Here is a 56,359-nt window from a genome sequence, read left to right as displayed (position 1 = left end):
GCCGCCCATCACCGAGATGCGGCTCGCCGGCCACGACCACAGGAACCGCGGGGAGTAGGCGCGACCGCACATGGAGTAGTTGCCGGCGCCGAAGGAGCCTCCGATGATGACCGTGAGCTTCGGCACGCGGGTGCTGGCGACCGCGGTCACCATCTTGGCCCCGTCCTTCGCGATGCCTCCCGCCTCGGCATCCGATCCCACCATGAATCCGGTGATGTTCTGCAGGAACAGCAACGGGATGCCGCGCTGATCGCACAGCTCGATGAAGTGGGCGCCCTTGAGCGCCGACTCGCTGAACAGCACGCCGTTGTTGGCCACGATCCCGACGGGGTGCCCGTGCAGGCGCGCGAACGCGGTGACCAGGGTCGTGCCGTACTCCGCCTTGAACTCGCGCAGGCTGTCGCCGTCGACGAGGCGCGTGATGACCTCGCGCACGTCGTAGGCGGCGTTCACGTCGACCGGCACCACGTCGTACAGCGACGACTCCTCCTCGGGCGGGCGGGTCGCGAGCACCTCCCAGGCGGGTTCCGCCGGCGGCGGCAGCGTGGCGACGATGTCGCGGAGGATCTCGAGAGCGTGCTCGTCGTCCTCGGCGAGGTGGTCGACGACGCCGCTGCGTCGCGCGTGCAGGTCTCCGCCGCCGAGCTCCTCGGCCGTGACGACCTCGCCGATCGCCGCCTTGACCAGCGGGGGCCCGCCCAGGAAGATCGTGCCCTGACCGCGGACGATGACCGTCTCGTCGCTCATGGCCGGGACGTACGCGCCTCCGGCGGTGCACGAGCCGAGCACGGCGGCGAGCTGCGGGATGCGCTCGGCCGACATGCGCGCCTGGTTGAAGAAGATGCGGCCGAAGTGCTCGCGGTCGGGGAACACCTCGTCCTGCTTCGGCAGGAACGCTCCGCCGGAATCGACCAGGTACAGACACGGGAGCCGATTCTCGAGAGCGATCTCCTGGGCGCGCAGGTGCTTCTTCACCGTGAGCGGGAAGTACGTCCCGCCCTTGACCGTGGCGTCGTTGCAGACGACCATCACGTGACGGCCGTGGACGAGTCCGATGCCGGCGATGACGCCGGCTCCCGGTGCCTCTCCCCCGTAGAGTCCGTCGGCCGCGAGCGGTGCGACCTCGAGGAAGGGACTCTCCTCGTCGAGCAGTCGGGTCACACGATCGCGCGGGAGCAGCTTGCCGCGGGCGAGATGGCGCTCTCGCGAGGCCTCGGGTCCTCCGCGGGCCGCCGTCGCGAGGCGCTCGCGCAGCTGGGTGGCGAGCGACTGCTGGGTTGCCGGCATCGTGACGTCCTCCTCGACTCACGGTCGCGCGGCCCTGCTGGCGCGCTGCATGCGTTCTCGGTTAGTGTTCACTAACCCGTGCAATCAGGTTAGCGAGGATTAACTGAGATGACAAGCCCGGTCACCGCCCGCGACCGCGCCAAGGCCGAGCGCTCGGACGCCATCCTGCGCGCCGCGGCGCGACTCTTCGCCGAGCGCGGCTACACGGGCGTCAGCCTGGAGGACATCGGCGCGGCCGTCGGCGTGTCGGGACCTGCCGTCTACCGACACTTCGCCGGCAAGCAGGCGCTGCTCGGCGCGGTGCTGGTCAAGGTGAGCCAGGACCTCGTCGACGGGGGCGCGCGGGTCGCCGACACGACCGCCTCCCCCGACGAGCGCATGCGCGCCCTCATCCGCTTCCACGTGGACTTCGCCCTGGGCAACGCCGAGGTGATCCAGGTGCAGGACCGTGACGTCGCGCACCTGTCCGAGGGAGACCGGAGCGAGGTCCGGCGCCTGCAGCGGATCTACATCGAAGCGTGGATGGCCGCGCTGCATCGCGTGCACGACGAAACCGGAGACGCGTCGTCGAGCGACGACCGCGAGGAGCTCCGGCTCCGCGTCCAGGCGTGCTTCGGACTCATCAACTCCACGCCGCACAGCACGAGGACGGCCGCGCGTCGGCATGCCGCCACCGCGAGCGTCCTCGTCGCGATGGCGGATGCCGCCCTCCGCGCCCCTAGCTGAACAGCAGCGCGCGGCCCGGCTCCTCCAGGATGTCGGCGACGTCCTTGAGGAACCGCGCCCCCTCCGCTCCGTCGACGAGCCGATGATCGAACGACAGGCTCAGCGTCATCAGCTGGCGCAATGCGATCTCTCCCCCGTGCTCCCAGGGCTGCCGCCGCACGGCGCCGACCGCGAGGATGCCGGACTGCCCCGGCGGCAGGATCGGAGTGCCGGCCTCGACGCCGAACACCCCGATGTTGGAGATCGAGAACGTGCCGCCGGCGAGCTCCGCGGGCGAGGTGCGACCCGAGCGCGCCGTCTCGGCGAGCGACTTCACGGCGCTCGCGAGCTCGATGAGCCCGAGACGGTCGGCGTCGCGGATGTTCGGGACGATCAATCCGCGATCGGTCGCCGCGGCGATGCCGAGGTCGACGTAGTGGTACTGCACGATCTCGCCTGCGGCGTCGTCCCAGCGCGCGTTCAGCCCGGGTGCGCGCCCCAAGGCGAGGCACACGGCCTTCGCCACCACGGCGAGCGGGCCGATGCGGTGCTCACCGAGCGAGGGATCCGCGCGGAATCGCGCGAGCAGATCCATGGTCGCCGTCACGTCGACGGTGTGGAACACCGTGACGTGCGGCGCCGTGAACGCGCTCTGCACCATCGCCGCCGCCGTGTGCTTGCGGACGCCGCGGATGGGGATCCGGGTCTCGCGATGCGGGGAGGTGCTCCCCGCATCCGATGACGTCGTCGCAGCGACGGTCGGCGCCGGCGACAGCGCGGCGGTCGCCGGGATCACGCCGACCCGCTCGGCGTACGCGTCGACGTCGTTGCGGGTGATCAGCCGATCCCCCACCTCGGCGGCGACGAGCACCAGGTCGACGCCGAGCCGCTTGGCGTGCGCACGCACCGGCGGCGTGGAGCGGGGCCGTTCGATCACGCGGTCGGTGCTCGGCGACGGCATGGCGTCGTGCGGCGCCGCCTCGAGGACGGCCGTGTCGGCCGACACCGTGCGCGATCCGGTGCGTCGTGCGCGCCGAGCCGGGCGACCGGTCGCCGTGGGAGCGGCGCCGTAGCCGACGAGGTTCGGCTGCGTCGCATCCGCCGTGCCGGCCGAAGAAGCCTCGCCGTCGTCGCCGACCACGTCGAAGGCGATCAGCGGAGCGCCGACGGCGATGGTCTGCCCGGCTTCGGCATGCAGTGCCGAGACCGTGCCCTCATAAGGCGAGGGCAGCTCGACGACCGCTTTGGCGGTCTCGACCTCGGCCAGCGTCTGATTGAGCGCGACCGTGTCGCCCGGAGCGACCAGCCACTGCACGACCTCGGCCTCGGTCAGGCCCTCGCCGAGATCGGGAAGGCGGAACTCGGTGTTCATGCCTCGGCTCCCGTCAAGCTGTGGGGGCGGTCGAGCACGCGGTCGACCGCGTCGAGCAGCCGATCGAGGTCGGGCAGATGATACTTCTCCAGCTTCGCGGGCGGATAGGGCACGTCGTGTCCGGTCACCCGCAGCGGCGCGGACTCGAGGTACTCGAAGCAGTGCTCGGTGATGCTCGCGATGACCTCGGCGGCGACGCCGGCCTCGCGGGACGCCTCGTGCGCGACGACCACCCTGCCGGTCCTGCGCACCGATGCCGACACCGTGCCGTAGTCGACGGGCGACAGCGACCGCAGGTCGATGACCTCGAGGGAGACGCCCTCGTCCTCGGCCGCCTCGGCCGCCTGCAGCGCCGTCGACACCATGGCGCCGTAGGTGACGAGGGTGACGTCGCTCCCCGCCCGCACGACGCGCGCGAGGCCCATCGGCGGGGCATCGGCGAGGGGGGCCTCGAGATCGACCTCGCCCTTGTGGTGATAGAGCCGCTTCGGCTCGAAGAAGATCACCGGGTCATCCGAGGCGATCGCCTGGCGCAGACTCCGGTAGGCGTCGGCGGGGTCGGAGACGGCGACCACCCGCAGTCCGGCCGTGTGCACGAAGTACGCTTCCGGCGACTCGGAGTGGTGCTCGGCCGCTCCGATGCCGCCCGCCCAGGGGATGCGGATGGTGATCGGCATCCTCACCCTGCCTTGGGTGCGGTAGTGCAGCTTCGCGACCTGGGCCACGATCTGATCGAAGGCGGGGTACACGAACCCGTCGAACTGGATCTCGACCACCGGGCGGTAGCCGCGGAACGCGAGACCCACCGCCATTCCGACGATGCCCGACTCCGCCAGCGGCGTGTCGATGACGCGCTGGGCGCCGAACTCGTCGAGAAGTCCGTCGGTGATGCGGAAGACCCCGCCGAGGCGCCCGATGTCCTCCCCGAGCAGGACGACCCGGTCGTCATCGCGCATGGCCTGTCGCAGACCGGCTCCGAGGGCCCTGCCCAGCGTCATCTCGGTCATGGTCACGCCTCCTCCGCGAACCCGGAGAGGTACGCCGCGTACTCGTCGCGCTGACGCTCGAGGCCGGCATGGGGTTCGGCGTAGACGCCGTCGAACACGGCCAGGGGCGGCCGGGTCACCATGCCCAGGCAGGCTGCGCGCATCTCCTTCGCGACCGCGTCGGCCGCCGACCGGATCTCTGCGGCGTGGACATCGGTCAGTTCGCCGATGCCGCGCAGGTGGGATTCGAGACGCGCGATCGGGTCGCGTCGCCGCCACTCGTCGAGCTCGGCGTCGTCACGGTAGCGGGTCGGGTCGTCGGCCGTGGTGTGCGGGCCCATCCGGTAGGTCACCGCCTCGATGTAGGCGGGCCCCTTCCCCGCGCGGGCGTGCGCGAGGGCCCAGCGCATCGCCGCCATGCACGCGAGGACGTCGTTGCCGTCGACGCGCAGGCTCGGGATGCCGAAGCCCGGGGCGCGTCCGGCGATCGGGAACTGCGACTGCACCGCCACCGGTTCAGAGATCGCCCAGTGGTTGTTCTGGCACACGAAGACGACGGGCGCCTGGTACGACGCGGCGAAGATCATCGCCTCGTTGACGTCGCCCTGACTGGTCGCCCCGTCGCCGAAGTAGGTCACGGCGACCTCGTCGGCGCCGTCATGGCGGATGCCGAGCGCATAGCCGACGGCGTGCAGCGTCTGCGCACCGATGATGATCTGGAGCGGAGCCACGCGGAGCGCGGCCGGGTCGTGCCCGGCTCCCTCCTCACCGCGCCACATCCGCACGTAGTCGCCGGGCTCGGCCCCTCGGGCGTAGATGACGCCGGTCTCGCGATAGCTCGGGAACACGAAATCCTGCGGCGCGAGGGCACGGGCGGTTCCGATCTGCGTCGCCTCCTGGCCTTGGCACGGCGCCCAGAGACCCAGCTGTCCCTGACGCTGGAGCGCGACACCCTCGGCGTCGATGCGCCGCAGGACGACCATGTCGCGGTGCAGGTCGCGCAGCTGAGCCGGGTCGACGTCGGCGATGTACGGGTCGAGTCGCGCGTTCGGAACGCGCGAACCGTCGGGGGCGATCAGGCGCTCCGAGAGCTCCAGGTCCTGTGCGGTGTCCGCGATGGGGGTGATCTGCGGTGACATCGTCGTCCTCCCAGTCGTCAGCAGCCCTCGTGAGGCGCTGCGCTTCGTCGCCGGCGTCGTCACCGGCGTGCTCTGAGGCTACGACCGCTCAGCACCTCGCTCAAGCATTGGATGAGCTCTTGAGCATGTTGCGCAGATATCCGACCGATCCTGGTGATAAGGTTTGGCACTATGCCAGGACTGGACCGCATCGATCTCGAGCTGCTCGCCGCCCTCGCCGACGATCCGCGCACCACCGTCGTGGCCCTCGCCGAGAGTCTCAGGCTCTCGCGCAACACCATCCAGGCACGCATGGCCCGGCTCGAGCAGTCGGGCGTGTTCCTCTCATACGAGCGGTCGTTCTCCCCCGACGTGCTGGGCTTCCCGCTGCAGGCGTTCGTGAACATCGGCGTTCGTCAGCCCGATCTTCCCCGCATCATCGGCGAGCTCGCCCGCATCCCCGAGATCGTCCAGGCTCATGGACTGAGCGGCTCGATCGACCTGCTGGCGCGAGTCGCCTGCCGCGACGCCCGTCACCTCTTCGACACCGATGCGAGGATCCTCTCGATCGAGGGCGTCGAGCGCACCGAGACGTCGCTGGCGATGGGCGAGGTGATCCCGTTCCGAGTCGCCGGCCTCATGGGCTTGGCACGACGGGAATCCTGAGGAAGCGACGGATCGCACCGGCGGCCTCCGCGGGCGTCTCGTAGTGGATGAGGTGGCCCACGTGCGCGATCTCCACCAGGGTCGCGTCGGCGAAGAGTGCCGCCAGAGAGCGCTCGGCCTCGATGGGGGTGATGTCGTCGCGCTCGGCGGCCACGAGGAGGGTCGGCACGTCGATGTCCCTCGCGAACTCGCGCACGTCGTGCGACACGCTGGCCACGAACGCGTCCCGCAGCACGTCGCGGTCGGAGAAGCGGGAGAAGTAGGTGTCGTGCTGGTCGTGGATGAAGCGACGCAGCCCGGCATCCCTCGTCTTGGCCATGGCGATGCTCATCACGCGCACGATGAGGCGGTTGCGGAGCAGAGCGGTGCCGACCCGCTCGGGAAGGCGTGCCCCGAGGGCGTAGTAGAGCACCGCGAGCCGCGTCATGAGGCCCTTGGGGCCTTCGAGCGCCGGCGCTCCGATCGGATTGATGAGGATCAGCCGCGGCGTCGGGAGTCCGCCCGCGACCGCACCCGCGGTCACGATCGAGCCGAACGAGTGTCCGAGGATCACGGCGCCGGGAGCGACCGACGCCGCGAACTCTCGGAGCCAGGCGGCGTACTCGCCGAGATCGTGCGTGCGGTCGGGCAGCGGTGCCGATTCACCGAAACCGGGAAGATCGGGGGCGATCACCCGCGCCTCGGGGAGGAAGGCGAGCACGGGCTCGAGCCCGTGGTGCTCGCCGCGGAAGCCGTGGACGGCCACGATCGTCGTCGCGGCGTCTGCGGGACCGTACTCCCAGTAGGCGGTCGTGCCGCCGCGCACCGAGACCTCGTGCCGACGCACGGGCAGTCGACGCAGTCGTTCGGCATAGGGCGAGGGCACCGTCATGCTCCGAGTCTAGAAGCCGCCGGCCGCCGACTCGGAATGTCCGACCGCCGCTCTAGCGTGAGCGCATGCCCACCGGTTCCCCCCTCCCGCCCTGGCTCCGCCGTGTCGCCGTGTTCGATCTCGAGACGACCGGTGTCGACGTCGCCGCCGATCGCGTCGTGACGGCCCACGTCGGGGTGCTCGACGCGGAGGGCCGACAGATCGCCGCGCGGTCGTGGGTCGCCGATCCGGGAATCGAGATCCCGCCCGGTGCGACGGCGGTGCACGGGATCACCACCGAGTACGTGCGCACGCACGGCAGGCCGGCGCGGGAGGTGATCGGTGAGGTCACCGGCGCCCTGCGCTCACTCCTCGCGCAGGGCGTTCCCGTCGTCGCCTACAACGCGTCGTTCGACTTCTCCCTGCTCGCGCACGAGGCGGTGCGACACGGCGTCGAGGCGCTCGTCGACCCGTCGCCGGTGATCGACCCGTTCGTCATCGACAAGGCCTACGACCGCTACCGTCCGGGCCGCCGCACCCTCGAGGTCGTCGCCGAGCACTATGCCGTGCGCCTCGGCGACGCTCACCAGGCGGCGGCCGATGCGATCGCGGCAGGGCGGGTGGCGCAGGCTATGGCGCGGCAGTTCGCCCTGCCGCCGACCCTGATCGAGCTGCACACCCGCCAGATCGGCTGGGCGCGTGCCCAGGCGGCGAGCCTCACGGAGTACTTCGTCCGCATCGGGCGGCTCGACCCGGAACAGGTGGTCGACGGCACCTGGCCCGTGCGCGCGACGCCACCCGCGCCCGAGTGAGGTCGTCGGCGGTGCTACTGTCCACATAACGGCTCCCCCAATCGCCGTCGGAAGAGGATCGGCGATGCAGTTCACGTCAACGGACGTCGATGTCGTGGAGGCCACCTGGAAGCGCTTCGTGCCGTCGGCGTCGCTCCAGAGGGTCGATCCGCAGCGCTTCCGATTCGACTGGCGTTCCGCAGGTCTCGGCTCTGCGACGCTTGTGCGCTACGACCTCGCCGCGCAGATCCATTCCACCGCGGGATCCGAGGAACAGCTGCTCGTGTGCCGGGTCGACTCTCCGGTGGCGCGGGTCTGGTCGCACCGATCAGCGATCGATCCGCGAGCGCCCTGGTTGACCGACGGGGCGCCCGTGCAGGCGGCCTGGCACGGATCGGCGCAGGTCCGCGCGCTGGTGTTCGACCGGGACGCGGCGCAGGCGCGCGTCCGGCTGATGATCGGCGACGACACCGCGATTCTGCGATCGACGGGGACCGGCCCTGTGGGCGCGGCGGAGGCGTCCCGTTGGGAGCGGATGTTCCACTACCTCGATACGGCTGTGGGCGAAGTGGCCGGAGAGGGAGCAGAAGACGACCGGATGCTGTTGTCCGAGCTCGAACGCCACGCGCTGGTGATGACCCTCTCCACTTTCCCGACGACCCTGGCGCACGCACTCCGCCGTCCCGCGCAGCGCAGCGGCGCGCCGGTCACCGTGCGCCGAGCTCTGGCGTACATCGACGAGAACGCGCACCTGCCCATCACGGTGGACGACGTGGCGGCCGCCGCGTTCATCTCGACGCGCGGCCTGCAGTACGCGTTCCGCCGCGCGCTCGACATCACCCCGGCGCAGGCGCTTCGACGGGCGCGCCTCGACGGCGCGCGTCGAGAGATCGAGAACTCAGGGTCTGCACCCGTGGCCGCGGTCGCCCGCCGGTGGGGCTTCACGCACCCGTCGCGCTTCGTGGCCGCCTATCGGGCGGCGTACGGTGCTCCGCCGGCCGTGCGCACCGAGGATGCTCGCACCATGACAGCAGACGAAGAGTCTGTTCGTTACTGACGGCTCCATCCGCGTCTGCGCCACCGACCACGCTTCCGGCGGATAGAGTTCATCTATCCCCCCGGGCCGTGTGTCGGTCCTTCCTGTCTGCCGTACGAGGAGACCCATGAGCCGCGCGCGAGCCACCCCCCGAGACGTGCGTTGAGATGGGGAGCCTGTACTACGGCGACGCCGACGACCCGATCAACATCGATGACCGCGCGCTCGCCCACCTCAAGGTGGTGATCGCCACGAAGCTCCGCCGCAACGAGAGCTTCACGCTCTCGTGGCGGCATCCCGACGGCGAGGCGCCCGGACGCTCCACGCTCTGGTTGCACCCGTCGATCCCGCTGCGTTTCGTCTTCCAGGAGGACGAGACCCCGGAGCTGAGCAGGGCGTGGATCGAGACCCTCGCCCACTCCGCCAACTCCAGCGGCGGGATCACCCTGGTCGAGGAGCATCTCGAGGCCGTCGCGCCGGGGTGACGGCATCTCGTCGGACGATGACGGATGCCGTCGCACCGACGATCAGACCACGTCGTCGTTGGTCGAACTGACCGAGCGACGGGTGGTGCCGTCCCCGTTCGCCGGGTCCACGTACGTGTGCGACACGGTCTCGGTGCGCCGACGGCGCGCGAGAAGGATGATGCCGATGAGGAACACGATGACGCCGGCACCCATCAGGATGTAGCCGACCATGTCGAGATTGACCCACTCCACCTGGACGTTCACGGCGAAGACGAGGATTGCTCCGATGACGATCAGGACGATGCCTGTTCCGATGCTCATGATGCCTCCCGTTCTGCGGCGAGATGCCGCACCGATCCGAGGATGCCATGCATGCTCGGCCGGCGCGAGGGCTTGACAGGCGCAGCCCGCCTCGACTCCCCCTCGCGGGCGTGGTCGTAGGGCGGGCGGGACTTGAACCCGCGATCGTTGGGTTATGAGCCCACTGCCTTAACCAGCTTGGCCACCGCCCCGTACCCGATCCAGCCTAGCGGCCGCCTTCGTCACGCCGGAGTGGTGGTCGCGGGCACCCGGAGGGCGCGAGCGCGGCGTCAGGCGAGACTACCCTCACTTCCGCGGAATCACGCGGAAGTGAGCCCAGCCTCAGCTTGCTTGCGGAATGTCTGAGCGTGAGTAGCGTTGTCTTCACACGTACGAGATTTCCCATTCGGAGGAGCACAGGATGAGCAAGGCACAGACCGTTTCCACCATCGCCGTCGACCCGACCGTGGCTGCCGGGGCCGCTCAGTTCCTTTCCCCGGTGGTGCTCGGTCTGCAAGCCCTGACCATCAACGGAAAGCAGGCGCACTGGCACGTCCGCGGCGCGAACTTTGTCGGTGTGCACGAGCTCCTCGACACGATCGTGGCGCACGCGGGCGATTTCGCCGACACCGCAGCGGAGCGCATCGTCGCGCTGGGGCTCCCGATCGACGCCCGCGTGGGCGCCGTCGCCGCCAAGGCCGGAGCCACCGGAGTGCCGGCCGGCTTCACGCAGTCCGATGAGCTCATCCGCGCCGTGATCGCCGACATCGACGCGATCCTCGCCGACGTGAAGGCCGCGGTCGACGGTCTCGACGAGATCGATCTGACCAGCCAGGACGTCGCGATCGAGATCCAGCGCGGACTCGAGAAGGACCGCTGGTTCCTGGTGTCGCACATCGCGGCCTGACATCCGTCTCCGACGCGGGGCGGTCCTCTTCCCGAGGACCGCCCCGCGTCATGTCATGCCCAGGCGGTGTGGGTGACGCGGCCTCCGAGCAGGGTCGCGAGCACGGGCATCGCGCGCAGCACCCCCGGTTCGGCCGCCCTCGGGTCGACCGCGCACAGCACGATATCCGCCGGCTCGCCCGGGCGGATCGAAGAGCGCACGCTCGCCTCGAGAGCCTGATCGAGGGTCAGCCGCTCTTCCGGGTGCCACGGCGCGCGGTCGTCATCGGTGCGGAGCACGGCGGCCGCGATCGCCTGCCACGGGTCGAGCTCCGCCACGGGTGCATCCGAGCCGAACCGCAGCACTGCGCCCGCGTCGCGCAGTGAGGCGAGGGGATAGCCGATCGCCGTCTGACCGGCCCAGTGGCTGGCGATGAGATCGCGATCGTCGAGGGCGTGCTGCGGCTGCACGCTCGCGACGACCCCCAGGCGCGCGAATCGAGCCAGGTCGGCATGCCTCACCAACTGCGCGTGTTCGAGCGTGCCCGTCGCCGCAGAGACGGTGAAGGCGTCCAGCGCCGACGTGACGGCACGGTCGCCGATCGCATGAACCGCCGCGGCCAGCCCGGCGCCCGTCGCCCTGGTCAGCAGCTCGACGAGTTCGTCCGGTGGCACCGTCAAGACGCCGAAGTTCTCCGCGTCGCCCGGGTAGGCGTGCGAACACGCGGCGGTCCTCGTCCCGAGGGAGCCGTCGGTGATGGTCTTCAGCGGGCCGACGCGGATGAGCCCGCGACCGGCCGTCGGCGCGGCCTCGTCCTCCCACAGCTCTCCGGTGCGGAGCCCGGCGTCGACGGCACGGTCGAGGTCGAACGGATACACCGCGAACTCCACGCGGTGCGCCTCGAATCCATCGCGGACGCGACGGGGCCAGGCGTCGGCGTTCCACGCCATGTCGAAGTCGACCAGGCCGGTGACCCCTCGCGCCGCCGCGCGTTCGCCGGCGTCTCGCACCGCCCGATCGCCGTGGATCGGATCGGCGGCGTTGAGTCGCCGCGAGATCTCGAATGCGTCCTCCTCGCGCAGCATCCCGTCGACGCTGCGGTAGCCCTCCCGTCGCAGAGCCGACGAGTTCAGCCAGACGCTGTGCACGTCGGCGTTGATGAGGTAGGTCGGCACGACCCCGGTCGCCGCATCCAGGAGGGCGAGAGAGGGAACGTCCGGCCAGAGGGCGTCGCGGAAGCCGTCACCGACCCGCCGTCCGTCCGGGAGAGGCGACGCGGCACCCATGAGCCGAGCGGCCTCGGCCGCCGAGCCGGCGTCGCGGAGCGGAAGTCGCTGCGCCGTGAGCGCCCACTGGACCGTATGGACGTGATTGTCCCAGAGGCCGGGCACCGCCCAGGCTCCGTCGGCATCGAGGACCTCGCCGCGGGGCGGCAGCGCGCCGGTGGGGGCGATGTCGGCGATGCGCCCATCGGCCAGATGCACGTCGACCGGCTCGTCGTCTGCGAGGAACTCGCTTCCCGGACCGACGAGCCGCACCGCTCGGACGGTGCCGACGACGCTGCCGCGAGCGATCACCGTCCCGTCCCCGAGCGGGCGTCGCGCGCGCGGCGCATCTCCGCCGCCAGGGCCGGGTTGGTGTACGGTCCCCGCTCATCGAGGGCGGCGATCACGGCGTCGACGACCTCCGCGGGCTTGTTCTGGCTGAGCTTGCGCTTGCCGACCACGCGCGTCGGCGTCAGCCGGAATCCCACGGTCCCCGACGCGAGGCGCTGCACGTACTCGGGATCGTTCGGTCGCTCCCACATGAGCCGCGGGTCGGGCATCCGTCCTTCGAAGCGCTCCACCAGGCGATCGAGCACTTCGAGGTTCTCCTCCGCACTCAGGATCTCGGGCACGCCCGACAGGTGCACCGCGACGTAGTTCCAGGTCGGCACGGCCGGTGCATCGCCGTACCAGCCGGGCGACACGTAGCCGTGAGGCCCTTGGAACACGACGAGCAGCTCTCGCTCCCCCATGCCGTGGATCAGATCGTCCGGACGTCCGACGTGCCCCACGACGGTGAGATCGTCGCGCGCCTCGTCGAGGAGGACGACGTAGTGCGACGCGACGAGCCCGTCCGCTCCCGAGCTGACGATGGTGGCCCACGGATTCGCCTCCACGACGCGCCGGATCTCGGCCACGTCGGCCAGCGTGAAGCTCGGATTCTGTCGCATGCAGCCAGCCTACGACCGTCGCCGGACCGCGTCGGTCAGCGCGTCCGGCGGACGACCGGCACGCTCTGCGTCTTCCATTCCTCCCAGCCCGGCGAGCCCGCCATGAAGGCGTCGATCTGCTGCTGATCGGCGCGCAGCTTCGGATCGTGCCGCAGGTACTGCCGCGTCTCCCGGGCGACGAGTCCCGAGAGGATGAGCAGTCCGATGAGGTTGGGAAGCGCCATCAGTCCGTTCATGGCATCGGAGAACGCCCACACGACGCCGAGCTGCACGGTGCAGCCGATGAACACGACCAGCGAGAACACGATGCGGAAGGGCATCACCGCGCGCCGCCCGAACAGTCGCTCGACGTTGCGTTCGCCGTAGTACGACCAGCCCAGGATCGTCGACCCCGCGAACATGACCAGTCCGAGCGTGACGATGATGTGCCCCCAGTCGCCCGGAAGACCGTGGGAGAACGCCGCTCCGGTCATGAGCGCAGGGCTCAGCTGCTCCCCGGTCTCGGGATCGATCTCCTTCCACGTCCCGGTGGCGATGATCACGAGCCCGGTGCAGCTCACGACGATGATCGTGTCGATGAACGTCTGGGTCATCGACACCAGTCCCTGGCGGACGGGATGACTGGTCTTCGCCGCCGCCGCCGCGATGGCCGCCGACCCCATGCCCGACTCGTTGGAGAAGATCCCTCGCGCGACGCCGAACTGCACGGCGATGATGATCGCCGAACCGGCGAAGCCGCCGACGGCGCTGGTGCCGGTGAACGCTTCGGAGAAGATCTGCGCGAACGCGCCCGGCAGTGCCCCGACGTTCGCGATGAGGATGTAGAGCGCGCCGAGCACGTAGAAGATGATCATGATCGGCACGAGGCCGGCGGTCACCCGTCCGATGGACTTGATGCCCCCGACGAGGACGACCATCGCGAAGACGGTCAGGACGATGCCCGTCACCCAGGTCGGGACGGCGAAGCTGGCCTCGAGGTTCTGGGCGATCGAGTTGCCCTGCGTCATGTTGCCGATCCCGAAGCAGGCGAGGACGGCGAAGACGGCGAACGACAGCGCGAGCACCTTGCCGAACGGTCCGCGGATGCCGCGTTCCAGGTAGTACTGCGGTCCTCCGGACTTCTCGCCGGCGGCGTCGGTCGTGCGGAAGCGCACGCCCAGGAACGATTCCGAGTACTTGGAGGCCATGCCGAGGAGCCCGGTCACCCACATCCAGAACAGGGCGCCCGGACCGCCGATGCCGATCGCGGTGGCCACGCCGACGATGTTCCCGGTTCCGACGGTCGCGGCCAGGGCGGTGGTGAGGGCCTGGAACTGCGAGATGTCGCCGTCGGCCGCTCCGGGGTCCTTTCGGGTCACCAGCCCCAGACGCAGCGCCGGTCCGAGCCGGAGGAACTGCAGCCCGCCGAGACGGATGGTGAGGTACAACCCCGTTCCCAGCAGCAGCGGAATGAGGAAGAACGGACCCCAGATGAAGCCGCTGATGGTCTCGAGGACGGTCTGAACGGTGGAGAGGTCCATCGGTGCTCCTGCCTGACGCGCGGTCGATGCGTCGCGGTCAGCCTATTCACGGGAACCACCGCAGACCGAGGCACCGCCTCCGCGTGTCCGCGGACCCGCCGGTCACGCCTGGCAGCGCGGGCACCAGTAGAGCTTGCGGGCGCCGATCTCCTCCAGGGCGATCTCGGTGCCGCAGACACGGCACGGCAGTCCGGCCCGGTGATAGACCCAGTGCCGGTCATCCCGGCTGGCCATCGCCGCGCGGTACTCCTCCGGCGAGAGATCGTCCATCGTCATCATCTGGCCGGTCTCGACGCCGATCGCCAGCAACCGCACCCAGTCGTGCCACAGGGCGCGCACGGTCTCCTCGGGCACATCGCGCCCCGGCGTGTGCGGATTCAGCCGCTGGCGGTACAGCATCTCCGCCCGGTACACGTTGCCGATCCCGCTCACCACAGACTGGTCCATCAGCAGCAGCGCGATGACGGTCTGCGTCTTGCGGACGGCGCGGACGAACCGCTCCTCGTTCTCGATCGGATCGCCCACGAGCGGGTCCGGCCCCAGCTTGGCGATGGTGGCGAGCACCTCCTCGGGCGTCTGGAGCACGCACGCCGTGGGGCCGCGCAGGTCGGCCGCCGTGATGTCGGTCATCAGCCGCAGGCGCACCTGCCCGACGATCGGCGGCGGCCACTCCTCCCCCTCCTCGGCGAGCCCCTTGGTCTGCTCCGACATGCGCACGTGCACCCGGGCGCGGCGGGGTGCGCCGATCGACGAGAGCGAGTTCTCCCCGGCATCGTCGAGGATCGGCTCGTCGAGCAGGGTCCCGCGCTGATTGGTCTGCCCCATGCGGCCATTGGCCGAGGCGATCGTCGGGTCGAGGAGGATCTCACCCGCGAAGTCCCAGGCGCCGTAGAGACCGAGGTGCACGCGCAGCCACACGTCGCCCTCCGTCTCGAGGAACATCTGCTTGCCGACGGCCTGCGCCCGCAGCGCCTCCCGGCCGTCGAGCACCGCGGCGCCCTCGGCGAAGCGTCCCTGCGGGCTCGAGGCGTGGAGGATCTTGCCGACGAAGTTGCGATCGAACTGCCGCGCGATCCGATGGACGGAGTGCCCCTCCGGCATCTCAGGCCCGCGGATCCGGGAGGAGGGAGCCGTCGCGCTCGAAGTCGGCGATCTGCGCGATGCGGCGCACGTGGCGCTCCTCGCCCGAGAACGGCGTCTCGATGAATCGGTCGATGAGTGTCGTGACCTCGTCGTAGGTGTGCTGCCGCGCACCGATGGAGATGACATTGGCGTCGTTGTGCTGTCGCGCGAGCTCGGCGGTGGCGAGGTTCCAGACCAGCGCCGCCCGAATGCCGTGCACCTTGTTCGCCGCCATCTGCTCGCCGTTGCCGGAGCCTCCGAACACGATCCCGAGCGCGTCGACGCCGGCGGTCCGATCGGCGATCACGCCCTGTGCGGCGCGGATGCAGAAGGCCGGGTAGTCGTCCACCGGATCATACGAGACCGGGCCGTGATCGATGACCTCGTGGCCGGCGGCGCGCAGGTGCTCCTGCAGCTTCGTCGAGAAGTCCAGACCGGCATGATCGGTGGCGATGTGGATGCGCATGGCATCCATCCTAGAAGCGGATGTCGCCGCGCGACGTCAGGGTGCGACGCCGGCGGCCGCGGGCTTGAACCCGGCCCGGACGTTCTCGCAGCACCCGGGGCGGCACACGTCGAAACCACCGGGCAGTGACGTGACGTGCCGGCGCTCCGCGCGCGGGCGTCCTTCGAGCCGCTCCTCGATGAGATCGACGATGCCGGAGAGGAACGCCGGTGCGACGCCCGGGGTCGGCGTGCGGGTGAACAGCAGCCCGGCGGACTCGGCCGCCTCCGCGGCCTCGGTGTCGAGGTCCCAGAGCACCTCCATGTGATCGCTCATGAAACCGACCGGCACGACGACGACGGCACGACGCCCGCGCTCGCGGAGTTCGCCGATCACGTCGCAGACATCCGGCTCGAGCCACGGCTGCGATGCGGGACCGGAGCGCGACTGGTAGACGAGTTCCCATGCCACGTCGGTGGCCGCGGGGATCGCGGCGCGCACGCGGTCCATGACCCAGGCGGCGACGGCCAGATGCTGCGCGGCGTAGGCTCCCCCCTCGCCCCAGTCGATGTCGCGGGCCCCCGAGCGCTCGGCGTCGGCGGTCGGGATGCTGTGCGTGGAGAACAGGATCTGGATCTCGCCGGCCTCGACGCCCTCGGCGAGGAACCCGGCGACCGCGTCGTGCACTCCCCGCTCGAACGCCTCCACGAACCCGGGGTGATCGTAGAACGGGCGGATCTTGTCGATCGTCACCGTCTCGCCGAGACCGGTGTCGTGCAACACCCGGGCGAAGTCCTCCCGGTACTGCCGACAGCTCGAGAACGAGCTGTAGGCGCTGGTGGCGAACGCGAGCAGCGTGTTGTGACCGTGAGCCGACGCCTCGGCCACCGCGTCTTCGAGGTAGGGCGCCCAGTTGCGGTTGCCCCAATAGACGGGCAGGTCGATGCCGCGCCGGGCGAGCTCCGCCTCGAGCGCCGCCTTCAGCGCCCGATTCTGACCGTTGATCGGGCTCACTCCGCCGAAGTGCCGGTAGTGATGCGCGACCTCTTCGAGGCGTTCATCGGGGATGCCGCGCCCGCGCGTCACGTTCCGGAGGAACGGGATCACGTCGTCCTGCCCCTCGGGACCTCCGAACCCGGCGAGGAGGATGCCGTCGTAGGCGACCGGTCCCGTCGCGTACGGAGCCCCGGTCGCGGCGACGGGTGAGGCGAAGGGAACGGTGGTCGTTTCGGGCGAAGTCACCTCTTCATCCTTTCATCTCCGTGGAGCGAGGGCGGCCGCTGCACTGGCGTAGGCTGTCATGGTTGCCGTCGGCGCTGACTGCGCCGGTTCCGGTCGCATCCCCTCACCCCTGGGAGTAGAGCTTTGCCTGGAGAGAACCTCACCCGCATCGAGGCGCAGGAGCGCCGCGACGTCGTCGACACCCGGTCGTACGAGATCGCCCTCGACCTGACCAAGGGCGCCGAGGTCTTCGGCTCCCGCAGCGTCGTGCGCTTCCGCGCGACGCCGGAGAGCTTCACCTTCATCGACCTGATCGCCCGCGAGGTGCGCGAGATCTCGCTGAACGGCGAGCAGCTCGACCCCGACGAGGTCTTCGCCGACTCGCGGATCGCCCTGACCGGGCTCCAGGAGGAGAACGTCCTGGTCGTCGACGCCGACTGCCTGTACACGAACACCGGCGAGGGACTGCACCGTTTCGTCGACCCCGTCGACGGGGAGGTCTACCTCTACTCGCAGTTCGAGGTCCCCGACTCCCGGCGCGTCTTCGCCGTGTTCGAGCAGCCCGACCTGAAGGCGACGTTCCAGTTCACCGTCACCGCTCCGTCGTCGTGGAAGGTCGTCTCGAACTCGCCGACCCCCGAGCCCATCGTGCACGACGAGTCGACGGGCTCCGGCGGCGAGCGGATCGCGACCTGGGGCTTCGAGCCCACCCCGCGCATCTCCTCGTACATCACCGCCCTGATCGCGGGACCCTACGAGTCGACGTTCTCCGAGCTGACCAGCGCGTCGGGTCGCGTCATCCCGCTGGGCGTCTACGGCCGCAAGAGCCTGTGGCAGCACCTCGACGCCGACTACATCTTCGAGAAGACCCGCGAGGGGTTCGCCTACTACGAGTCGAAGTTCGGAGTGCCCTACCCCTTCGCGAAGTACGACCAGCTCTTCGTGCCCGAGTTCAACGCGGGCGCCATGGAGAACGCCGGCGCCGTGACCTTCACCGAGACCTACGTGTTCCGCAGCAAGGTGACCGATGCGGTGAAGGAGCGTCGCGTGGTCACCATCCTGCACGAGCTGGCGCACATGTGGTTCGGCGACCTCGTGACGATGAAGTGGTGGAACGACCTGTGGCTCAACGAGTCGTTCGCCGAATGGGCGTCGACGATCGCGACGGCCGAGGCCACCGAGTGGACCGAGGCCTGGACGACCTTCAACGCCATGGAGAAGACCTGGGCGTACCGCCAGGACCAGCTCCCCTCCACCCACCCGATCGTCGCCGAGATCAACGACCTGGAAGACGTGCAGGTCAACTTCGACGGGATCACGTACGCGAAGGGCGGCTCGGTCCTCAAGCAGCTCGCCGCGTGGGTGGGCATCGACGCGTTCTTCGCCGGCGTCTCGCGGTACTTCCAGAAGCACGCCTGGGGCAACACGGAGCTGAGCGACCTGCTCGTCGAGCTGGAGGCCACCAGCGGCCGCGATCTGAGCACGTGGTCGCGGAAATGGCTGGAGACGGCGGGTGTCAACACGCTCGAGCCCGTCATCGCCGAGAGCGGCGACGGCATGATCTCCCGTTTCGCCGTCACGCAGACCGCTCCGGCCGACTACTCGACCATCCGTCCGCACCGGCTCGGCATCGGCTTCTACACGCTGACCGACGGCTCGCTCGTGCGCACGCACCACGTCGAGGTCGACGTCGACGGCGACCGCACCGAGGTGCCCGAGCTCCAGGGCCTGAAGCGCCCCGATCTCGTGCTCCTCAACGACAACGACCTGGCCTACGCCAAGATCCGACTCGACGAGAAGTCGCTCGCCACGGCGATCGCCCACCTCGCCGACATCGACGACCCGCTGGCGCGGTCTCTGGTCTGGGGCGCGGCCTGGGATCAGACGCGCGACGCCGAGACGCCGGCATCCGCCTACATCGACCTGGTCCTGGGCAACATCGGTCGGGAGACGGAGTCGACCACGGTCCGGACGACGCTCGCCCAGCTGCGCACGGCGGCGACGCTCTACGTCGCACCGGCCGAGCGCGAGAAGGCCCGGCTCACGGTCGCCGACCGGCTCTGGGCGCTGGCCGAGGCGGCCGAGCCGGGCAGCGACAGCCAGCTGCAGTTCGTCACCGCCTTCGCCACCTCCCTGGTGACGGCCGAGCACGCCGGCATCGTCGGTCGCCTGCGATCGGGCGAAGACACCCTGCCCGGTCTCGACATCGACGCCGACCTGAGCTGGCAGCTGCTCGTCGGTCTCGCCACCATCGGCGCGACGGATGCCGCCACCATCGACGCCGCCCTCGCCGCGGACAACACCGCCAAGGGCGCCGAGTTCGCGGCTCAGGCCCGCGCGGCGCTCCCCGACGCCGCGTCGAAGCGCGCCGCCTGGGCTTCGCTCGTCGACCGCGACGACGCCCCGAACACGATCGTCCGGTCGGCCGCGCTCGGCTTCGTGCATCCTGCGGGCACGGCCGTGCTCGGTGAGTTCGTGCCGAAGTACTTCGACATGCTGCTGCCGGTCTGGGAGTCGCGCACGTATCAGATCGCCCAGTACCTGATCGTCGGGCTCTTCCCCACGGCGCTCGCCGACGTCGCGCTGCGGGATGCGACCCGCGGCTGGCTCGCGGCGAACCCGGATGCCGCTCCGGCGCTGCGCCGGCTCGTTCTCGAGAACCTCGCCGACGTCGAGCGTGCGCTGGCCGCGCAGGCGCGCGACGACGAGGACTGAAGCGTCGACGGGCCCGGCAGACAGCGCGCCGCCGGCCCGTCGAGGTGACGGACGCCGCCCGGGCGTCCAGCCTGCACCGAGCGCCGATCGCTAAGATCTGGTGGTGATGATGGTCCCGTTCGAAGTCACTCCCGACCCGCTGCCCATTGCCCTCCCCGCCTGGTGGACCGACATGCTCGTCATCCTCGGCAAGGTGGGCATGAAGGCGCTCGCCGTCGCCCTGATCATCATCAGCTGCGTCGTCATCGCACTCATCCTGCGCGTCGTCATCCGCCATGTCGTGCATCGGATCGTGGACAGCGCGAAGAGCAAGGCCGACGTCGACGACACCCAGGCCCTCGAGCGGTCGCCCCTCGCCGACATGCGTCTCGTGCAGCGCACGCGCACCCTCGGGACGATCCTGCAGAACATCGTCAACGTGATGCTGGTGGTCATCGCGATCGTGCTGATCGTGAACGCCCTGGATTCCAGCCTGCTGGGCTCGTTGACGCTGCTGACCGCCGCGGTCGGCGCCGGCCTGGGCTTCGGCGCTCAGAACATCGTCAAAGACGTGCTCAACGGCATGTTCATCGTCGCGGAAGACCAGATCGGCATCGGCGACGTGGTCGATCTCGGACTCGCCAGCGGCGTGGTCGAGTACGTCAGCGTGCGCATCACGCAGGTGCGCGATGTGAACGGCACCCTTTGGTACGTGCGCAACGGCGAGGTGACCCGCATCGGGAACATGTCGCAGGGCTGGGCCCGGGCGATCATCGACCTCGGAGTGCCGGCCGACGCCGATCTGGAGCAGGTCGAGCACGTCATGCTGGAGACCGCGCAGGGCCTCGCGAAGGATCCCAAGTGGCGCACCCGCATCGTGGAGAAGCCCGAGCTGTGGGGACTCGAGTCGATCGGCGGCGATGCTCTCGTCGTCCGGATCGTCGTCAAAGCGCGGGCGAACGCGAAGGACGACGTCGCGCAGGAGCTGCGTCGACGTCTTCGCGCCGCTCTCGCCGAGAAGGAGATCGCCGTGCCCAGCATGGTCGAGGTCGTCCCGACCGGTCTCGACGGGGCCCGCCGCGTGCGAGGAGCCAATCCACCGCGCACGCGCCCGAACGCGGTGACCGGCGTGCCCGTCGTCCCCGATCGGGGCATCTGGCGGCGCAAGAAGCGGACTGATGAGGGGAGCTCCCCGAGATGACGTTCTACGACGAGGTCGGCGGCCGCGAGACATTCTCGCGCATCGTGTCGGTCTTCTACCGAGAGGTCGCGCTCGACCCGGTTCTGAAGCCGATGTACCCCGAGGAGGATCTGGGGCCGGCCGAGCAGAGGCTCCTGCTGTTCCTCGAGCAGTACTGGGGAGGCCCGACCACCTACGGCGAGACGCGCGGTCACCCGCGGCTCCGCATGCGCCATATGCCGTTCCGCGTCGATGCCGATGCCCGTGATCGTTGGCTCCGCCACATGCGGACGGCCGTGGACGAGGCGGAGTTGTCGCCCCTCCACGAATCGACGCTCTGGGACTACCTGGAGCGCGCCGCCCATGCCATGGTGAACTCCATGGAGCCGTCCGGGATCGGAGTCGTCCCCGGCGGTCGCCCGACGCTCGAGACCCGGTCACGGCAGGAATCAACGGAGAACCCATGACGAAGACACCCCTGTCCGCAGACGTCCTGGTGATCGGATGGGGGTTGGCCGGCCTCGTTGCGGCCTCCGAGGCCCTCGCCGCCGGCCGGCGCGTCATCCTGGTCGATCAGGAGCCGCGCACCAATCTCGGCGGTCAGGCGTGGTGGTCGTTCGGCGGACTGTTCTTCGTCGATTCCCCCGAGCAACGCCGACTCGGCATCCGCGACTCGCTCGAGCTGGCGACGCAGGACTGGTTCGGCAATGCCGGATTCGATCGCCAAGACGACGCGTGGCCCCGGCGTTGGGCGGAGGCGTACCTGCAGTTCGCCGCCGGCGAGAAGCGGGCGTGGCTGCGCGAGCGGGGCGTCGGCTTCTTCCCGGTCGTCGGGTGGGCCGAGCGGGGCGGGTACGGCGCGATCGGCCCGGGGAACTCCGTGCCTCGCTTCCACATCACCTGGGGAACGGGACCGGGCATCGTCGCACCCTTCGCCGCGGCCGTCGAGCAGGGCGAGCGCGAAGGCCGCCTCACCGTCCTCGCCCGTCACCGCGTCGCGGAGCTCGTCGTCGGCGACGGCGGGGTCATCGGCGCTCGCGGCGCGATCCTCGCGACCAGCGCCGCGCGGCGGGGCGAGCGATCGACGCGCGACGTGGTCGGGGAGTTCGAGATCCGTGCCGGCGCGACGATCGTCTCGTCCGGCGGCATCGGCGGCAACCACGATCTCGTGCGAGCCGCCTGGCCGTCGCGCCTGGGCACGCCGCCGGAGCACATGCTCAGCGGTGTGCCGGCCTACGTCGACGGCTCGATGCTGGCGGTGAGCGAGGCCGCCGGCGCCCGGGTCATCAACCGCGATCGGATGTGGCACTATGTCGAAGGCATCACCAACTGGGATCCGGTATGGCCGGCGCACGGCATCCGCATCCTCCCGGGGCCGTCGTCGCTGTGGCTGGACGCGACGGGACGGCGACTGCCCGTCCCGCTCTTCCCGGGCTTCGACACGCTGGGCACGCTCGCGCATCTCCGATCGACAGGTCACGATCATTCGTGGTTCGTCACCTCGCGCCAGATCGTCGAGAAGGAGTTCGCCCTCTCCGGAAGCGAGCAGAACCCCGATCTCACCGGCAAGGACGTGGCGCTGCTGCTGCGGTCGCGCCTCGCGAAGGGACCGACGGGGCCCGTGCAATCGTTCCTCGACGAGGGCGCCGACTTCATCGTGGAGTCCGATCTGGAGTCACTGCTCGAGCAGATGCAGCGGCACCCGGGCGGAGATCTCCTCGACATCGACAACGTCCGCCGCGAGGTGGTGGCCCGTGACCGCGAGATCGACAACGACTTCACGAAGGATGCGCAGATCGGGATGCTGCGGTCGATGCGCAGCTACCGCGGCGACAAGCTGATCCGGACCGCGGTGCCGCACCGCCTGCAGGATCCCGTCGCCGGACCGCTGATCGCCGTGAAGCTGCACGTTCTGACGCGCAAGTCCCTCGGCGGGCTGCACACCGATCTCGACGGGCGTGCGCTGGATGCGGCGGGCGAGCCGATCCCCGGTCTCTTCGCCGCCGGAGAGGCCAGCGGCTTCGGCGGGGGTGGCGTGCACGGCTCTCGTGCGCTCGAGGGAACGTTCCTCGGCGGCTGCCTGTTCTCGGGACGACAGGCGGGGCGCGCAGCGGCGCGCTGAGGCGCGATGCCGACGGAGGCTCCGGCCAGGCGTCAGCCGTCCGCGCCGGTGCCGCGGACCGCCGTCAGGCCGGTGGCCACCGGTCCGCGCGACAGCACGTGCCCCCGGCGGAAGGCCACCCTCGTCCATCGCCCCGACTGCAGCACGGGAACGATCTCCTCGCCGGAGATGAAGCCCAGCGCGTCGGCGGCGAAGGCGATCCCGCGCGGCAAGCCGCCCAGGTCGGCGTCCGACTCGCCCCAGATCGCGGCACGGAGGGCGCGCACCGCCTCCTCGCCCGATCCGGGGCCGGCCCCGCGGGCGACGGCGGAGATGCCCCATTGCGCGCGCTGGGCGATGGTGGACGCGCTGAGGGACGATGCCGCGACCCACTCCCCCCGCGGTGGGGCGATCCCCGCCCAGGCGGGTGAGAGGCCGGTCTCCGGGAGGGCGAGACGTACGGGGTCGTCGGTCGGGTCGAGGCGGTCGACCACGATGTCGCATTCGAGCTCGGGGTCGGCGTGCACGATGCGCATGGCGAGGACGGTCGGCGTGCTGTCGAAGAGACCGTGCGGGGCGAGGACGGCCGTCGTGAGGGCCAGGACGCCGCCGGACGCCTGGAGCCTCACGCCGTCCTCCGTGACGCGGGTCGCGCGTCCGACGAAGGTCGAGACGTCTTGCGCACTGTGGGCGTCGGCGAGGACGAGGTGATGCGGCACGCGCTCTAAACTACCAACGGACCGAGCCCGCGGTCGCGGAGAGGAATGCATGAGCCCCGAAGATCACGCCGTCCGCACTGTCGCCCGCCTGCTCGCCGTGCTCGATCTCGATTCCACGCAGGCCCGCACCACGGAAGACATCTTCACCGGTGCTTCGCACCCCATGCCCACCGGCCGCATCTACGGCGGACAGGTGCTGGCGCAGAGCCTTGTCGCGGCGGAGCGGACGCTGCCCGAGGACCGCGCCGTCCACTCGATCCACGGCTACTTCCTCCGCCCCGGGGATGCGAGTCAGGGGCTGACGATCGCGGTGGACCGCATCCACGACGGCCGATCGTTCTCGACACGGCGCTCGCAGGCGTATCAGAACGGCGTGCCGATCTTCTCGATGATCGCCTCGGCCCAGGACGACGGCCCGGGCGTGGAGCACGCCGAATCGATGCCCGACGGCGTGCCCGCGCCGGAGGACCTCGCGCCCGACGAGCAGCGCGTCGACGGTCTTCCCGAGGGAACGGCTCGGATGCTGAGCGAGCGAGCGGCCGACATCCGTCACGTCGCCTCGCCGCTCTACCTCCCCGGAGAGGGCGCGCACGTTGCACACCAGGCGGTGTGGATGCGGATGCGCGCGCCGCTTCCCGATGATCCGGGACTGCACCGGGCGGTTCTCGCGTATCTCAGCGACATGACGATCCAGGAGTCGATTCTGCGCGCGCACGGCGCCTACTGGTCCCTGCCCGGGCTCAAGGTCGCGAGCCTCGATCACGCGATGTGGTGGCATCGGCCGGCGCGCGTCGACGAATGGCTGCTGTACGTGCAGGAGTCGCCGAACGCGCGCGGCGGTCGCGGCCTCGCGACCGGGCGCATCTACACGCGCGACGGTGTTCTCGCCGCCAGCGTCGCGCAGGAGATCATGATCCGGGTGCCCGCGAACGACGGCTGAGCGGCCGACGGCCCCTGCTGACGCGATGCCTAGCGGTGCGCGTACTCGATCGACGGTCCGACGTACGGCTCCCAGGCTTCGCGCATCTCGGGCGTGAGGCGGGTGGGCCGCCCCGATCCGGCATCCACCAGCACGATCACCGCGGTCGACCGTGCATAGATCGTGCGCGGCTCCGCGCGGGGATCGTTGTGCACCTCGTAGCAGACCTCGACGCTCGATCCTCCGAGCTTCCCGAACCACATCTGCACTTCCAGCGGACGGCGCTGATACGGCACCGGCGCGAGGTACTCGATCTCCTGACGTGCGATGAGCGTGAGGATGCCCTCGTCGATGCCCGAGTCGAGCACGGCGGTCGAGGGCGCCTCCTCCCCCGGACCCGCGCGCCAGAACGCCCGGACCCTGGCCTCCTCGAGCAGCTTGAGCATCGAAGTGTTGTTCACATGGTTGAACGCATCGAGATCACCCCAGCGGAGGTGGATCGGGATGTGGAGGCGCTTCTCCTGGCTCATCGTCGGTCGGGTTCGCGCGCTCAGTCGCGGGTGAGCTTGCGGTGGGTGGAGCGGTGCGGCTTGGCGGCATCCGGCCCGAGGCGCTCGATCTTGTTCTCCTCGTAGGCCTCGAAGTTGCCCTCGAACCAGTACCACCGGTCGGGGTCCTCGTCGGTGCCCTCGTAGGCGAGGATGTGCGTCGCGATGCGGTCGAGGAACCACCGGTCGTGCGTGATCACGACGGCGCAGCCGGGGAACTCGAGCAGGGCGTTCTCGAGCGAGCTGAGGGTCTCGACGTCGAGGTCGTTGGTGGGCTCGTCGAGGAGCAGCAGGTTGCCGCCCTCCTTCAGGGTGAGCGCGAGGTTGAGCCGGTTCCGCTCGCCGCCGGAGAGGACGCCCGCCTTCTTCTGCTGGTCGGGACCCTTGAACCCGAACTTCGACACGTACGCGCGCGACGGGATCTCGGTCTTGCCGACCGTGATGAAGTCGAGTCCGTCGGAGACGACCTCCCACAGCGTCTTCTGCGGGTCGATGTTGGCTCGTGACTGGTCGACGTAGCTGATCTTGACCGTCTCGCCGATCTTGAGGTCGCCGCCGTCGAGCGGCTCGAGTCCGACGATGGTCTTGAACAGCGTCGTCTTTCCGACGCCGTTCGGGCCGATGACGCCGACGATCCCGTTCGGCGGCAGGCTGAAGCTGAGACCCTCGATGAGGGACCGCCCGTCGAAGCCCTTCTTGAGGTTCTTCGCATCGATGACGATGCTGCCCAGTCGCGGACCCGCCGGGATCTGGATCTCCTCGAAGTCGAGCTTCCTGGTGCGCTCCGCCTCGGCCGCCATCTCCTCGTACCGGGCGAGACGGGCCTTCGACTTCGTCTGCCGACCCTTGGCGCTCGAGCGCACCCACTCCAGCTCGTCCTTGAGGCGCTTGGCGAGCTTCGCGTCCTTCTTGCCCTGGATCTCGAGACGCTCGCCCTTCTTCTCGAGGTAGGTCGAGTAGTTCCCCTCGTAGCCGATCAGGCGACCCCGGTCGACCTCGGCGATCCACTCGGCGACATGATCGAGAAAGTACCGGTCGTGGGTGATGGCGATGACCGCGCCCTTGTAGGCCTGCAGGTGCTGCTCGAGCCACAGCACGCTCTCGGCGTCGAGGTGGTTGGTGGGCTCGTCGAGGAGGAGCAGATCGGGCTTCTGGAGCAGCAGCTTGGCGAGGGCGACGCGCCGCTTCTCACCGCCCGAGAGGGGCGCGATCGCGGCGTCGGCGGGCGGGGTGCGCAAGGCGTCCATGGCCTGCTCGAGCTGCGAGTCGAGGTCCCAGCCGTCGGCGGCGTCGATCTCCTCCTGGAGCGTGCCCATCTCGGCGAGCAGGGCGTCGAAGTCGGCGTCGGGATCGGCCATCAGGGCCGAGATCTCGTTGAAACGGTCGACCTTGGCCTTGATCGCGATGCCGTCCTGGATGTTCTCGATGACGGTCTTCGACTCGTCGAGCTCGGGCTCCTGCATGAGGATGCCGACCGAGAAGCCCGGCGACAGCTTCGCCTCGCCGTTCGACGGCGTGTCGAGTCCGGCCATGATCTTGAGGATCGTCGACTTACCGGCACCGTTCGGGCCGACCATGCCGATCTTGGCGCCGGGGAGGAACGCCATGGTGACGTCGTCGAGGATGAGCTTCTCGCCCACCGCCTTGCGTGCACGCACCATCGAGTAGATGTACTCAGCCACCGAAAACCGCTCCTTCTGTTGGCGTCGAAGATCGACACTCCAGCCTACCGGCCCGGAGCGGAGTCACCAGTCGATCGGGCGGGTGGCGCCGATGAGACACCGCCCCTCGGCCAGCTGCGGCATCACGGCGGCGACCACCTGGCCGGTCGACGGGCCGACCTGACCGATGAGGCACTCTTCCGCACCCCAGCGCACCGAGAACTGCAGGCTCTCGGCCGGGTTGCCGACCGTCGACCGATCCTGGGTCACCTGCATGGCCCCGCGATCGAAACCCGCAGCGGTGAGCGCATCGATGTAGGCCCGGCCGGATCCGCGCTGGTCGGTCGCCCAGATCTCCTCCGCGACGTGTCGGAAGATCCCGAGATTGTCCTCGGCGGTGCCATCCGGATCGAAGGACGGTGCCGACGGTGCGGCGTCGGGCGATGGGGTGGCGACCGCAGGCGACGGCGACGGCGGCCCCGCCGGAGAGGAGGTGCAGGCGGAGAGCGGGACCACCACGGCCGCGAACGCCGTGACGAGCACGGCGGTTCGCGCGGCTGCGGAGACCGGTCGTCGAAGCACGTGCCGAGTCTACGTGCCGAGCGACGGGCGGTGCCCGAGCGCCGCCGCGCGAGCCGCTCCGCGCCCTTCCGCCTCAGTGCACCGACGCGTGGACCGCGTCGGGCTCGCGCGCCGGCTCCGCCCAGGACAGGTCGAGGTCGGGCAGCGCTTCGTCCTCGGCGGATGCGGGCTGCCCCTCGGCGTCGACCTGGACCTGTGCACCCTGCCCATGCGCGTCACTTTCGGGATCCTGGTCTCGAACTCCGGGGCGCGCGGCGGCATCCGCGGGGGTCGAGCGGCGAGGCCGGTAGGCCGTCGTCCCCCACCGGAGGTCGTGGCCGATCGCATCGGCCTCGATGTCGACACTGGTCCCCTGCCGCCCGTTGCTCTCCCAGGTCCGGATGCGCAGTCGACCGGTCACGATGATGCTGTCGCCGGTCCTCAACGACGCCTTGGCGTGCTCTCCGAGCTGACGGAACGCGGCGACGGAGAACCAGTTGGTCCCGGAGTCGGTCCAGGTCTGCGTCGTGTTGTCGAAGCGGCGGTGCGTGCTCGCCATCCGGAAGTTCGTGACCGGCACGCCACCTCCTGTCTGGCCCTGCGTGGGATCGGTGGCGACCCTGCCGACGATGGTGACGGTGTCGATCATGTTCTGTCCTCTCGATGGACCCGGGCGATCGCCCGGGGTCTCTCCAGGGTGCGGGGGCCGTCGTCCGTCGGAGCAGGTGAGATCCGCGAACGGTGGACAACTCCATCGGCCGGAAGCCGGTGCAGGATCCCCGACGAGGTCCGTCCGGCCGGGGCGACCCGCGGGAGACCGAATGTCGGTGGTCGGTCATATGTTCGAATCAGAAGGGAGCACCGATGTCCGACAGCCTGACGATCCATCTGCCCGAGGTCCCGTACGCGACGCCTCGGCTCACCTCCCCCGCCGAGCATCTCGTCCGCGCGGCCGATCATCTCTGGCGGGTGAAAGACCGCACCGAACGCGTCCTCGGCCACCTCCGCATCGTGGCCGACCCGCTGGGCCTGCGCTTCCGCGCGGAGCGGCTGCATCTGGCGACCGGAACCTTCCGGCTCGTCGGCGAGTTCTGGAGGGCAGACGATGCGGTCGCTGCTCTGCGCTACTCGTGACGATCAGACGACGCGTGCGAGCCCGACATCGGGGATGACGGCGGAACGGGAGCGCCCCCGGCAGGATTCGAACCTGCGACCGGCGGATTAGAAGGCCGCTGCTCTTCCGCTGAGCTACGGAGGCGTATGCGTCTACCGTACCGCGACCGACCGGCGATGTCGGGCCCGTCGATAGTATGGCGTGATGGTATCTGCGTCCGAGAACGACCGCCTCGTCTGGATCGACTGCGAGATGACGGGGCTCGATCTCGCTGTCGACGAGCTCGTCGAGATCGCCGTCGTGATCACCGATTTCGAGCTGCGGCCCATCGACCCGGGATTCCAGGTCGTCATCCGTCCGAATGCATCAGCGCTGGCGAACATGAACGAGTTCGTCACGAAGATGCACGAGTCATCCGGTCTCATCGAGGAGATCCCTCACGGTCTCCCGCTCGCCGAGGCCGAGGCGCTGACTCTCGCCTACATCCGACGGTTCGTCCCCCTCGAGCGCAAGGCGCCCCTCGCCGGCAACACCATCGGCACCGACCGGATGTTCCTGGCGAAGTACATGCCCCAGGTCGACCAGTGGCTGCACTACCGCAACGTCGACGTCTCCAGCATCAAGGAGCTCTCGCGGCGCTGGTACCCACGCGTCTTCTTCCAGGCTCCGTCGAAGGACGGCGGGCATCGCGCGCTCGCCGACATCCTCGAATCCATCCGCGAGCTCCAGTACTACCGCGCCGCCGTGTTCGTCGACGAGCCCGGTCCCTCCAGCGACGACGCCCGCGACATCGCCCGGCGCACCATGTCCGAGTTCATCGCCAACATGTAATAGACTCGTCTGGTCGCCCGCTCCGGTGGGCACATGGTGGGTATAGCTCAGCTGGTAGAGCGCTGGCTTGTGGTGCCGGATGTCGCGGGTTCGAGTCCCGTTACTCACCCCACGGAAGAGGCCCGGATCGCGTGATCCGGGCCTCTTGTGCGTGGTGACGATCTCACGCACGGCCCTAGACTGTCGAGGTGTCGCTCGCGGTCTGGCTGTCTCTCCTCACCGCATCCGTGGTCATCAGCTTCACGCCCGGCGCCGGTGCCATCAACACGATGACGAACGCGCTGAACGAGGGCTGGCGCCGATCGATCTGGGGCATCATCGGCCAGCAACTCGCCCTGATCGTGCATGTCGCGATCGTGGCGGCCGGCGTCGGTCTCATCGTCGCGCGATCGGAGGTGCTGTTCACGGCGATCAGGATCGCCGGCGCGGCCTACCTAGCGTTCCTCGGCCTCCGGCTCATCCTCGCGCGCCCGGCGGCCGTCCACGACTCCGATCTCGACCCGGTCGCCCTTCGGGAGGGACACTGGTCGATGATCCGCCGGGGCTTCTGGGTGAACCTCCTCAACCCGAAGGCGATCGTGTTCTTCCTCGCCTTCATCCCGCAGTTCATCCGGCTCGACCAGCCCCCGCTGCCGCAGTACCTCACGCTCATCGCGACCGTCATCGTGGTCGATGTCGCGGTCATGTGGGGCTTCTTCGCCGTGGCCGCGCGACCGTTCCGCCGCCTGACGCGTTCAGCGAGGGGTCAGCGCGTCCTCAACTCGGTGTTCGGGGCTCTCTTCATCGCGGTCGCCGCGCTGCTGCTCGTCGTGCACTGACTCCGGCCGGTCCGGGCCCCCTAGGCTGGAGGCGATGGACATGGATGCCGCCGCCTTCGAGGAACTCGTGATCGACGAGCTCGATCGGCTGCCCGACGACATGGTCGAGGGGCTGGAGAACGTCGTCTTCGTCACCGAGGACCGCCCGGAGGACGGCAGCCTCGATCTTCTCGGCCTGTACGACGGGCTGGCCCTGACGGAGCGCACGCAGTACGGCATGGGCGAGCTCCCCGATCGCATCGTGCTGTACCGCGAACCCCATCTCGACCAGGTGGAGGACGAGCAGGAGCTGCGCGACGAGATCCACACCACCCTGGTCCATGAGATCGCCCACTACTACGGACTCGATGACGAGCAGCTGCACCGGATGGGCTGGGCATGAGCACGCCCGCGGCCACTCCCGATCTCGAGGAGGACGTCGACCTCCGTGCGGCGCCGCTGGAGCCGTGGGAGGTCGTCGTCTGGAACGACCCGGTGAATCTGATGAGCTACGTCGTGCGCGTCTTCCGCACGTACTTCGGATACTCCATCGAGCGGGCGACCGCCTTGATGCTGTCCGTGCACCATGACGGCCACGCGATCGTCTCCACCGGTCCGCGCGAGACGATGGAGGTCCACGCCCAGGCCATGCACGATTACGGGCTGTGGGCGACCGTGCGGAAGGCGTCACGATGAGCGAGCACGCTGCCGTCCTTCCCCTCGCCCTCATCGAGGGCTGTCAGCTGGTGCGACTCGTCGACGAGTTCCGCGAGTTCCTCGGCGACGCCGATGCCGACGACAGCGCGTTGCGGCGCCTGACGCCGAACGCCTACCCCGACGATCCGCACGCCGCATCGACCTTCTCGGAGAGCACCCGCGAGGATCTTCTCGACCGCCGGATGAACGACGCCGTGACGGTCCGTCGAGACCTCGCACCGTTCGACGTCGATCTCGAACGGCTGACCGAGGCGGAGGCGGTCCAGGAGCGCCGACTCGTGGTCGATGCCGACGATCTCGACGCCTGGCTGCGCACGCTGACCGCGGTGCGCCTGGTGATCGCCGACCGACTCGGGATCACGGCCGAGGAGGACGGCGCGGACGACGGCCGGCACGACGTCTACGACTGGCTCGGATACCGACTCGAGATCCTCATCCAGGCGGCCGACGAACTCGACGACCGTCGGAAGCCGTGATCACGGGATCTCGATGATCCTCGTCGTCAGCGTCCGAGGGTCGTCCCGCTCCACATGGCGCCGCTCTTGGGCCGCCCACCGATCCCAGTGCGGCCGGTAGGCGTCGCCGTCACGGGCGAGCGCGCGCGCCTTGCGACGATCCTCCGCCGATTCCACCCAGACGCGTACGTCGCCGAGGCCCGCGGTCGCCGCAGTGAGGATGCCGCTGCCCTCGACGATCACGCCGAGCGAGGGATCCACGGCATGGCTCTCCGCCTCGGTCTCCCGCTCCCAGTCCCATCGTCGCCACGTGCCGAGCATGCCGCGGCCGTGCGGGCGCAGGATCCACTCGAGCGCACGGTCGACGCCGGCGTCGAGGCCGTCCCAGCCCGGATAGAGCGAGTCGAGGGCGATGAGCTGGACGCGTCCTGCCAGCGGCCAGCTCGCGGCCAGCTCCGCCGCGAGCGTCGTCTTGCCAGCGCCGCTTCGCCCGTCGATGAGCACGACGGGATTCGCGGCCGCCAGTGCACGGACATCCTGCGCGATCAGCGTCGCGGCGTGCGCGAGGGCCGCCCCGACGGGATCGTCACTTCTTGAGGGCACGGATGATGCGCGTCAGTGCTCGACCGGTGACCCAGACGAACGGAACCGCGACCGCCAGCAGCGTGACGATGTTGGGTTCGAATCGAAGCCCCTCCTCGCGGCGCACGTACACGCCGACGGGGATGGAGACCCCTCCGCCTCCGCCGCCCTCGCCGCCGTCGCCGCTGCCGCCGCCGAAACCGGAGTAGGTGAACGACACCGGAGTGATCGTCACTCCGTCGACGGTCTGCGGCTCTCCGTACGCGCTCTTCACGCCGAAGGACGCGACCTGCTTTCCGAGTTCCAGTGCAATGTTCGGCATGGTCCCACGCTAGCCGACCGCGCACCCGAGCGGACGGTCAATCGACGCCGTGCGCCTTCGGATGCTGCGGCGCTCCCCTGCCTTCGCCGCGGCCGATGTGGCGGGCGCGGCCGATCGTGGCGGTGCCGAAGCGGGCGACCGCCTCGTCGACGGCACCCTCCACCCTCCGCCAGTCCGCGTCGTCGTCCCAGAGTCCGAGCCCGCCGGCGCCCGCCGGCCGGAGGTTCTCGGCGCGCACGCCGATCAGCCGCACCGGGTCGCGGCGATCGATCTGATCGAACAGTCCTTGGGCGGCCTCGCCGAGGCGCTGACCGACGGCCGAGGGCTCGCTGAGGGTCTGCGAGCGGTTCACGGTGCGGAAGTCGTCGAAACGCACCTTGATCGAGACCGTCGCGGCCTCCCATTCGGCCCGGCGCAGACGGGCCGCGACGCGATCGGCGAGCCGCAGCAGCTCCGCACGCAGGAAGGAGCGATCGCGGATGTCCTCGTCGAAGGTCTCCTCGTGCCCGATGCTCTTCTCGACGCGTTCCGTCTCGACCGCTCGCGGGTCTTCGCCCCGGGCGAGCTGCGTCAGGCGCGCACTCAGAGCCGGGCCGACGGCGCGTTCGAGAACCTGGAGAGACGAGGAGCGGATGTCGCCGATCGTCCGGATGCCACGCCCCTCGAGAGCCTCGGCGGCCTTCGGCCCGACACCCCACATCGCACGCACCGGCCGGGGACCGAGGAACTCGAGCGTGTCCGCGGCCGCGACGACGAGCATCCCGTCGGGCTTGGCCATCGTCGACGCCATCTTCGCCACGTGCTTGGTGGCGGCGACGCCGACGCTGCACGTGATACCGACCTCGTCGGCGACCCGACGGCGGATCATCGCCGCGATCTGCGCCGGACTTCCCCACAGCCGGCGGACTCCCTGCACGTCGAGAAAGGCCTCGTCGACCGACAGCGGCTCGACCAGCGGCGTGAACGACTCGAAGATCGCCATGACCTGGCGGGAGACGGGCTGGTACCGGGAGAAGTGCGGCACGACGACACGCGCCGTCGGGCACAGGCGCAGGGCCTGCGCCACCGGCATCGCGGCATGCACGCCGTAGCGCCGTGCCTCGTACGACGCGCTGGAGACGACCGACCTGCCGTCCGGTGCGCCGATGATGAGCGGCAGCCCCGCCAGGCTCCGGTCGTCGAGGATCTCCACGGCCGCGTAGAACGCATCCATGTCGACATGGAGGATGCGGGTGCCGGTGTCGTCGGCGTCAGCGGACGAAGTGAGCCGACCCCTGCCGTCGCCGTGTCCCATACGACCATTCTCCCCCGGACGGATGACGCGGCGCCGGGCGGGCTCGGTGATCGAGTGATCGCCGAGCCCGCCCCGATGTCACTGCGCGGCGCGCTCGAGGATCAGCTCACGCACGCGGGCGGCGTCGGCCTGACCCTTCATGGACTTCATCACGGCGCCGATGATCGCTCCGGCGGCCTGCACCTTGCCGTCCTTGATCTTGGCCAGCACGTCGGGCTGAGAGGTGAGCGCCTCGTCGATGGCCGCGATCAGCGCACCGTCGTCGGACACGACCGCGAGACCGCGCGCATCGACCACCTGCTGCGGCGTGCCCTCGCCGGCGATGACGCCTTCGAGCACCTGACGCGCCAGCTTGTCGGTGAGCGTACCCGCGTCGATCAGCTTCTGCAGGGCGACGACGTTCGCGGGGCTGATCAGCTCCGACGCCTCCTTCTCCCGGGCGTTCGCCAGGCGCGAGATCTCCCCCGTCCACCACTTGCGCGCGGCCGCCGGGGTCGCCCCTGCGGCGATGGTCTGCTCGACCTCGTCGAGCACGCCGTTGTTGCGCACGTCCTGGAACTCGAGGTCGGTGAAGCCCCACTCGGTCATCAGGCGTCGGCGTCGTGCGACCGGCTGTTCCGGCAGCCCCGCACGGAGCTCTTCGATCAGCTCGGGAGCCGGCTGCACCGGGAGCAGGTCGGGCTCGGGGAAGTACCGGTAGTCGTCGGCATCCGACTTGGGGCGACCGGGCGAGGTCGTCCCGGTGTCCTCGTGCCAGTGGCGCGTCTCCTGCGTGATCGTCCCGCCATCGGCGAGGATCCGCGCCTGACGCTGGATCTCGTAGCGCACGGCCCGTTCGACCGACCGCATGGAGTTCACGTTCTTGGTCTCGGTGCGCGTGCCCAGCGGCTCTGCGGGCGCACCCGGGGCGACGCGCCGCCGCAGCGAGACGTTCGCGTCGCAGCGCAGGTTGCCACGTTCGAGCCGGGCCTCCGAGATGCCCAGCCCGCGGACGATGTCGCGGATGGTGGCGACGTACGCTTTCGCCACCTCGGGCGCGCGGTGGTCGGTGCCGAAGATCGTCTTGGTGACGATCTCGACCAGGGGCACTCCGGCGCGGTTGTAGTCCACCAGGGAGTATTCCGCCCCTTGGATGCGACCCGTCGCCCCGCCCATGTGGGTGAGCTTGCCCGCGTCCTCCTCCATGTGCGCCCGCTCGATCGGGACCTGGACGACGGTGCCGTCTTCGAGCTCGACCTCGACCGACCCCTCGAACGCGATGGGCTCGTCGTACTGGGAGATCTGATAGTTCTTGCCCAGATCCGGGTAGAAGTAGTTCTTCCGGGCGAAGCGGCTGGACGGCGCGATCGAGCAGCCCAGGGCGAGGCCGAGGCTGATCGACGAGCGGATGGCGGTCTCGTTGACCACCGGAAGCGACCCGGGCAGACCGAGGTCGACGGGTGCGATGAGCGTGTTGGGCTCAGCCGCGTGGTACGCGTCGTTGGCCGGGTTCGGCGCATCGGAGAACATCTTGGTGTTCGTGTTCAGCTCGACGTGCACCTCGAAACCGAGTACGGGCTCGAACAGCTCGAGCGCCTCGTCGTAGTCCATGAGCGTGGCGGCGGCCATCAGCGGGTCCCTCCTGCGTTCGTCGTCTCGCTTCGCTCGCCGGGCAACCGCGGAGCCCGGGAGAGGATCGGCGCCCCCCACGAATCGAGCAGCGCGGCTTCGAGCGCGGCGCCCACCTCGTACAGACGGGCGTCCTCCCGTGCGGGTGCGAGGAACTGGATGCCGACGGGCAGGCCGTCCTCCTCGGCGATCCCGCTCGGGATCGAGATGCCGGGCACTCCGGCGAGGTTCGCCGGGATGGTGGTGAAGTCGTTGAGGTACATCTGCAGCGGATCGTCGACCTTCTCGCCGATCCTGAACGCCGTCGTCGGCGCCGACGGCGTCGCGATGATGTCGACGTCGGCGAAGGCACGGGCGAAGTCCTGCTGGATCAGAGTCCGCACCTTCTGCGCGCTGCCGTAGTAGGCGTCGTAGTATCCGGCCGACAGTGCGTAGGTCCCGAGGATGATGCGCCGCTTGACCTCGTCGCCGAAGCCGGCGTCGCGGGTGGCCGACATCACGTCTTCGACGGTGGGATTGCCGCCGGGGGTCACCCGGAGTCCGAAGCGCACGGAGTCGAACTTGGCGAGATTGCTCGACGCCTCCGCGGGGAGGATCAGGTAGTACGCGGCGACGCCGTATTCGAAGTGCGGGGCGCCGATCTCGACGATCTCCGCGCCCTGCGCCTCCATGAGCGCGAGGGCGCTGCGGAACGATCCCGCGACACCGGGCTGGAAGCCGCTGTCGGGGAGCTCGCGGATGACGCCGACCTTGAGACCCTTCAGCACCTCGCCCCGGGCGCCCTGTCGGGCGGCCTCGGCGAACGACGGCCAGGCGTCGGTGAGCGAGGTCGAGTCCTTCGGATCGTGCCCGCCGATGACGTCGTGGAGCAGACCGGCGTCGAGAACGGTCCGTGTGACCGGTCCGACCTGATCGAGGCTCGATGCCAGAGCGATCGCGCCGTACCGGCTGACTCCGCCGTACGTGGGCTTCACCCCGACGGTCCCGGTCACGTGGGCCGGCTGGCGGATCGAGCCACCGGTGTCGGAACCCAGCGCGAGAGGCGCCTCGAACGCGGCCACCGCGGCCGCCGAACCGCCGCCGGATCCGCCGGGGATCCGGTCGAGGTCCCACGGGTTGCGCGTCGGGCCGTACGCCGAGTGCTCGGTGGACGACCCCATGGCGAACTCGTCCATGTTCGTCTTCCCGAGCGGGATGAGACCGGCGGCACGCGAGCGGGCGACGACCGTCGCATCGTAGGGCGACCGGTAGCCTTCGAGGATGCGCGAACCGCTGGTGGTCGGCTGATCGGTCGTGACCAGGACGTCCTTGATCGCGAGCGGGACGCCGGCGACGGGCCCGAGCTCCTCCCCCGCCGCGCGACGGGCGTCGATCTCGGAGGCGGCGGCGATCGCGCCCTCGTTCACGTGCAGGAATGCATGGACGTCGCCGTCGACGGCGGCGATGCGGTCGAGGTGCGCCTGCGTGGCCTCGACGCTGGAGATCTCGCGCGAGGAGAGCTTGTCGGCGAGCTCGGCTGCGGTCAGACGGATGATGTCGCTCACTGCTCCTCCCCCAGGATCGCGGTGACGCGGAAGCGGCCGTCGGCCTGGTCCGGCGCGTTCTGCAGCACCTGCTCGTGCGTGAGCGTCTGTCCGACCTCGTCGGGGCGGAAGACGTTGCTGAGAGGGATCGGGTGGCTCGTCGCGACGACATCGGCGGTCGCGACCTCCGACACCTTCGCGATGTTGTCGACGATGGCGTCGAGCTGGCCCGTGAGCCGCGACACCTCGTCGTCGTTCAGCTGGATGCGAGCGAGCACGCCGAGATGGCGCACGAGATCAGGGGTGATTTCAGACACCACCTCAGTCTAGTTGGCGCCCTCGATCCCTCTCGGCTCGGCTGCACCCCGAGCCCTATGCTGGGCTCGTGAGCTCGTATCAGCCTCCTCGTCCGTGGATCGCCAGTTACGCCGCCGGCGTCCCGGAAGACCTCGATCCCGTCGAGGGGTCGCTCATCGACATCGTCGCCGCCTCCGTCCGGGACTATCCGGATGCCGTCGCGCTGCAGTTCTTCGGCCGGGAGACGACGTACGCCCAGCTGCAGGAGGCGATCGACCGCGCGGCATCCGGACTGCGAGACCTCGGCGTACGTGCGGGCGATCCCGTCGCGATCGTGCTGCCGAACTGCCCACAGCACATCGTCGCGTTCTACGCGGTCCTGCGCCTGGGCGCGGTGGTCGTGGAGCACAACCCGCTCTACACGCCGCGCGAGCTGCGCAAGCAGTTCGAGGACCACGGCGCGAAGCACGCGATCGTCTGGAACAAAGTCGTGCGCACCGTGCAGGAGTTCCCGGCCGATCTGCAGGTCGCCGGTCTGGTGTCGGTCGACGTCACCCGCGCGATGCCGCTGCTCACCCGCGCGGCGCTGCGGCTGCCGGTGGCGAAGGCACGCGTGTCGCGCGCGGCGCTCACCGAGAAGGTGCGGGGCACGGTGACGTGGGAGGCGCTCGTGCGCTCTGCTCCACTGCCCGCCTCCCACCCGACGCCCGGGACCGACGACCTGGCGATCATCCAGTACACGTCGGGCACCACCGGAACTCCCAAGGGCGCAGCTCTGACGCACCGCAACCTGCTCGCGAACGCCGCGCAGGCGCGTGCGTGGGTGCCGTCGATCCGGCGAGGCGAAGGATGCGTCGTCTACGCCGTGCTGCCCATGTTCCACGCGTACGGCCTCACGCTCTGCCTCACCTTCGCGATGTCGATGGGCGCGAGATTGGTGCTCTTCCCGAAGTTCGACCCCGACCTGATGCTCGACGTCGTGAAGAGGCATCCGGCGACGTTCCTGCCCCTGGTCCCTCCGATCGCCGATCGGCTCCTCTCGGCGGCGAAGGCCCTGGGCGTGTCTCTCGAGGGCATCGGGGTCGCGATCTCGGGCGCCATGGCGCTTCCGCACGATCTCGTCGTCCCCTTCGAGGCGGCGACCGGCGGATACCTCGTGGAGGGCTACGGTCTGAGCGAATGCTCGCCCGTACTGATGGCCAACCCCGTCGCCGACAACCGCGTGCCCGGCACCGTCGGCCTCCCGCTGCCCGGAACAGAGTGCCGGGTCGTCGATCCCGACGCCCCCACGGAGGACGTGCCGGAGGGATCGCCCGGTGAGCTGGTCGTGCGCGGCCCGCAGGTCTTCTCGGGCTACTACGGCAAGCCGGAGGAGACCGACGCCGTCTTCGTCGACGGCTGGTTCCGCACGGGCGACATCGTCACGATCGATGCCGCCGGATTCATCCGCATCGTCGACCGCATCAAGGAGCTCATCATCACCGGCGGCTTCAACGTGGCGCCGACCGAGGTCGAGAACGCCCTGCGGCAGCATCCTCAGGTCGCGGACGCGGCGGTCGTCGGGCTCCCCAGCGAGCACTCGGGCGAGGAGGTCGTCGCGGCGATCGTCGTCGACGGTGCGAGCGAGATCGACGTCGAGGCGATCCGCGAGTTCGCCCGCAGCATCCTCACCCCCTACAAGGTCCCGCGCCGGATCTTCGTCGTCGACGACCTTCCCCGGTCGCTCATCGGCAAGGTGCTGCGCCGGCAGGTCAAGGACAAGCTGGTCGCCCTCACCACCGGCGCGTGAGGTCGGCCTCACAGGCGGGCGACGGTGCCGGGGCGCTACCCTTGGGAAGTGACCCCTGACGACGCAGCGCTGACCGACGCCCCCGAGGACTCCCCCGCCACCCCCGGATTCGAGGAGCTGGGCATCACCGGGCCCGTCCTCAAGGCCATCAGGGAGCTCGGCTACGAGACCCCGTCCCCCATCCAGGCGGCGACCATTCCGACCCTGCTGTCGGGTCGCGACGTCGTGGGGATGGCGCAGACCGGAACCGGCAAGACCGCCGCGTTCGCCCTGCCGGTGCTCGAGCGCCTCGACGTGTCGCAGAAGACGCCGCAGGCCCTGGTGCTCGCCCCCACGCGCGAACTCGCGCTCCAGGTGTGCGAGGCGTTCGAGTCGTACGCGTCGCGCATGAAGGGCGTTCACGTCCTCCCCGTGTACGGCGGGCAGGGATACGGGGTCCAGCTGTCGGCCCTGCGCCGCGGCGTGCACGTCGTCGTCGGCACGCCGGGCCGCATCATGGACCACCTCGCCAAGGGCACGCTCGACCTCTCCGAGCTGCAGTACCTGGTGCTGGACGAGGCCGATGAGATGCTGAAGATGGGCTTCGCGGAGGACGTCGAGCAGATCCTCGCCCAGACGCCCGAGGAGAAGCAGGTCGCCCTGTTCTCGGCCACCATGCCGCCGCAGATCCGTCGACTCGCACAGAAGTACCTGCGCGACCCCGAGGAGATCAGCATCCGGTCGAAGACCGCCACGGGGACGAACATCACCCAGCGGTATCTCGTCGTGTCGTACGCGCAGAAGGTCGACGCCCTCACGCGCATCCTCGAGGTCGAGAACTTCGACGGGATGATCGTCTTCGTGCGCACGAAGAACGAGACGGAGACGCTCGCGGAGAAGCTCCGTGCCCGCGGCTACTCCGCCGCCGCCATCAACGGCGACGTGCCCCAGGTGCAGCGGGAGCGCAGCGTCAACCAGCTCAAGGACGGCAAGCTCGACATCCTCGTCGCGACAGACGTCGCCGCCCGCGGACTCGACGTCGAGCGCATCAGCCACGTCGTCAACTTCGACATCCCGACCGACACCGAGTCGTATGTGCACCGGATCGGCCGCACGGGCCGCGCCGGGCGTTCGGGTGACGCGATCAGCTTCATCACCCCGCGCGAGCGCTACCTGCTCAAGCACATCGAGAAGGCGACGCGGCAGCAGCCGACGCAGATGCAGCTGCCCAGCACCGAAGACGTCAACACCACCCGCCTGACGCGCTTCGACGACGCCATCACCGCCGCCCTCACCGAGACATCGCGCATCGAAAAGTTCCGCGACATCATCGGCCATTACGTGCGCAACCACGACGTGCCCGAGGCCGACGTCGCGGCGGCCCTCGCCGTCGTCGCGCAGGGCGACACGCCCCTGCTCCTGGATCCCGCCGACGACGCGCTCTCCCGGGCCGTCGAGCACGACAACCGACCGCCGCGGGAGCGTGCGGCACGCGAGACCCGAGAGCCGCGCACCGAGCGCCGGAACCGCGGGGACTACGCGCCCTATCGCATCGAGGTCGGGCGTCGCCACCGGGTCGAGCCGCGGCAGATCGTCGGCGCTCTCGCGAACGAGGGCGGTCTCGGTCGCGACGACTTCGGCGCGATCACCATCCGCCCCGACTTCTCGATCGTCGAACTGCCGGCCACGCTTCCGGCGGCGGTCCTGGACAAGCTGCGCGACACGCGGATCTCGGGCCGCCTGATCGAGATCGCGCCCGACCGTGGCCCCGGGGCCCGCCGCAGCGCGCCGCGCGACGGCGCAGATCGCTACGATCGCGCTGACCGCGCCGAGCGACGCCGTCCCGAGAAGCGCGATCGCGATGATCGGCCCGCCCGGGAGGAGAAGCCTTTCCGCAAACCGCGGCACAAGAACTGACCGTCAGCCCAGGGCTCCCGGCCCCTCTGTCACGAGCAGGTGGAACTGGGCGGCGTCGAGGATGCGGAGACCGAGCTCTTCGGCCTTGGCGAGCTTGGAACCGGCGCCCGGGCCCGCTGCGACGAAATCGGTCTTCTTCGAGACGCTCGAGGCCGCCTTGCCCCCGGCCTTGATGATCGCCTCCTGTGCTCCCTCGCGCGTGTACCCCTCGAGCGAGCCGGTCGCCACGACGGTGAGGCCTTCGAGAACACCGCCCGCGGCCACTGCCGCTCCGGGACCGGGGTGACCCGGCGTCGACCACTGCACGCCCGCCCGGGCCCAGCGCTCGACGATCTCCTGATGCCACGGCTCGTCGAACCAGGCGATCAGCGAGTCGGCGATGATCCCGCCCACCCCTTCGACGGACGCGAGCTCCTCGCGCGAAGCGGCGCGGATGGCGTCGAGCGAGCCGAACCACTGCGCGAGTGCACGAGCCGCCACCGGACCCACGTGGCGCACGTTGAGCGAGACCAGCAGTCGCCAGAGGTCCTTGGTCTTGGCCTTCTCCAGCTCGGCCAGCAGCGTGACCGCCTGGGACGACGGCTGCGGCCCGACGGCGCCGGCCTTCTTCTCCGCCGCGGTGGGATTGCGACGGAACGGCGCCCGCATCTTCACGACGCCGTCGTCGTCTTCCCGCGGCAGCCCGGTCTCGGCGTCGCGGACCACGACCTCGATCGGCACCAGCTGCTCCACGGTGAGCTCGAACAGCCCCGCCTCGGTCTCGAGCGGTGGGACGGCGGGAGACGTCGGCTGCGTCAGCGCCGCCGCCGTGACCTCGCCGAGCGCTTCGACATCGAGTGCGCCGCGGGAGCCGATGTGCTCCACGCGCCCCCGCACCTGCGCGGGGCACGACCGCGCGTTCGGGCAGCGCAGGTCGATGTCGCCCGCCTTCATCGGGCGCAGGGGCGTGCCGCACTCGGGACAGACGGCGGGCATGACGAACTCGCGCTCGGTGCCGTCGCGCTTCTCGGCCACCGGACCGAGCACCTCCGGGATCACGTCGCCGGCCTTGCGCAGCACCACCGTGTCGCCGATGAGCACGCCCTTGGCCTTCACGACGTCCTTGTTGTGGAGGGTCGCCTGACGCACCACCGAGCCTGCCACCTGGGCGGGAGCCATGACGGCGAACGGCGTGGCACGGCCGGTGCGGCCCACCGACACGACGATGTCGAGGAGCTTCGTCTGCACCTCTTCGGGCGGGTACTTGTACGCGATCGCCCAGCGCGGGGCGCGACTCGTGGCGCCCAGCTCGTCGTGCAGCTCCAGCTCGTCGACCTTGACCACGATGCCGTCGAGCTCGTGCTCGACGTCGTGCCGGTGCTCGCCGTAGTGCTCGACGAACTCCACCGCCTCGTCGATCGAGGTGCACACGCGGGTGTGGGGACTCGTGGGCAGACCCCACCCGGAGAGCAGGTCGTACACCTCGCTCTGGGCCGCGACGGGCGGGTTGCGCCACGCACCGACCCCGTGCACGTACAGGGCGAGCGATGCGATGCGCAGGAGTCCGGCCTCGAGCTCCATCCCGTTCTTCTTGTCGATCTGCTGCCGCAGGCCGCCGCTGGCGGCGTTCCGCGGGTTCGCGAAGGCGGGGAACCGACGAGCAGCGGCCGTGCGCGCCTTCTCCTCGTCGAACGGCTTCTTCGCGCCCGCCCGCGCTTCCCAGCGCTCGAGGGCGTCGGCGTACGCCCGCTCACGGAACTCCGCCTGCGCGGCGTTCAGGCGCTCGAAGGCCGCCACCGGGATGAACACCTCACCGCGCACCTCCACGATGTCGGGGTGCCCCTCCCCGCTGAGCCGCTCGGGGATCTCCGGGAGGCGCAGGGCGTTCTCGGTCACGATCTCGCCGACCCGTCCGTCGCCGCGCGTCGCCGCCGAGGTCAGGACCCCGTTCTCATACCGCAGATTGATGGCGAGGCCGTCGATCTTGAGCTCGGTCAGCCAGGCCACGCGTCGCCCGGCGGAGGCCTGCGTCTTCGCGGCCCACTCCCGCAGCTCGTCGATCGAGAAGACGTTGTCGAGGCTCAGCATCCGCTCGGCGTGCTCGATGGTCGCGAGCCCCGTGTTCTCGGCCGCCCCCACCATCTGCGTCGGCGAATCCTGGCCCTGGAGCTCGGGATGCAGTCGCTCGAGCTCCTCCAGGCGATGCATCCACCCGTCGTAGGTGGCGTCGTCGACGATCGACGTGTCGCGACCGTAGTACGCGTCCTTCGCCTCGAGGATGCGGGTCGTCAGCTCCGCGGCCTCGGTACGGGCGTCTTCCAACGAGATGTTCTCCGGCACCCCGTCAGTCTACGAGCGGGTGCCGACAATCGAGGGGGCTACGCACCCGCCGGGACCGCTGACACGGTGCGGTCGATCGTGAACTGCCCCAGCACCCGCGTGCCCACGTAGAGCACGGCGGTCTGTCCCGGGGCGACGCCGTCGAGCGGCACGCGAGGCACCACCCGCACGCCGTCGGGCTCCACGAACGCCTGCGCGGCGACGGGCTCGGCGTGTGCGCGGATCTGCACCTCGCAGGCGAACTCGGCGTCGACCGGGGCCGCACCCGCCCAGCTGTGCCGTGTGCCCGCGATCTCGGCGATGGCCAGCGCCTCCTTCGGCCCCACGACGACGGTGTTCGACACGGGGCGCACCTCGAGCACGAACCGCGGCTTGCCGTCGGCAGCGGGGATGCCGAGGTTCAGTCCGCGCCGCTGACCGACCGTGAAGGCGTGCGCGCCCTCGTGCGAGCCGACGACCGATCCTTCTCGGTCGACGATCTCACCGGTCGCCGTCCCGACCTTCTCGGCCAGCCAGCCGCGCGTGTCGCCGTCGGGGATGAAGCAGATGTCGTGGCTGTCGGGCTTCTGCGCCACGCTCAGTCCGCGCGCGGCCGCTTCGGCGCGCACGACCGCCTTCGACGGCGTGGTGCCGAGCGGGAAGTACGTGTGCGCGAGCTGCTCGGCGGTGAGCACCCCGAGGACGTAGGACTGGTCCTTCGCGTCGTCGGCGGCGCGGTGCAGTTCGCGGCCGCCCTCGCCGTCGATCAGGGTCGCGTAGTGGCCGGTGCAGACGGCATCGAAGCCCAGCTCGATCGCCCGGGCGAGGAGGGCGGCGAACTTGATCTTCTCGTTGCAGCGCATGCACGGGTTGGGCGTGCGTCCGGCCCGGTACTCCGCGACGAAGTCGCCGATCACGTCGTCGCGGAAGCGCTCCGAGAAGTCCCAGACGTAGAACGGGATGCCGAGCACGTCGGCGGCACGACGCGCGTCGAGGGCGTCTTCGATCGTGCAGCATCCGCGACTGCCGGTCCGCAGGGTTCCGCCGGCCCGCGAGAGGGCGAGATGCACACCGACGACGTCGTGCCCCGCCTCCACGGCCCGGGCGGCCGCGACGGCCGAGTCGACGCCACCGCTCATGGCCGCAAGGATCCGCATCCGTCCAGTCTACGAGCCCGCACCTGTGCCGGATCCGGACGCCCGGGCGTAGACGTCGGCGATCACCGCGACCACGGCGTCGACGTCGGCATCCGTCGACGTGCGCCCGAGCGTCAGCCGCAGCACGCTCCTCGCATCGCGCTCGCTGCGTCCCATCGCCATGACGACGTGCGAGGGTTCGGCGACGCCGGCCTGGCACGCCGATCCGGTGGATGCCGCGACGTCCGCCATGTCCAGCAGGAACAGCAGGCTCTCCCCCACCGCCCCGGGGAACAGGATGTGCGCGTTGCCCGGAAGCCGGCGGACCGGATCGCCGAGGAGCTCGGACGCCGGGACCGCCGCACGGATGCCGCCGACGAGACGATCGCGCAGCGCCGTCAGGCGCGCCGACTCCTCTTCTCGCTCCGCCTCCGCGAGCTCGAGCGCCGTGGCGAACGCCGACGCACCCGCGACATCCTGCGTTCCCGCGCGCAGTCCCCGCTGCTGAGCGCCGCCGCGAAGCAGCGGGGTCAGCGTCGCGGTGCGCGACACGACGAGCACGCCGACACCGACCGGCGCTCCGATCTTGTGGCCGGCGAGGCTCATGGCGACGAGACCCGCACCCGCCTCGGCGTCGGCGCGGAGCCCTCGGAACGACAACGGCAGGTGCCCGAGGGCGGCGACCGCGTCGAGGTGCAGGGGGACTCCGGCGGCGGCGCTCACCGATGCGAGCGCCGCCGCGTCGTTGACGGTCCCGGCCTCGTTGTTGGCCACCAGTGCCGTCGCGAGCGCCGCGCCGGGAAGCCGATCGGCGAACTCCTGCGGGTCGATGCGCGCCTCCGACGAGACGGCGACCCGACGCACCGTCGCGCCCTCGTCGACGAGGGCGGCGACCGTGTCCAGCGACGCGTGGTGCTCGGCGTCGGGCAGCACGATCGCGTCTGTGCCCGGTCTCCGCGACCGCCACAGGCCCTGCAATGCGAGGTTGATCGACTCCGTTCCGCCTGACGTGAACACGATCTCGATCGGATCGGCGTCGAGGACGGCCGCGACGCGCTCGCGCGACTCCTCCAGCCGTCGGCGTGCATCCTGTCCGGCGCCGTGCGTCGAGGAGGCGTTGCCGACGATCGCGACGGCGTCGAGCCAGGCGTCGCGCGCCTCCGGCCGCAGAGGCGTCGTCGCCGCGTGATCGAGGTAGTGACGCATCCTCCGATTCTCCCCCGAATCCGCATGCGACGCGTCGGCGCTCACTGAGACCCAGTGCGACTCGACATGAGACTGCAACACATCCCGCCTATGGTGTTATTCATGCCCGCGTCCCGTGACTTCACCGCCCCCGGCGGTCCAGCCCTCGACAACCTCGGCGTCCGCCTGCACGACGGCGGCGGAACCCTGCGGGTCTGGTCGCAGAACGCCTCGTCGGTCGAACTCGTCGTGTTCGACTCCACCGACCTCGACTGGGCCACCGACGTCGCGGCACTCGAACGGCGTCCCGGCGGCGTCTGGGAGATCACGACCCCGCTGCTGCAGCCGGGCGTCCGGTACGCCATCCGCGTCGGCGGCCCCCACGGACCGGGCAACACCTTCAACCCGGAGAGCCTGCTGCTCGATCCGTACGCCCGCGGGCTCGCGCAGGGCGCCGGCTACGCCGAGTGGCGCTCGGTCGTCATCGTCGACGGCTTCGACTGGGGCGATTCGCGCAAGCCGCGCGTGCCGCTCGATCGCACCGTGATCTACGAGGGCCACCTGAAGGGCCTCACGAAGCGTCACCCCGCCGTGCCGCCGGCTCTGCACGGCACCTATGCCGGTCTCGCCCACCCGGCGATGATCGATCACCTGCGCTCGCTCGGCGTGACGTCGGTCGAGCTGCTCCCGGTGCACGCCTTTGTGCCGGAGCCGCGCCTCCTCGAGCGCGGGCTCACCAACTACTGGGGCTACAACACCCTCAACTTCTTCACCCCGCACAGCGCCTACGCCACCGACGAGGCCCGCAAGCAGGGACCCGAGGCCGTGCTCGCCGAGTTCAAGGGCATGGTCCGTCTGCTGCACGAGGCAGGGCTCGAGGTCATCCTCGACGTGGTCTACAACCACACCTCGGAAGAGGGCATCGGCGGCCCGCGGTCGAGCCTGCGGGGCATCGACAACGCGAGCTACTACCGGCAGGACGCCGCCGGCGCCTACATCGACACCACCGGCTGCGGCAACACGCTCGACACGTCGACGGATGCCGGCGCACGGCTCGTGCTCGACTCCCTGCGCTACTGGGCGGAGGAGATGCAGATCGACGGCTTCCGGTTCGATCTCGCCGCCGCGCTCGCCCGCGACGGCGCCCACACCTACACGCCGGACCATCCGCTGCTCGTGGCCATCGCGAACGATCCCGTCCTCGCCGAGACCAAGCTCATCGCCGAACCGTGGGACGTGGGTCTCGGCGGCTGGCAGACCGGGAACTTCCCGGCGGGATGGCACGAGTGGAACGATCGGTACCGCGATCGCGTCCGCAACTTCTGGCTGAGCGACATCGACTACGCGCGTCGAGCATCCGCGCCCGTCGGGATCGGCGGGTTCGCAACCCGCCTCGCGGGGTCCTCGAACACCTTCAGCGATGAACGGGGGCCCCTGGCGAGCGTGAACTTCGTCACCGCCCACGACGGGTTCACCCTGCACGACCTCGTCTCCTACGACGTGAAGCACAATGAGGCCAACGGGGAGCAGAACCGCGACGGCGCCGACACGAACCGTGCGTTCAACCACGGCATCGAGGGGCCGACCGACGATGCGGCGATCCTGGCGGCGCGGCGCAAGGCGATGCGCAACCTCCTGGGCACCCTGCTGCTCTCGGCCGGGATCCCGATGCTCACGGCCGGCGACGAGGTCGGGCGGACGCAGCGCGGCAACAACAACGCCTACGCGCAGGACTCCGCGCTGACCTGGCTGGGCTGGGATCTCGAGCCCTGGCAGGAGGACCTGCGCGCGCACGTGACCTCGCTGATCCGGCTGCGCAACGAGAACCCCGCCCTCCGCCCGAGCCGGTATGCGCGGCTCGGCGAGCACATCCCGAACGCCTCCGTCATGGACTGGTACGACCAGAACGGCGACACCATGGAGAGCGCGCAGTGGGCCGATCCGCGCAACCGCACGCTGCAGTACGTCGCCGCGTCGACTCCCGACAGAGAGCCCGCCAACCGCATCCTCCTCATCGTCCACGGCACCGAGTCGCCCATCGACGTGCGCCTGCCCGACGAGATCGAGGGCGCGACGCGGTTCGTATCCCTCTGGTCGAGCGCCGACGAGCGCCCGTCCGACGAGGAGGAGGTGTTCGCTCCGGGCGAGGTCCTGCCCGTCCCCGGCACCTCGATGCGGCTGTTCAAGGTCGAATGATGTCGATCCGGGGCGCCGTTGTCCAGGCGGTGCGCCGATTTCGACGGGAGAGGTAGATTCGGCTTGTGGCTGCACGCGCTGGAAACACCCCGACCCCGACTCTTCGGAGTCCCGTTCAGATCCCCCTGCGCTCCGGCGACTCCGCGCCCGTCGCCGACGGCCTGCGCACCCCGCGGATCCCCCTGCTCGACGGTTCGCCCTCGGTCCCCGGCGGTTTCCCCGCCAAGGCGTTCGTCGGCGAGGTCGTGCCGTTCAGCGTGGTCGCCTTCCGCGAGGGGCACGACATCATCGGCGTGCATCTGCGCCTCACGTCGCCGGGCGGCGAGGAGAGCCTGCACCGTCTGAAGCCCCGTGGCGACGGCACCGACCGGTGGTCCGCCGACATCGCACTCGACGCGCAGGGCGCCTGGACCTATCGGTTCGAGGCCTACTCCGACGACTTCGCCACCTGGGCCCATGCCGCCGAGCTCAAGGTCGCCGCCGACGTCGACGTCCCGATCATGGCCGCGCTCGGCGCGCAGCTGCTCACCCGCGCCGCCGCCGAAGCCGACCGACCCGCCGCGCAGCGCAAGCGCCTGCGTGCCGAGGCCGCATCGCTCGCCGACGCCGACCCCGCGACCACGATCGCCGTGTCGACCGACGCGGGTCTCGCTCAGATCTTCGCCGAGCGGCCACTGGCGACGCTGCGCTCCACCGCCGACGAGCAGACTCTGCTCGTCGAGCGGGCCGCCGCGGGCGTCGGCGCCTGGTACGAGTTCTTCCCCCGCTCGGAGGGCGCCCGCCGCCTGAAGGACGGCACGGTGAAGAGCGGGACGTTCCGCACCGCCGCCCGTCGACTCCCCGGTGTGGCCGGAATGGGCTTCGACGTCATCTACATCGTTCCCATCCATCCGATCGGGAGCACCAACCGCAAGGGCCGCAACAACACGCTGGTCGCCGAGGCCGCAGACCCCGGGTCGCCGTACGCGATCGGTGCCGTCGACGGCGGTCACGATGCGATCCACGCCGACCTCGGCACCGCCCAGGACTTCCGCGCCTTCGTCCGCGCGGCCGCGAAGGAGGGCCTGGAGGTCGCGCTGGATCTGGCCCTGCAGGCGTCGCCCGACCACCCCTGGGTGGCCGAGCATCCGGAATGGTTCACCACGCTTCCCGACGGGAGCATCGCCTACGCCGAGAACCCTCCGAAGAAGTACCAGGACATCTATCCGCTCAACTTCGACAACGACCCGGCGGGCATCTACGCCGAGATGCTCCGCGTCGTCCGGCACTGGGTGGCGCAGGGTGTGAAGATCTTCCGGGTCGACAACCCGCACACCAAGCCCCTGCAGTTCTGGGAGTGGCTGATCGCGACGGTCAACGCCGACGACCCCGACGTCATCTTCCTCGCCGAGGCGTTCACCCGCCCAGCCGTGATGCGCGCACTGGCGGCCGTCGGGTTCCAGCAGAGCTACAGCTACTTCACCTGGCGCAACACGAAGGCGGAGCTGGAGGAGTTCCTCACGTCGGTCTCCCAGGAGACCAGCGACTACATGCGTCCGAATCTCTTCGTCAACACGCACGACATCCTCACCGAGTACCTGCAGTTCGGCGGCCGGGCGGCGTATCGCATCCGTGCGTGCATCGCCGCGACCGCGGCGCCGATCTACGGCGTGTACGCCGGTTACGAGCTGATCGAGAACGTCGCCCGCCCGGGGTCGGAAGAGAACATCGACAACGAGAAGTACGAGTACAAGATCCGCGACTGGGCGGGCGCGGAGGAACGCGGCGAGTCCCTGGCGCCGCTGCTGCGCCGGCTCAACGAGATCCGTGCGCAGCATCCGGCGCTCCGCCAGCTCCGCAACTTCCGCGCGCACTGGAGCGACGACGACGCGATCCTCGTCTACAGCAAGCACCTGGATGCCGCGTTCACCGGCACCGGGACGGCCGACACGATCATCGTCGTGGCGAACGTCGATCCGCATTCGGTCCGGGAGACCACCGTGCACCTCGACACGACCGTCTGGGGGGTGCCCCTCGGCGAGTCCTTCGAGGTCGAAGACCTGCTCACCGGCGCGGTGTGGACCTGGACCGACCACAACTACGTGCGGCTCGACGCCTTCGCCGAACCCGTGCACATCCTGAAGGTGAGGGAGCGACCATGAGCCAGGTCGAGCAGACGACGGCATCCGGCGACTGGGCGGCGATCGCCGCCGCCGAGCACCACGACCCCCACTCGGTCCTCGGAGCGCACCCCCGCTCGGATGCCGCGGGCCGGACGATCACCGTCATCCGCGCCCGTCGACCGCTCGCCCGATCGGTCGAGGCGGTCTTCGACGACGGCAGCCGCATCCCGCTGTCCCATGTGGCCCATGGCATCTGGGAGGCGGAGCACGCCGGACCCGCGCTGCGTTATCGGATCGCGACGGCCTACGGCGAGGACGAGCCGTCGGTCGCAGGCGACCCGTACCGCCACTCCCCCGCACTCGGCGAGATCGACCTGCACCTCATCGGCGAGGGCCGTCACGAACGCCTCTGGCAGGTGCTCGGCGCGCATCCGCGCAGCCTCGACGGCGAGCAGGGCGTCGCGTTCGCCGTCTGGGCGCCCAACGCGACCGCGGTGCGGGTGGTCGGCGATCACAACGGCTGGAACGGCGAGACCCACGCGATGCGATCGATGGGCGGCGGCGGCGTCTGGGAGTTGTTCATCCCCGATCTGCCGGTCGGCGCCACGTACAAGTACCAGATCCGCACGCGGTCGGGTCAATGGATCCTCAAGGCCGATCCGATGGCGCTCTCCGCCGAGACCCCTCCCGCCACGGCCTCGGTCGTGACCGCGTCGGGTCATGTCTGGGCCGACGGCGCCTGGATGACGCGTCGTGCGGCGACACACGCGGTGGCCCAGCCGCTGTCGATCTACGAGGTGCACCTGGGCTCGTGGCGCGGCGGGCTGGGGTACCGCGAGATCGCCGACCCGCTGATCGCGCACGTGACCGAGGCGGGATTCACCCACGTCGAGTTCATGCCCCTGGCCGAGCATCCTTTCGGCGGATCGTGGGGGTATCAGGTCAGCGGCTACTACGCCCCGACGAGCCGGTACGGCTCGCCCGACGACCTCCGGTACCTGATCGACCGCCTGCACCAGGCCGGGATCGGCGTGATCATGGACTGGGTCCCCGGGCACTTCCCGAAGGACGCGTTCGCTCTCGCGCGGTTCGACGGTCAGCCGCTCTACGAGCACCCGGACCCTCGGCGCGGCGAGCACCAGGACTGGGGCACGCTCATCTTCGACTACGGACGCAACGAGGTGCGCGGGTTCCTGGTCGCCAACGCGCTCTACTGGCTCGAGGAGTTCCACGTCGACGGACTGCGCGTCGACGCCGTCGCCTCGATGCTGTACCTCGACTACTCGCGCAAGGCCGGCGAGTGGGAGCCCAACATCCACGGCGGGCGGGAGAACCTCGAGGCCATCCGGTTCCTCCAGGAGGTGAACGCCACCGCGTACCGCCTGCACCCCGGGATCATGATGATCGCCGAGGAATCGACGAGCTTCCCCGGCGTCACCGCCCCGACCGACCACGCCGGACTCGGCTTCGGCTTCAAGTGGAACATGGGCTGGATGAACGACTCGCTCCAGTACATCGAGCGCGACCCCATGTACCGCTCGCACCACGAGGGCGAGATGACCTTCTCGTTCGTCTACGCGTTCGGGGAGAACTACCTCCTGCCCATCAGTCACGACGAGGTGGTGCACGGGAAGGGGAGCCTGCTGTCGAAGATGCCGGGCGACCACTGGCACAAGCTCGCGAACCTGCGGGCGTATCTGGCCTACATGTGGGGGCATCCGGGCAAGAAGCTGCTTTTCATGGGCCAGGAGTTCGGTCAGCTCGCCGAATGGTCCGAGGGGCGGGAGCTCGACTGGTGGCTGCTCGACCAGCCGTCGCACGCGCAGCTGCAGAGTTTCGTCAGCGCGTTGAACCACACCTATCGCGCCCAGGCACCGCTCTGGGAGCGTGACAACGACGGTTCGTCGTTCTCGCGCCTGGGCGCGCCGCACTGGGAGCCGACGGTCATCGCTTTCGAGCGCCGCGACGCTCATGGCGGCCGGGTCGTGGTCGTCAGCAACTTCGCCGGCGTCGAGAGGACGGGGCACCGGCTCGTCCTCCCCCGCGAGGGAGTGTGGCAGGAGATCCTCAACACGGATGCCGCCGATCACGGGGGTCGCGGATCGGGCAACCTCGGGATGGTCATCGCGCGCGCCGACGACGACGGTCCGGCGACGGCGACCCTCACGCTTCCGGCGCTCTCGACGCTCTGGCTGCGCTACCAGCCCGAGCCGCACGTGCCGACGGTGTCGCACGGCTGAACGCCGCGACGCAAGGGCTCAGGGGCCTCAGAAGAGCAGGGACGAGAGCCGGTTCCGCGCGGTGATCACCCGCGGATCGGCGGCGCCGACGAGACCGAAGAGCTCGACGAGCCGTTCGCGGACCGGGGTGCGCTGATCGGCGGGCAGCTGCGCGAACAGGTCGAGCAGTCGGGCGAAAGAATCCTCCACATGGCCGCCGGCGAGGTCGAGGTCGGCGACGGCGAACTGCGCCGCGAGGTCGAGAGGTGCGGCCGCCGCGGCCACGCGCGCCTCCTGGAGGTCGAGTCCCTGCACACGATCGAGCAGTCTGACCTGCCCGAGCCCGGCGATCGCGTCCTCATCCCGCGGATTCTCCGCCAGCGCCTTCTCGTAGGCGCGGATCGCGGCGGCGTAGTCGCCGACCTCGATGGCTGCGAAGGCCTCGGCATGCAGGGGCGGGAGCGGCGGCTCCTCCTCCGACGGCGCCTGGTCAGCGCCGTCGGTGACGGCGAGGGAACCGGAGACACCGTTCTGCGCGGCGACCTGGAGCAGCTGGGCGAAGACCTCGCGCACCTGCTGCTCGGGTACGGCCCCGGTGAACATCGGCACCGGCTGCCCGGCGATCAGCGCGACCACCATCGGGATGGACTGCGCGCGGAAGCTCTGGGCCAGTTGCGGGTTGGCGTCCACATCGACCTTGGCCAGGAGCACGCGGCCCTCGAGCTCGCGGGTGATCTTCTCGATGATGGGGCTGAGCTGCTTGCAGGGCCCGCACCACTCGGCCCAGAGGTCGACGACGACCGGCACCGTCCGCGAGATCTCCAGGATCTGACCGAAGGTCTCATCGGTCGCGTCGACCACGACGTCGACGACGCCGGGGGCGGGCGCAGCCGCTCCGCTCGCGGGCGGCCGATTGCGCAGGCTCGACAGGTCGACGGCGCCGCGCAATGCGGCCGGGGAGATTTCGCTCACTTGATCACCTCAACGGACAACAGGTCCTGACGCACCGCCAGGAGCCGGATCTGCTCTGTCGATCCCTGAGCCGGAACCGAGAAGAACAGCTGGAACTCGTAGGTCGTCGTGACGCCCTTCGCCGACTCCGACGCGCCGGTCAGAGCCTTCGCCTGCGCGTTGTCGCCGAAGCGGATCACCGCGTCGGCCGAGGTGGGCGTCACGGTCTCGGTGTCGGTCAGCGAGACGGCGACGATCGCGCCGCTGTCGAGCGTGGTCATCGACACCGGAGGAGCGGTGGTCGGGGCCATGTCGAACGTCGCCTGCGACGTCGCGGCCGCGCCGTTGTCGGCGAGGGTCTGCACGACGGACTGCCGGCTGTCGACGATCGACTTCGCCAAGGCGAGCGACAGGTCGTCGAAGAGCCCGTACGACGCGCTCTTGTCGCCCGAGTCGACGACATCCGCGAACGCGGCGGCCAGCTCGCCGGGCCCGATCGTGAGGAACGCCGAGTCCTGCGGCACCAGCGACGTGCCGAGCCAGGCCGCCGCGACATCGGGGAACACGGCGTCGGCGGACATCTCGGCGATGTCGGTCACCTTGTAGTTCGACCACGGATCCTGTTGCGTCATCGTGAGGATGACCGGCGGAACGGTCTCGTCGTCGCTCGCCTTCGAGAGCATCAGCACCGTGCGCGGCCACTTGTCGGTCGCCTCCGGGAGCACGACCTCGACCTCGTCCGTCGGGATCGCCGAGGGGAGCGGCGTGTCGGGCAGCTGGGTGCGCAGCGCGTACTCGGTGGTCCGGGCGGCCAGTGCCGGCCCGTCGATTCGGGTCTTCGCGAGCTCGATGTCGAGCGCGGCATCCGCCTCTTCGAGGGTTCCCGAGAGCGTCTGGAGGATGCGCGTCGCCTGCGACTCGGTCACCGCCGGCGGCTTCTGGTTCTCGGGTGCGATGACGGTCGGGCTCGGAGAGGGCGACGGCGTCCCCTCGCCGAACCGGGGCCACGACTCCGGCGAGCAGCCTGCTGCCAGCAGCGCGGTCAGGCCGAGAGCGGGGAGGACGAGCATCCGGCGTCGGCGGGTCATGCGGGTGGCCTGCATCGTGTTCTTCGAAGCCGAGCCCTCCCCCTCGTCGACGATCTCGGCGTCGGCGACGTCGTCGTCCGCAGCCGTGCGCGGCGGCGTGTCGGCATCGGCATCCGCCGGGGACTCCTCGAGCGCCGCCCGGTCGGCCGGCGGCAACGCAGCGACGTCGATCGGCTCGGTGACGGGCAGCGGTCCCGGACCCTTGCGTCGCGGACCGCGTCCCCGGCGCTGGTGACGGATGCCGAGGACGTAGAGGATGAGGCCGACGAGCAGCACGATGCCGCCGGCGACCATCAGCGGACCGGCCCACGGGGTGGAGTTGTCGAGCGGCCAGGAGACCGCGATGTCGTCGGGGGCGTCCTCCGTGCCGTCATACGCGATCAGCACGCTCGTCCCCTCGGGCAGCTGCATGTTGTCGGCGATCAGCGAATCCTCCTCGCTGAACGAGTCCAGCCAGAGGTCGGAGCCGGCCGGGTCGTGCGCGACGGGATCCTGAGTGGCGTCGACGTGCTCGACGTCGAGACTCCCGCCATCGCCCGCGGTCACGTGGTTGTAGTCGGCGTCGGCGAGCCACGCCTCCATGTCGGGCGTGCGCCCGTAGCTGGCGAAGATCTCGCCGTCGCCGCGGATCAGCAGGTTCTGGGCACCCGGATGGGCTCGGAGGACCTCGCCGTCGACGAGGACGAAGGGCGCCGCCTCCTCGATCTCGATGCGGGCCTGCTGCGAATCCGGGCCCAGGAAGACGGTTCGCTGAGCGATACCCGCACCGATCAGCGCCGCGGCCAGCACGAAGGCCACCACGGCCCATACGAAACGCACGAATAGTCTCCTCACGCACCGCAGAATGGCGTCCGCGATGCAACGCTCGACATTTCAGCCTAGCGAAAGCTCCTGTGTGTTGCCCAGGAGCGGGCTCGCCCCGCCACCGCACGGCACGTCGCGCAGGGTGGGGAGCGAAGGCTCGATAGCCTGATCCCACCCGTATGGAGGAGTCCGGATGAAGTTCCACAACCCGTTCCGCACCGCCCTCGTGGCGACGCTCGGCGTGGGCCTGGGCATCCTGCTCATCGGCAGCGTCGAGACCCTCTCGACCGTCCTTCTGTACCTCGGGACGGCGCTGTTCCTCAGCCTCGGTCTCGATCCGGTGGTGTCGTACCTCGAACGCCGTCGTCTCCCCCGGTGGCTCGCGGTGCTGACGACCATCATCGCGGTGCTCGCGGTCTTCGGGGGGATCGTGCTGATCGTCCTCCCCGTCCTCGTCGAGCAGATCTCGCAGCTCATCGCGCAGATCTCGATCATCGTGCAGCGCGGCACGGCCATCGACGACCTCAAGGACTGGATGAAGGACGCCTTCCCCAACCTCCGCGTCGACGACGTGTTCAGCTACGTCGAGGACTGGCTCAACACCAACCTGACCGAGATCGGCGGCTCGATCGGGCAGGGCGTGCTCATCGCCAGCGGTGCGGTGCTGGGCGGGCTATTCGGCGCATTCATCGTCTTGATCCTCACCATCTACCTCACGGCGTCCACCCCCTCGCTCAAGCGCGCCGTGTACCAGCTCGCGCCCGCCTCGAAGCGCGACCGATTCGTCGATCTCTCCGAGCAGATCACCGATTCGGTCGGCTACTACGTCATGGGTCAGGTTCTGCAGGGCGTCATCAACGGCGTGCTCAGCGCCGTGTACCTGTCGATCATCCAGGCCCCCTTCCCCGCCGTCCTCGCCGTGGTCGCGTTCTTCTTCTCCCTCATCCCGCTCGTGGGAACGCTCACGGGGTCGACGATCATCGTGCTCGCCTGCCTGATCCCGGGACTCGGCTCGCCCGGCATCGCTCTCGCGGCCGGGATCTACTACCTGGTCTACATGCAGATCGAGGCCTACGTGATCTCCCCGCGCATCATGAGTCGGGCGGTGTCGGTGCCCGGTGCCGTCGTGGTGGTGGCCGCGCTGGCCGGCGGCAGCCTGCTCGGCCTGCTGGGCGCGCTCATCGCGATCCCCGTGGCGGCCAGCATCCTGATCATCTACCGCCAGGTCGTGATCCCCCGGATGAACGAGCTCTGATCCGACCGCTCAGGCCGGCGGCCAGTGCGTGGGCAACGGCAGCGCCGAGGGGGCGACGGCGGCCACGATCTCCGTGAGCACGCGGCGCGTCTGCGTCTCCCCCACCCAGAGGTGCTTGCCGCCCTCGACGGCGATGAGATGCGCGTGCGGAATGGCGGCGAAGCGGGCACGCGCCTCGTCGGGGCGCAGGTAGTCGTCGAACTCCGGGACCACGATCACCACCGACCGCTCGGTGTCGGCCCATGCCGCCACCTCGGCCTCGGATGCCCTGTGCAGCGGGGGCGAGAGCAGGATGATTCCGTCTATGTCGAAAGAGTGACCGTACTTGAGCGCGAGCTCGGTGCCGAACGACCACCCGAGAAGCCAGGGATGCGGCAGGCCGCGCTCCCGGACGAACTCCATCGCTGCCGCGACGTCGAACTGCTCGGCCGCACCGCCGTCGAACGCCCCCTCACTGGTGCCGCGCGGCGACGAGGTGCCGCGGGTGTTGAACCGCAGCACGGCGAGGTCGGCGAGAGCGGGAAGGCGTG

52 protein-coding genes and 3 tRNA genes (2 of these 55 cut by a window edge) are annotated in these 56,359 nt (G+C 70.0%); 24 read left to right on the top strand and 31 right to left on the bottom strand.

Annotated features, from left to right (window positions below; genetic code table 11):
* Positions 1 to 1,287: the 5' portion of a carboxyl transferase domain-containing protein gene (locus tag AB3M90_RS05430; RefSeq protein ID WP_412950454.1), read on the bottom strand. The gene continues 267 nt to the left of window position 1, outside the view; 1,287 of the gene's 1,554 nt are visible here — the first part of the coding sequence; it begins with the start codon at positions 1,285 to 1,287; its stop codon lies off the left edge, out of view.
* Positions 1,288 to 1,395: 108 nt separating this feature from the next.
* On the opposite strand from AB3M90_RS05430, the gene AB3M90_RS05425 reads away from it, so the two are divergent.
* Positions 1,396 to 2,013, top strand: a complete 618-nt coding sequence (locus AB3M90_RS05425) for a TetR/AcrR family transcriptional regulator (RefSeq protein WP_412950453.1) — start codon at positions 1,396 to 1,398, stop codon at positions 2,011 to 2,013.
* Here the strand turns inward: AB3M90_RS05425 and AB3M90_RS05420 are convergent.
* From AB3M90_RS05420 to pdhA, 3 genes are read right to left on the bottom strand one after another with little or no spacing between them, the layout of a single operon-like run.
* Positions 2,006 to 3,364 (bottom strand): dihydrolipoamide acetyltransferase family protein, encoded by a 1,359-nt coding sequence (locus AB3M90_RS05420; RefSeq protein ID WP_412950452.1) that lies wholly within the window; start codon positions 3,362 to 3,364, stop codon positions 2,006 to 2,008. The genes AB3M90_RS05425 and AB3M90_RS05420 overlap by 8 nt on opposite strands.
* Positions 3,361 to 4,371, bottom strand: a complete 1,011-nt coding sequence (locus AB3M90_RS05415) for an alpha-ketoacid dehydrogenase subunit beta (RefSeq protein ID WP_412950449.1) — start codon at positions 4,369 to 4,371, stop codon at positions 3,361 to 3,363. Before AB3M90_RS05415 ends, AB3M90_RS05420 begins: the two co-directional genes overlap by 4 nt.
* Before the next feature lie 2 nt (positions 4,372 to 4,373).
* A complete protein-coding gene (gene pdhA, locus AB3M90_RS05410; RefSeq protein WP_412950448.1) occupies positions 4,374 to 5,489 on the bottom strand; it encodes a pyruvate dehydrogenase (acetyl-transferring) E1 component subunit alpha in 1,116 nt (371 codons plus the stop codon).
* Between the two features lie 171 nt (positions 5,490 to 5,660).
* On the opposite strand from pdhA, the gene AB3M90_RS05405 reads away from it, so the two are divergent.
* A complete protein-coding gene (locus AB3M90_RS05405) occupies positions 5,661 to 6,134 on the top strand; it encodes an Lrp/AsnC family transcriptional regulator (protein ID WP_412950445.1) in 474 nt (157 codons plus the stop codon).
* Here AB3M90_RS05405 and AB3M90_RS05400 read toward each other — a convergent pair.
* The gene (locus AB3M90_RS05400; protein WP_412950443.1) at positions 6,106 to 7,005 is read right to left on the bottom strand and encodes an alpha/beta fold hydrolase; all 900 of its coding nucleotides are present in this window, start codon (positions 7,003 to 7,005) and stop codon (positions 6,106 to 6,108) included. The genes AB3M90_RS05405 and AB3M90_RS05400 overlap by 29 nt on opposite strands.
* A 65-nt stretch (positions 7,006 to 7,070) precedes the next feature.
* On the opposite strand from AB3M90_RS05400, the gene AB3M90_RS05395 reads away from it, so the two are divergent.
* The 3 genes from AB3M90_RS05395 to AB3M90_RS05385 all read left to right on the top strand — a co-directional run bounded on the left by AB3M90_RS05395 (position 7,071) and on the right by AB3M90_RS05385 (position 9,296).
* Complete coding sequence (locus tag AB3M90_RS05395; RefSeq protein ID WP_412950440.1) at positions 7,071 to 7,796, top strand: exonuclease domain-containing protein; 726 nt, start codon at positions 7,071 to 7,073, stop codon at positions 7,794 to 7,796.
* Between the two features lie 64 nt (positions 7,797 to 7,860).
* Positions 7,861 to 8,832: a helix-turn-helix domain-containing protein gene (locus tag AB3M90_RS05390; protein ID WP_412950438.1), complete on the top strand. Its 972-nt coding sequence runs from the start codon at positions 7,861 to 7,863 to the stop codon at positions 8,830 to 8,832.
* A 146-nt stretch (positions 8,833 to 8,978) separates the two neighbouring features.
* The gene (locus AB3M90_RS05385; RefSeq protein ID WP_412950436.1) at positions 8,979 to 9,296 is read left to right on the top strand and encodes a DUF7882 family protein; all 318 of its coding nucleotides are present in this window, start codon (positions 8,979 to 8,981) and stop codon (positions 9,294 to 9,296) included.
* A gap of 42 nt (positions 9,297 to 9,338) precedes the next feature.
* Here AB3M90_RS05385 and AB3M90_RS05380 read toward each other — a convergent pair whose 3' ends face one another.
* Both AB3M90_RS05380 and AB3M90_RS05375 read right to left on the bottom strand, forming a co-directional pair.
* Positions 9,339 to 9,599 carry a DUF6458 family protein gene (locus AB3M90_RS05380; RefSeq protein WP_412950434.1) on the bottom strand — a complete coding sequence of 87 codons (261 nt, stop codon included), beginning with the start codon at positions 9,597 to 9,599 and terminating at the stop codon, positions 9,339 to 9,341.
* Between the two features lie 117 nt (positions 9,600 to 9,716).
* Positions 9,717 to 9,790: transfer RNA gene (locus AB3M90_RS05375), tRNA-Ile, on the bottom strand.
* Between the two features lie 209 nt (positions 9,791 to 9,999).
* On the opposite strand from AB3M90_RS05375, the gene AB3M90_RS05370 reads away from it, so the two are divergent.
* On the top strand, positions 10,000 to 10,485 hold the full coding sequence (locus AB3M90_RS05370; protein ID WP_412950433.1) for a Dps family protein: 486 nt from the start codon (positions 10,000 to 10,002) through the stop codon (positions 10,483 to 10,485).
* Between the two features lie 53 nt (positions 10,486 to 10,538).
* On the opposite strand, the gene AB3M90_RS05365 is transcribed toward AB3M90_RS05370, so the two are convergent.
* The 6 genes from AB3M90_RS05365 to AB3M90_RS05340 form a co-directional block, all read right to left on the bottom strand.
* Positions 10,539 to 12,041 carry an amidohydrolase gene (locus tag AB3M90_RS05365; protein ID WP_412950432.1) on the bottom strand — a complete coding sequence of 501 codons (1,503 nt, stop codon included), beginning with the start codon at positions 12,039 to 12,041 and terminating at the stop codon, positions 10,539 to 10,541.
* Positions 12,038 to 12,679, bottom strand: a complete 642-nt coding sequence (locus AB3M90_RS05360) for an FMN-binding negative transcriptional regulator (protein WP_412950429.1) — start codon at positions 12,677 to 12,679, stop codon at positions 12,038 to 12,040. Before AB3M90_RS05360 ends, AB3M90_RS05365 begins: the two co-directional genes overlap by 4 nt.
* A gap of 35 nt (positions 12,680 to 12,714) precedes the next feature.
* Positions 12,715 to 14,199, bottom strand: coding sequence for an alanine/glycine:cation symporter family protein (locus AB3M90_RS05355; protein ID WP_412950428.1), 1,485 nt, complete (start codon positions 14,197 to 14,199; stop codon positions 12,715 to 12,717).
* 102 nt (positions 14,200 to 14,301) lie between these two features.
* A complete protein-coding gene (locus AB3M90_RS05350; RefSeq protein ID WP_412950426.1) occupies positions 14,302 to 15,300 on the bottom strand; it encodes an Fpg/Nei family DNA glycosylase in 999 nt (332 codons plus the stop codon).
* A gap of 1 nt (position 15,301) precedes the next feature.
* Positions 15,302 to 15,787: a ribose-5-phosphate isomerase gene (locus AB3M90_RS05345; RefSeq protein ID WP_412950425.1), complete on the bottom strand. Its 486-nt coding sequence runs from the start codon at positions 15,785 to 15,787 to the stop codon at positions 15,302 to 15,304.
* Positions 15,788 to 15,823: 36 nt separating this feature from the next.
* Positions 15,824 to 17,008: a ferrochelatase gene (locus AB3M90_RS05340; protein ID WP_412950423.1), complete on the bottom strand. Its 1,185-nt coding sequence runs from the start codon at positions 17,006 to 17,008 to the stop codon at positions 15,824 to 15,826.
* 123 nt (positions 17,009 to 17,131) lie between these two features.
* Between AB3M90_RS05340 and pepN the strand changes: the two genes are divergently transcribed.
* The 4 genes from pepN (at position 17,132) to AB3M90_RS05320 (ending at position 22,983) form a co-directional block, all read left to right on the top strand.
* The gene (gene pepN, locus AB3M90_RS05335; RefSeq protein WP_412950421.1) at positions 17,132 to 19,702 is read left to right on the top strand and encodes an aminopeptidase N; all 2,571 of its coding nucleotides are present in this window, start codon (positions 17,132 to 17,134) and stop codon (positions 19,700 to 19,702) included.
* Between the two features lie 106 nt (positions 19,703 to 19,808).
* Positions 19,809 to 20,882, top strand: a complete 1,074-nt coding sequence (locus tag AB3M90_RS05330) for a mechanosensitive ion channel family protein (protein ID WP_412951223.1) — start codon at positions 19,809 to 19,811, stop codon at positions 20,880 to 20,882.
* Positions 20,879 to 21,328: a globin gene (locus AB3M90_RS05325; RefSeq protein WP_412950420.1), complete on the top strand. Its 450-nt coding sequence runs from the start codon at positions 20,879 to 20,881 to the stop codon at positions 21,326 to 21,328. Before AB3M90_RS05330 ends, AB3M90_RS05325 begins: the two co-directional genes overlap by 4 nt.
* A complete protein-coding gene (locus AB3M90_RS05320; RefSeq protein ID WP_412950419.1) occupies positions 21,325 to 22,983 on the top strand; it encodes an FAD-binding dehydrogenase in 1,659 nt (552 codons plus the stop codon). The genes AB3M90_RS05325 and AB3M90_RS05320 overlap by 4 nt, the downstream gene beginning before the upstream one ends.
* A 32-nt stretch (positions 22,984 to 23,015) precedes the next feature.
* On the opposite strand, the gene AB3M90_RS05315 is transcribed toward AB3M90_RS05320, so the two are convergent.
* Positions 23,016 to 23,681 carry a DUF8185 domain-containing protein gene (locus tag AB3M90_RS05315; protein WP_412950418.1) on the bottom strand — a complete coding sequence of 222 codons (666 nt, stop codon included), beginning with the start codon at positions 23,679 to 23,681 and terminating at the stop codon, positions 23,016 to 23,018.
* Positions 23,682 to 23,730: 49 nt separating this feature from the next.
* Here AB3M90_RS05315 and AB3M90_RS05310 point away from each other — a divergent pair, with 49 nt between their 5' ends.
* On the top strand, positions 23,731 to 24,621 hold the full coding sequence (locus AB3M90_RS05310; RefSeq protein ID WP_412950417.1) for an acyl-CoA thioesterase: 891 nt from the start codon (positions 23,731 to 23,733) through the stop codon (positions 24,619 to 24,621).
* A 29-nt stretch (positions 24,622 to 24,650) separates the two neighbouring features.
* On the opposite strand, the gene AB3M90_RS05305 is transcribed toward AB3M90_RS05310, so the two are convergent.
* The 4 genes from AB3M90_RS05305 to AB3M90_RS05290 all read right to left on the bottom strand — a co-directional run bounded on the left by AB3M90_RS05305 (position 24,651) and on the right by AB3M90_RS05290 (position 28,019).
* Positions 24,651 to 25,130 carry an acyl-CoA thioesterase gene (locus AB3M90_RS05305; RefSeq protein WP_412950416.1) on the bottom strand — a complete coding sequence of 160 codons (480 nt, stop codon included), beginning with the start codon at positions 25,128 to 25,130 and terminating at the stop codon, positions 24,651 to 24,653.
* A gap of 20 nt (positions 25,131 to 25,150) precedes the next feature.
* Positions 25,151 to 26,830 carry an energy-dependent translational throttle protein EttA gene (gene ettA, locus AB3M90_RS05300; protein WP_412950414.1) on the bottom strand — a complete coding sequence of 560 codons (1,680 nt, stop codon included), beginning with the start codon at positions 26,828 to 26,830 and terminating at the stop codon, positions 25,151 to 25,153.
* A 63-nt stretch (positions 26,831 to 26,893) separates the two neighbouring features.
* A complete protein-coding gene (locus tag AB3M90_RS05295) occupies positions 26,894 to 27,391 on the bottom strand; it encodes a DUF6993 domain-containing protein (RefSeq protein ID WP_412950412.1) in 498 nt (165 codons plus the stop codon).
* 73 nt (positions 27,392 to 27,464) lie between these two features.
* Positions 27,465 to 28,019, bottom strand: coding sequence for a single-stranded DNA-binding protein (locus AB3M90_RS05290; protein WP_412950411.1), 555 nt, complete (start codon positions 28,017 to 28,019; stop codon positions 27,465 to 27,467).
* 215 nt (positions 28,020 to 28,234) lie between these two features.
* Between AB3M90_RS05290 and AB3M90_RS05285 the strand changes: the two genes are divergently transcribed.
* Positions 28,235 to 28,504 (top strand): hypothetical protein, encoded by a 270-nt coding sequence (locus AB3M90_RS05285; RefSeq protein ID WP_412950410.1) that lies wholly within the window; start codon positions 28,235 to 28,237, stop codon positions 28,502 to 28,504.
* Positions 28,505 to 28,556: 52 nt separating this feature from the next.
* Here AB3M90_RS05285 and AB3M90_RS05280 read toward each other — a convergent pair.
* Positions 28,557 to 28,628, bottom strand: a tRNA-Arg gene (locus AB3M90_RS05280).
* Positions 28,629 to 28,688: 60 nt separating this feature from the next.
* Here AB3M90_RS05280 and orn point away from each other — a divergent pair.
* From orn to AB3M90_RS05250, 6 genes are all read left to right on the top strand, one after another.
* Complete coding sequence (orn, locus tag AB3M90_RS05275; RefSeq protein WP_412950409.1) at positions 28,689 to 29,315, top strand: oligoribonuclease; 627 nt, start codon at positions 28,689 to 28,691, stop codon at positions 29,313 to 29,315.
* A 36-nt stretch (positions 29,316 to 29,351) separates the two neighbouring features.
* Positions 29,352 to 29,427 (top strand) — tRNA-His (locus AB3M90_RS05270).
* A 76-nt stretch (positions 29,428 to 29,503) separates the two neighbouring features.
* Entirely contained in the window at positions 29,504 to 30,133 is a 630-nt protein-coding gene (locus AB3M90_RS05265; protein ID WP_412950408.1) for a LysE family transporter, read from the top strand.
* 34 nt (positions 30,134 to 30,167) lie between these two features.
* Positions 30,168 to 30,515 (top strand): metallopeptidase family protein, encoded by a 348-nt coding sequence (locus AB3M90_RS05260; protein WP_412950407.1) that lies wholly within the window; start codon positions 30,168 to 30,170, stop codon positions 30,513 to 30,515.
* Complete coding sequence (gene clpS / locus AB3M90_RS05255; protein WP_412950406.1) at positions 30,512 to 30,808, top strand: ATP-dependent Clp protease adapter ClpS; 297 nt, start codon at positions 30,512 to 30,514, stop codon at positions 30,806 to 30,808. The genes AB3M90_RS05260 and clpS overlap by 4 nt, the downstream gene beginning before the upstream one ends.
* A complete protein-coding gene (locus AB3M90_RS05250) occupies positions 30,805 to 31,305 on the top strand; it encodes a DUF2017 family protein (RefSeq protein WP_412950405.1) in 501 nt (166 codons plus the stop codon). The genes clpS and AB3M90_RS05250 overlap by 4 nt, the downstream gene beginning before the upstream one ends.
* Here the strand turns inward: AB3M90_RS05250 and AB3M90_RS05245 are convergent, their stop codons facing one another.
* The 6 genes from AB3M90_RS05245 to gatC form a co-directional block, all read right to left on the bottom strand.
* On the bottom strand, positions 31,306 to 31,887 hold the full coding sequence (locus AB3M90_RS05245; protein WP_412950403.1) for a nucleoside/nucleotide kinase family protein: 582 nt from the start codon (positions 31,885 to 31,887) through the stop codon (positions 31,306 to 31,308).
* The gene (locus tag AB3M90_RS05240; protein WP_412950402.1) at positions 31,871 to 32,188 is read right to left on the bottom strand and encodes a hypothetical protein; all 318 of its coding nucleotides are present in this window, start codon (positions 32,186 to 32,188) and stop codon (positions 31,871 to 31,873) included. The genes AB3M90_RS05245 and AB3M90_RS05240 overlap by 17 nt, the downstream gene beginning before the upstream one ends.
* A 37-nt stretch (positions 32,189 to 32,225) precedes the next feature.
* Positions 32,226 to 33,482, bottom strand: a complete 1,257-nt coding sequence (dinB, locus tag AB3M90_RS05235) for a DNA polymerase IV (RefSeq protein WP_412950401.1) — start codon at positions 33,480 to 33,482, stop codon at positions 32,226 to 32,228.
* Positions 33,483 to 33,560: 78 nt separating this feature from the next.
* Positions 33,561 to 35,090, bottom strand: coding sequence for an Asp-tRNA(Asn)/Glu-tRNA(Gln) amidotransferase subunit GatB (gene gatB / locus AB3M90_RS05230; RefSeq protein WP_412950400.1), 1,530 nt, complete (start codon positions 35,088 to 35,090; stop codon positions 33,561 to 33,563).
* Positions 35,090 to 36,634: an Asp-tRNA(Asn)/Glu-tRNA(Gln) amidotransferase subunit GatA gene (gene gatA, locus AB3M90_RS05225; protein WP_412950398.1), complete on the bottom strand. Its 1,545-nt coding sequence runs from the start codon at positions 36,632 to 36,634 to the stop codon at positions 35,090 to 35,092. The genes gatB and gatA overlap by 1 nt, the downstream gene beginning before the upstream one ends.
* The gene (gene gatC, locus AB3M90_RS05220; RefSeq protein WP_412950396.1) at positions 36,631 to 36,930 is read right to left on the bottom strand and encodes an Asp-tRNA(Asn)/Glu-tRNA(Gln) amidotransferase subunit GatC; all 300 of its coding nucleotides are present in this window, start codon (positions 36,928 to 36,930) and stop codon (positions 36,631 to 36,633) included. Before gatC ends, gatA begins: the two co-directional genes overlap by 4 nt.
* Positions 36,931 to 36,998: 68 nt before the next feature.
* Between gatC and AB3M90_RS05215 the strand changes: the two genes are divergently transcribed.
* Positions 36,999 to 38,699 carry a long-chain-fatty-acid--CoA ligase gene (locus tag AB3M90_RS05215; RefSeq protein ID WP_412950394.1) on the top strand — a complete coding sequence of 567 codons (1,701 nt, stop codon included), beginning with the start codon at positions 36,999 to 37,001 and terminating at the stop codon, positions 38,697 to 38,699.
* Between the two features lie 48 nt (positions 38,700 to 38,747).
* A complete protein-coding gene (locus tag AB3M90_RS05210; RefSeq protein WP_412950393.1) occupies positions 38,748 to 40,595 on the top strand; it encodes a DEAD/DEAH box helicase in 1,848 nt (615 codons plus the stop codon).
* Positions 40,596 to 40,598: 3 nt separating this feature from the next.
* On the opposite strand, the gene ligA is transcribed toward AB3M90_RS05210, so the two are convergent.
* The 3 genes from ligA to AB3M90_RS05195 are packed head-to-tail and all read right to left on the bottom strand — an operon-like array spanning position 40,599 to position 45,235.
* Positions 40,599 to 42,914 (bottom strand): NAD-dependent DNA ligase LigA, encoded by a 2,316-nt coding sequence (gene ligA, locus AB3M90_RS05205; RefSeq protein WP_412950392.1) that lies wholly within the window; start codon positions 42,912 to 42,914, stop codon positions 40,599 to 40,601.
* Positions 42,915 to 42,952: 38 nt separating this feature from the next.
* Positions 42,953 to 44,050 (bottom strand): tRNA 2-thiouridine(34) synthase MnmA, encoded by a 1,098-nt coding sequence (mnmA, locus tag AB3M90_RS05200; RefSeq protein ID WP_412950391.1) that lies wholly within the window; start codon positions 44,048 to 44,050, stop codon positions 42,953 to 42,955.
* Between the two features lie 9 nt (positions 44,051 to 44,059).
* A complete protein-coding gene (locus AB3M90_RS05195; protein WP_412950390.1) occupies positions 44,060 to 45,235 on the bottom strand; it encodes a cysteine desulfurase family protein in 1,176 nt (391 codons plus the stop codon).
* Between the two features lie 102 nt (positions 45,236 to 45,337).
* Between AB3M90_RS05195 and glgX the strand changes: the two genes are divergently transcribed.
* The 3 genes from glgX to glgB all read left to right on the top strand — a co-directional run bounded on the left by glgX (position 45,338) and on the right by glgB (position 51,752).
* Entirely contained in the window at positions 45,338 to 47,410 is a 2,073-nt protein-coding gene (gene glgX, locus AB3M90_RS05190) for a glycogen debranching protein GlgX (protein WP_412950389.1), read from the top strand.
* 65 nt (positions 47,411 to 47,475) lie between these two features.
* A complete protein-coding gene (locus tag AB3M90_RS05185; RefSeq protein ID WP_412950388.1) occupies positions 47,476 to 49,551 on the top strand; it encodes an alpha-1,4-glucan--maltose-1-phosphate maltosyltransferase in 2,076 nt (691 codons plus the stop codon).
* Positions 49,548 to 51,752 (top strand): 1,4-alpha-glucan branching protein GlgB, encoded by a 2,205-nt coding sequence (gene glgB, locus AB3M90_RS05180; RefSeq protein WP_412950386.1) that lies wholly within the window; start codon positions 49,548 to 49,550, stop codon positions 51,750 to 51,752. The genes AB3M90_RS05185 and glgB overlap by 4 nt, the downstream gene beginning before the upstream one ends.
* A 27-nt stretch (positions 51,753 to 51,779) precedes the next feature.
* On the opposite strand, the gene AB3M90_RS05175 is transcribed toward glgB, so the two are convergent.
* Together AB3M90_RS05175 and AB3M90_RS05170 are read right to left on the bottom strand one after the other, a co-directional pair.
* Positions 51,780 to 52,703, bottom strand: coding sequence for a tetratricopeptide repeat protein (locus AB3M90_RS05175; protein WP_412950383.1), 924 nt, complete (start codon positions 52,701 to 52,703; stop codon positions 51,780 to 51,782).
* Positions 52,700 to 54,589, bottom strand: a complete 1,890-nt coding sequence (locus AB3M90_RS05170) for a DUF8094 domain-containing protein (protein ID WP_412950382.1) — start codon at positions 54,587 to 54,589, stop codon at positions 52,700 to 52,702. Before AB3M90_RS05170 ends, AB3M90_RS05175 begins: the two co-directional genes overlap by 4 nt.
* 178 nt (positions 54,590 to 54,767) lie before the next feature.
* Here AB3M90_RS05170 and AB3M90_RS05165 point away from each other — a divergent pair, with 178 nt between their 5' ends.
* Positions 54,768 to 55,829, top strand: coding sequence for an AI-2E family transporter (locus AB3M90_RS05165; RefSeq protein ID WP_412950380.1), 1,062 nt, complete (start codon positions 54,768 to 54,770; stop codon positions 55,827 to 55,829).
* Positions 55,830 to 55,838: 9 nt separating this feature from the next.
* On the opposite strand, the gene AB3M90_RS05160 is transcribed toward AB3M90_RS05165, so the two are convergent.
* A protein-coding gene (locus tag AB3M90_RS05160; protein WP_412950378.1) for an alpha/beta hydrolase crosses the window boundary here: on the bottom strand, positions 55,839 to 56,359 show its 3' portion. It continues 193 nt past the right edge of the window; only the last 521 of its 714 coding nucleotides appear in the window; its start codon lies beyond the right edge, outside the window; the stop codon is at positions 55,839 to 55,841.

The sequence above is a fragment of the Microbacterium martis genome (genome assembly GCF_047246685.1).
Lineage (GTDB): Bacteria > Actinomycetota > Actinomycetes > Actinomycetales > Microbacteriaceae > Microbacterium.
Note: the sequence above shows the minus strand (reverse complement) of the source record. Positions and strands in the feature narration are given on the sequence as shown.

Coding starts and splice junctions, on each gene's coding strand:
- AB3M90_RS05260 (WP_412950407.1), top strand. CDS start 30,168: ATGGACATGGATGCCGCCGCCTTCGAGGAACTCGTGATCGACGAGCTC.
- AB3M90_RS05415 (WP_412950449.1), bottom strand. CDS start 4,371: ATGACCGAGATGACGCTGGGCAGGGCCCTCGGAGCCGGTCTGCGACAG.
- AB3M90_RS05390 (WP_412950438.1), top strand. CDS start 7,861: ATGCAGTTCACGTCAACGGACGTCGATGTCGTGGAGGCCACCTGGAAG.
- AB3M90_RS05250 (WP_412950405.1), top strand. CDS start 30,805: ATGAGCGAGCACGCTGCCGTCCTTCCCCTCGCCCTCATCGAGGGCTGT.
- AB3M90_RS05405 (WP_412950445.1), top strand. CDS start 5,661: ATGCCAGGACTGGACCGCATCGATCTCGAGCTGCTCGCCGCCCTCGCC.
- AB3M90_RS05380 (WP_412950434.1), bottom strand. CDS start 9,599: ATGAGCATCGGAACAGGCATCGTCCTGATCGTCATCGGAGCAATCCTC.
- AB3M90_RS05395 (WP_412950440.1), top strand. CDS start 7,071: ATGCCCACCGGTTCCCCCCTCCCGCCCTGGCTCCGCCGTGTCGCCGTG.
- AB3M90_RS05320 (WP_412950419.1), top strand. CDS start 21,325: ATGACGAAGACACCCCTGTCCGCAGACGTCCTGGTGATCGGATGGGGG.
- AB3M90_RS05285 (WP_412950410.1), top strand. CDS start 28,235: ATGTCCGACAGCCTGACGATCCATCTGCCCGAGGTCCCGTACGCGACG.
- AB3M90_RS05425 (WP_412950453.1), top strand. CDS start 1,396: ATGACAAGCCCGGTCACCGCCCGCGACCGCGCCAAGGCCGAGCGCTCG.
- clpS (WP_412950406.1), top strand. CDS start 30,512: ATGAGCACGCCCGCGGCCACTCCCGATCTCGAGGAGGACGTCGACCTC.
- AB3M90_RS05290 (WP_412950411.1), bottom strand. CDS start 28,019: ATGATCGACACCGTCACCATCGTCGGCAGGGTCGCCACCGATCCCACG.
- pdhA (WP_412950448.1), bottom strand. CDS start 5,489: ATGTCACCGCAGATCACCCCCATCGCGGACACCGCACAGGACCTGGAG.
- AB3M90_RS05330 (WP_412951223.1), top strand. CDS start 19,809: ATGATGGTCCCGTTCGAAGTCACTCCCGACCCGCTGCCCATTGCCCTC.
- AB3M90_RS05420 (WP_412950452.1), bottom strand. CDS start 3,364: ATGAACACCGAGTTCCGCCTTCCCGATCTCGGCGAGGGCCTGACCGAG.
- AB3M90_RS05195 (WP_412950390.1), bottom strand. CDS start 45,235: ATGCGTCACTACCTCGATCACGCGGCGACGACGCCTCTGCGGCCGGAG.
- AB3M90_RS05165 (WP_412950380.1), top strand. CDS start 54,768: ATGAAGTTCCACAACCCGTTCCGCACCGCCCTCGTGGCGACGCTCGGC.
- glgX (WP_412950389.1), top strand. CDS start 45,338: ATGCCCGCGTCCCGTGACTTCACCGCCCCCGGCGGTCCAGCCCTCGAC.
- AB3M90_RS05385 (WP_412950436.1), top strand. CDS start 8,979: ATGGGGAGCCTGTACTACGGCGACGCCGACGACCCGATCAACATCGAT.
- glgB (WP_412950386.1), top strand. CDS start 49,548: ATGAGCCAGGTCGAGCAGACGACGGCATCCGGCGACTGGGCGGCGATC.
- orn (WP_412950409.1), top strand. CDS start 28,689: ATGGTATCTGCGTCCGAGAACGACCGCCTCGTCTGGATCGACTGCGAG.
- AB3M90_RS05370 (WP_412950433.1), top strand. CDS start 10,000: ATGAGCAAGGCACAGACCGTTTCCACCATCGCCGTCGACCCGACCGTG.
- AB3M90_RS05355 (WP_412950428.1), bottom strand. CDS start 14,199: ATGGACCTCTCCACCGTTCAGACCGTCCTCGAGACCATCAGCGGCTTC.
- AB3M90_RS05400 (WP_412950443.1), bottom strand. CDS start 7,005: ATGACGGTGCCCTCGCCCTATGCCGAACGACTGCGTCGACTGCCCGTG.
- mnmA (WP_412950391.1), bottom strand. CDS start 44,050: ATGCGGATCCTTGCGGCCATGAGCGGTGGCGTCGACTCGGCCGTCGCG.
- AB3M90_RS05350 (WP_412950426.1), bottom strand. CDS start 15,300: ATGCCGGAGGGGCACTCCGTCCATCGGATCGCGCGGCAGTTCGATCGC.
- AB3M90_RS05325 (WP_412950420.1), top strand. CDS start 20,879: ATGACGTTCTACGACGAGGTCGGCGGCCGCGAGACATTCTCGCGCATC.
- AB3M90_RS05345 (WP_412950425.1), bottom strand. CDS start 15,787: ATGCGCATCCACATCGCCACCGATCATGCCGGTCTGGACTTCTCGACG.
- AB3M90_RS05360 (WP_412950429.1), bottom strand. CDS start 12,679: ATGCGACAGAATCCGAGCTTCACGCTGGCCGACGTGGCCGAGATCCGG.
- gatB (WP_412950400.1), bottom strand. CDS start 35,090: ATGGCCGCCGCCACGCTCATGGACTACGACGAGGCGCTCGAGCTGTTC.
- AB3M90_RS05305 (WP_412950416.1), bottom strand. CDS start 25,130: ATGAGCCAGGAGAAGCGCCTCCACATCCCGATCCACCTCCGCTGGGGT.
- AB3M90_RS05240 (WP_412950402.1), bottom strand. CDS start 32,188: ATGCCGAACATTGCACTGGAACTCGGAAAGCAGGTCGCGTCCTTCGGC.
- AB3M90_RS05310 (WP_412950417.1), top strand. CDS start 23,731: ATGAGCCCCGAAGATCACGCCGTCCGCACTGTCGCCCGCCTGCTCGCC.
- dinB (WP_412950401.1), bottom strand. CDS start 33,482: ATGGGACACGGCGACGGCAGGGGTCGGCTCACTTCGTCCGCTGACGCC.